The sequence below is a fragment of the Sphingobacterium sp. Ag1 genome (assembly GCF_000988325.1).
In the GTDB taxonomy this organism is placed as follows: domain Bacteria; phylum Bacteroidota; class Bacteroidia; order Sphingobacteriales; family Sphingobacteriaceae; genus Sphingobacterium.
The window spans coordinates 115,343-173,013 of sequence record NZ_LBGU01000037.1; the positions used below are offsets into that span (position 1 = coordinate 115,343).

36 protein-coding genes (2 of these 36 running past the window's edge) are annotated in these 57,671 nt (G+C 42.0%); 27 read left to right on the plus strand and 9 right to left on the minus strand.

Going from position 1 to position 57,671, the window contains the following annotated elements:
* Together rfbD and rfbA are read left to right on the plus strand one after the other, a co-directional pair.
* A protein-coding gene (gene rfbD / locus AAW12_RS11835) for a dTDP-4-dehydrorhamnose reductase (RefSeq protein ID WP_046673833.1) crosses the window boundary here: on the plus strand, positions 1–736 show its 3' portion. It extends 122 nt beyond the left edge of the window; 736 of the gene's 858 nt are visible here — the last part of the coding sequence; the start codon falls outside the window, past its left edge; its stop codon occupies positions 734–736.
* A 20-nt stretch (positions 737–756) separates the two neighbouring features.
* A complete protein-coding gene (gene rfbA, locus AAW12_RS11840) occupies positions 757–1,614 on the plus strand; it encodes a glucose-1-phosphate thymidylyltransferase RfbA (RefSeq protein ID WP_046673834.1) in 858 nt (285 codons plus the stop codon).
* A 30-nt stretch (positions 1,615–1,644) separates the two neighbouring features.
* Here the strand turns inward: rfbA and AAW12_RS11845 are convergent, their stop codons facing one another.
* On the minus strand, positions 1,645–3,582 hold the full coding sequence (locus AAW12_RS11845) for an ATP-binding protein (protein ID WP_046673835.1): 1,938 nt from the start codon (positions 3,580–3,582) through the stop codon (positions 1,645–1,647).
* Positions 3,583–3,951: 369 nt separating this feature from the next.
* Here AAW12_RS11845 and AAW12_RS25470 point away from each other — a divergent pair, with 369 nt between their 5' ends.
* Both AAW12_RS25470 and AAW12_RS11855 read left to right on the plus strand, forming a co-directional pair.
* The gene (locus AAW12_RS25470; RefSeq protein WP_053003644.1) at positions 3,952–4,563 is read left to right on the plus strand and encodes a LuxR C-terminal-related transcriptional regulator; all 612 of its coding nucleotides are present in this window, start codon (positions 3,952–3,954) and stop codon (positions 4,561–4,563) included.
* Between the two features lie 85 nt (positions 4,564–4,648).
* Complete coding sequence (locus AAW12_RS11855) at positions 4,649–7,483, plus strand: collagen binding domain-containing protein (RefSeq protein ID WP_046673836.1); 2,835 nt, start codon at positions 4,649–4,651, stop codon at positions 7,481–7,483.
* Here the strand turns inward: AAW12_RS11855 and AAW12_RS11860 are convergent.
* Genes AAW12_RS11860 through AAW12_RS25475 form a run of 3 tightly spaced genes read right to left on the minus strand, consistent with a single transcriptional unit; the run spans position 7,480 to position 10,224 of the window.
* Complete coding sequence (locus AAW12_RS11860; protein ID WP_046673837.1) at positions 7,480–8,904, minus strand: hypothetical protein; 1,425 nt, start codon at positions 8,902–8,904, stop codon at positions 7,480–7,482. The two genes, AAW12_RS11855 and AAW12_RS11860, sit on opposite strands and share 4 nt — an antisense overlap.
* Positions 8,879–9,682 carry a hypothetical protein gene (locus AAW12_RS11865; protein ID WP_053003645.1) on the minus strand — a complete coding sequence of 268 codons (804 nt, stop codon included), beginning with the start codon at positions 9,680–9,682 and terminating at the stop codon, positions 8,879–8,881. The genes AAW12_RS11860 and AAW12_RS11865 overlap by 26 nt, the downstream gene beginning before the upstream one ends.
* 20 nt (positions 9,683–9,702) lie before the next feature.
* On the minus strand, positions 9,703–10,224 hold the full coding sequence (locus AAW12_RS25475) for a hypothetical protein (RefSeq protein WP_053003646.1): 522 nt from the start codon (positions 10,222–10,224) through the stop codon (positions 9,703–9,705).
* A gap of 182 nt (positions 10,225–10,406) precedes the next feature.
* Between AAW12_RS25475 and AAW12_RS11875 the strand changes: the two genes are divergently transcribed.
* Complete coding sequence (locus AAW12_RS11875) at positions 10,407–11,441, plus strand: acyltransferase family protein (protein WP_046673838.1); 1,035 nt, start codon at positions 10,407–10,409, stop codon at positions 11,439–11,441.
* Between the two features lie 124 nt (positions 11,442–11,565).
* Here the strand turns inward: AAW12_RS11875 and AAW12_RS11880 are convergent, their stop codons facing one another.
* Together AAW12_RS11880 and AAW12_RS11885 are read right to left on the minus strand one after the other, a co-directional pair.
* Positions 11,566–12,915 (minus strand): amidohydrolase, encoded by a 1,350-nt coding sequence (locus AAW12_RS11880; protein ID WP_046673839.1) that lies wholly within the window; start codon positions 12,913–12,915, stop codon positions 11,566–11,568.
* 115 nt (positions 12,916–13,030) lie between these two features.
* On the minus strand, positions 13,031–13,939 hold the full coding sequence (locus tag AAW12_RS11885; protein ID WP_053003647.1) for a helix-turn-helix domain-containing protein: 909 nt from the start codon (positions 13,937–13,939) through the stop codon (positions 13,031–13,033).
* A gap of 411 nt (positions 13,940–14,350) precedes the next feature.
* Here AAW12_RS11885 and AAW12_RS11890 point away from each other — a divergent pair, with 411 nt between their 5' ends.
* The 4 genes from AAW12_RS11890 to AAW12_RS11905 all read left to right on the plus strand — a co-directional run bounded on the left by AAW12_RS11890 (position 14,351) and on the right by AAW12_RS11905 (position 20,043).
* Positions 14,351–17,416, plus strand: a complete 3,066-nt coding sequence (locus AAW12_RS11890; RefSeq protein WP_046673840.1) for a beta-L-arabinofuranosidase domain-containing protein — start codon at positions 14,351–14,353, stop codon at positions 17,414–17,416.
* 137 nt (positions 17,417–17,553) lie between these two features.
* On the plus strand, positions 17,554–18,231 hold the full coding sequence (locus AAW12_RS11895) for a response regulator transcription factor (RefSeq protein ID WP_046673841.1): 678 nt from the start codon (positions 17,554–17,556) through the stop codon (positions 18,229–18,231).
* A complete protein-coding gene (locus AAW12_RS11900) occupies positions 18,228–19,511 on the plus strand; it encodes a sensor histidine kinase (RefSeq protein ID WP_046673842.1) in 1,284 nt (427 codons plus the stop codon). Before AAW12_RS11895 ends, AAW12_RS11900 begins: the two co-directional genes overlap by 4 nt.
* Before the next feature lie 82 nt (positions 19,512–19,593).
* Positions 19,594–20,043: a PepSY-like domain-containing protein gene (locus tag AAW12_RS11905; protein ID WP_046673843.1), complete on the plus strand. Its 450-nt coding sequence runs from the start codon at positions 19,594–19,596 to the stop codon at positions 20,041–20,043.
* Positions 20,044–20,167: 124 nt separating this feature from the next.
* On the opposite strand, the gene AAW12_RS11910 is transcribed toward AAW12_RS11905, so the two are convergent.
* From AAW12_RS11910 to AAW12_RS11920, 3 genes are all read right to left on the minus strand, one after another.
* Complete coding sequence (locus AAW12_RS11910; RefSeq protein ID WP_046673844.1) at positions 20,168–21,187, minus strand: DUF4625 domain-containing protein; 1,020 nt, start codon at positions 21,185–21,187, stop codon at positions 20,168–20,170.
* 44 nt (positions 21,188–21,231) lie between these two features.
* A complete protein-coding gene (locus AAW12_RS11915) occupies positions 21,232–21,708 on the minus strand; it encodes a DUF4625 domain-containing protein (protein WP_046673887.1) in 477 nt (158 codons plus the stop codon).
* Positions 21,709–21,924: 216 nt separating this feature from the next.
* On the minus strand, positions 21,925–24,093 hold the full coding sequence (locus AAW12_RS11920; protein WP_046673845.1) for a TonB-dependent receptor: 2,169 nt from the start codon (positions 24,091–24,093) through the stop codon (positions 21,925–21,927).
* Positions 24,094–24,313: 220 nt separating this feature from the next.
* Here AAW12_RS11920 and AAW12_RS11925 point away from each other — a divergent pair, with 220 nt between their 5' ends.
* The 18 genes from AAW12_RS11925 to AAW12_RS12010 all read left to right on the plus strand — a co-directional run.
* Positions 24,314–26,791, plus strand: a complete 2,478-nt coding sequence (locus tag AAW12_RS11925) for a tetratricopeptide repeat protein (RefSeq protein WP_046673846.1) — start codon at positions 24,314–24,316, stop codon at positions 26,789–26,791.
* A gap of 7 nt (positions 26,792–26,798) precedes the next feature.
* Positions 26,799–28,586: an HSP90 family protein gene (locus AAW12_RS11930; protein ID WP_046673847.1), complete on the plus strand. Its 1,788-nt coding sequence runs from the start codon at positions 26,799–26,801 to the stop codon at positions 28,584–28,586.
* 99 nt (positions 28,587–28,685) lie between these two features.
* On the plus strand, positions 28,686–29,747 hold the full coding sequence (locus AAW12_RS11935) for a hypothetical protein (protein ID WP_046673848.1): 1,062 nt from the start codon (positions 28,686–28,688) through the stop codon (positions 29,745–29,747).
* A 113-nt stretch (positions 29,748–29,860) separates the two neighbouring features.
* Positions 29,861–30,334, plus strand: coding sequence for a hypothetical protein (locus AAW12_RS11940; protein ID WP_053003648.1), 474 nt, complete (start codon positions 29,861–29,863; stop codon positions 30,332–30,334).
* Between the two features lie 291 nt (positions 30,335–30,625).
* Positions 30,626–31,360: a hypothetical protein gene (locus AAW12_RS11945; RefSeq protein WP_156167628.1), complete on the plus strand. Its 735-nt coding sequence runs from the start codon at positions 30,626–30,628 to the stop codon at positions 31,358–31,360.
* 39 nt (positions 31,361–31,399) lie between these two features.
* Positions 31,400–32,977 carry a signal peptidase I gene (lepB, locus tag AAW12_RS11950; protein ID WP_046673850.1) on the plus strand — a complete coding sequence of 526 codons (1,578 nt, stop codon included), beginning with the start codon at positions 31,400–31,402 and terminating at the stop codon, positions 32,975–32,977.
* Between the two features lie 356 nt (positions 32,978–33,333).
* Positions 33,334–36,411: a SusC/RagA family TonB-linked outer membrane protein gene (locus tag AAW12_RS11955; RefSeq protein WP_046673851.1), complete on the plus strand. Its 3,078-nt coding sequence runs from the start codon at positions 33,334–33,336 to the stop codon at positions 36,409–36,411.
* Positions 36,412–36,424: 13 nt separating this feature from the next.
* The gene (locus AAW12_RS11960; RefSeq protein WP_046673852.1) at positions 36,425–38,305 is read left to right on the plus strand and encodes a RagB/SusD family nutrient uptake outer membrane protein; all 1,881 of its coding nucleotides are present in this window, start codon (positions 36,425–36,427) and stop codon (positions 38,303–38,305) included.
* Between the two features lie 203 nt (positions 38,306–38,508).
* On the plus strand, positions 38,509–40,389 hold the full coding sequence (locus tag AAW12_RS11965) for a 7TM diverse intracellular signaling domain-containing protein (protein WP_197084024.1): 1,881 nt from the start codon (positions 38,509–38,511) through the stop codon (positions 40,387–40,389).
* Between the two features lie 9 nt (positions 40,390–40,398).
* Positions 40,399–43,128: a glycoside hydrolase family 2 TIM barrel-domain containing protein gene (locus tag AAW12_RS11970; RefSeq protein WP_046673889.1), complete on the plus strand. Its 2,730-nt coding sequence runs from the start codon at positions 40,399–40,401 to the stop codon at positions 43,126–43,128.
* A gap of 12 nt (positions 43,129–43,140) precedes the next feature.
* Positions 43,141–45,357, plus strand: coding sequence for a glycoside hydrolase family 16 (locus AAW12_RS11975; protein ID WP_156167629.1), 2,217 nt, complete (start codon positions 43,141–43,143; stop codon positions 45,355–45,357).
* 563 nt (positions 45,358–45,920) lie between these two features.
* Complete coding sequence (locus AAW12_RS11980; RefSeq protein ID WP_046673854.1) at positions 45,921–49,073, plus strand: SusC/RagA family TonB-linked outer membrane protein; 3,153 nt, start codon at positions 45,921–45,923, stop codon at positions 49,071–49,073.
* Positions 49,074–49,084: 11 nt separating this feature from the next.
* The gene (locus AAW12_RS11985) at positions 49,085–50,548 is read left to right on the plus strand and encodes a RagB/SusD family nutrient uptake outer membrane protein (protein WP_046673855.1); all 1,464 of its coding nucleotides are present in this window, start codon (positions 49,085–49,087) and stop codon (positions 50,546–50,548) included.
* Positions 50,549–50,559: 11 nt separating this feature from the next.
* Entirely contained in the window at positions 50,560–51,246 is a 687-nt protein-coding gene (locus AAW12_RS11990; RefSeq protein ID WP_197084025.1) for a fasciclin domain-containing protein, read from the plus strand.
* A 5-nt stretch (positions 51,247–51,251) separates the two neighbouring features.
* Entirely contained in the window at positions 51,252–52,247 is a 996-nt protein-coding gene (locus AAW12_RS11995) for a hypothetical protein (RefSeq protein WP_046673857.1), read from the plus strand.
* Positions 52,248–52,355: 108 nt separating this feature from the next.
* A complete protein-coding gene (locus AAW12_RS12000) occupies positions 52,356–53,948 on the plus strand; it encodes a M60 family metallopeptidase (protein ID WP_046673858.1) in 1,593 nt (530 codons plus the stop codon).
* Positions 53,949–54,385: 437 nt separating this feature from the next.
* Positions 54,386–57,319: a SusC/RagA family TonB-linked outer membrane protein gene (locus AAW12_RS12005; RefSeq protein WP_046673859.1), complete on the plus strand. Its 2,934-nt coding sequence runs from the start codon at positions 54,386–54,388 to the stop codon at positions 57,317–57,319.
* A gap of 21 nt (positions 57,320–57,340) precedes the next feature.
* A protein-coding gene (locus AAW12_RS12010) for a RagB/SusD family nutrient uptake outer membrane protein (RefSeq protein ID WP_046673860.1) crosses the window boundary here: on the plus strand, positions 57,341–57,671 show its 5' end (the start). It continues 1,187 nt past the right edge of the window; 331 of the gene's 1,518 nt are visible here — the first part of the coding sequence; the start codon lies at positions 57,341–57,343; its stop codon lies off the right edge, out of view.

Genomic DNA, 57,671 nt, shown 5'->3' on the forward strand with positions numbered 1-57,671 from the left:
TCAGATCATACAACAAATTTTGGCGATGTATGAGCCGGATCTTATTATTCATGCAGGAGCTTATACAGCTGTAGATAAGGCGGAGGAGGATCAGGTAACTGCTGATCTGGTCAATCATTTGGCTTGCGAGGAGATCGCACAGTATTGTCATCTCCATGGTACAGGCCTAATCGCGATTTCAACTGATTACGTTTTTGATGGAACTTCGGCTTCCGCTTTAACTGAAAAGGCGGAAACAGCACCCATCAATGTATATGGGCAGACGAAACTGGCCGGAGAACAGGCAATCCAGAAATGGTGTCCTGCAGCAATCATCATACGTACCTCTTGGGTATATTCCACTTACGGCAAAAATTTTGTTAAAACCATGTGTCGTTTAATGGATGAGCGTGAAGAAGTAGGTGTTATTAACGATCAAATTGGAAGCCCGACCTATGCGAAGGATCTAGCCTTGGCAATAGTAAAAATAGTGGATTCCTCCGAAAGGGAGGGCGGTATTTATCATTATAGTAACGAAGGTGAAATTTCTTGGTACGACTTTGCTGTAGCAATACGTGATTTCCGTTCGTTCGACTGTCAAGTAAAACCGATTCCGACAAGTGCGTACCCCACACCAGCTCGCAGGCCAAAGTACTCGTTACTTGATAAATCGAAGATCAAGGCTGTTTTTGCAGTTGAGGTACCCCATTGGGAAATAAGTCTGGCTAAAATGTTGGCCGAAGAATTTAAAAATTAGGAAGGATCTAAACAAAGACTATGAAAGGAATTATATTGGCCGGAGGTTCAGGAACACGACTACATCCACTTACGTTGGCTGTAAGTAAACAATTGATGCCTGTGTACGATAAGCCGATGATATATTATCCCCTGTCAACATTGATGCTGGCTGGGATAAGGGAAATTTTGATTATATCGACACCGCAGGATCTGCCGAATTTCAGGAAGTTACTGGGTGATGGTACAGAATTAGGCTGTCGGTTTGAGTATAAGGAGCAACCGAGTCCCGATGGATTGGCACAAGCCTTCATATTGGGTGAGGAGTTTATTGGAAACGATAAGGTCGCCCTTATTTTAGGTGATAATATTTTCTATGGATCGGGCTTATCAAAGATTTTACAGTCTTGTGCTGACCCCGATGGAGGAGTTGTTTTTGCTTATCCTGTACAGGACCCTGAACGGTATGGAGTAGTTGAATTTGACCAAGAAAAGCGGGTCGTTTCCATTGAGGAAAAACCAAAAGAGCCGAAATCTAACTATGCGGTGCCAGGAGTTTATTTCTATGACAATGATGTGGTCGCTATTGCTAAAAGTATAAAGCCTTCCTCAAGAGGTGAATTGGAAATTACCGATGTTAATAAGGAATACCTCCGTCAGGGCAAATTAAAAGTAGGCGTTTTTGATCGCGGAACGGCCTGGTTGGATACCGGGACTATTCAGTCACTAATGCAGGCTGCACAATTTGTCCAAGTGATTGAGGAACGGCAAGGAATGAAAATAGGTGCTATAGAAGAGGTAGCGTATCGCATGGGCTATATCGATCGGCAACAGCTGCTAAAAATAGCAGCTCCGTTGAGTAAATCGGGTTACGGCGAATATCTTAAGCGAATAAAATAGTTGATCATAAAACTTGAATGGATAGCAAAGCTATCCATTTTTTTGTATTTGAATATAGAATGTGCTTCCAAAGCCAATCGTGCTTTCGATGGAAATTGTACAATTAATTCGCTTTGCAAATTCATGACATAATAGAAGTCCGATTCCAGTGCCTTTCTCATGAAAAGTTCCTTCGAAACTCTTTTGAAATCCCTTATCCTGCAGCGATCGGATGGTAGTTTCGTCCATGCCCAAACCTTCGTCTCGAATAGAAATAATAATGCCTTCGGAGCTTTCCCGCTGACCAATAACGACGGATTTCCCGCTGAGACTGAATTTGATGGCATTGCTAAAGATATTCCGGACGATAAACTCAAACCGTTTTAAATCGGTTTGGATGGTCAGCTCGGAAGGGATATCGATCAGGACATTTAATTTCTTTAAAAGAATTCTATCCGCAAACAACTGCTGGCATTCTTCGACAACCTGCATTGGATATACCGTTTGGATGTCGAGCTTCTCATCGGCCATCTGCTGCGAGGACCAGATCAAAAGATCGTCCAGCATCTTTGCCGCAACTTCTACCTGATAACCAATACTAAGCAGCATTCCTTTGATTTCATTGGTTGGCAAATCCACGATTTTCGATACAGCGAGTAAGGTCTGAAAAGTCGCCATAGGGCTACGCAGATCATGTGATACAACGGAAAATAGGCTCGACCGAAATCGATCTGCCTGGATGAGTTCTCCATGTTGATGCCTGATCTCAGCGGCTTGCTGATCTACCTTCCGTTTTTCTTCACGTAATAATCTATTATTTTTGACGAGTAAAAGAACCATAACCAAAAATATCAGGAGCACAAAAAAGGTTAATAATCCGATCAACTTTATCCAATGGGCTTCTCGTTCTACATGCGCGTTTTTTAAGAGTAGGTTCTTATTTTCAAGATCTTTTTTTTCGCTTTCATATTTTTCCCGAAGTTCTTCCCGGATCCGAACACGAAGCGTCGCAGCATCCTCATGAAATTTGCGGTCCAAGCTGTCCTGATCGCTGAGAATGACGTGTTGATTTTGATCTTTGATCGCCTTTGTTATTTTATCGAAATCTCCCTGTAGGTCTTCTGTTAGATTGGTAAAACCGCTTTCAGCAATGATGGTCTTAATGAGAGCGACTTCTTTTGCGGCAAGATCAAAGCGCTTTTCTTTGATATAGATATTTGCCCGATTGATACGGGCATAACTTTCGCCAACTGGATCTTTTTTCTTGGAGGTGATGTCTATCGCTAGATCGGTATAATAGGTGCTCCATTCGAGTTTATCTGCCTTGAGATAGAGATAGCTCAATAAAATGTAGGTATTGAAAAGATCAACTTCCGGCGCATTGACTTTACAGAACTCAACCGTTTTTACTAAATAATCGATGGCATGATTCACATCCGCTTTCTTCTCTCCATTTAATGCGTTTTGGGCATATATATTCCCAATATTGGTCGATATATTGGCTCGATTCCTCGTATCGCGCAGTTCCTTCGCAAGATCTAGTGCGCGTTGATAATATTTTAAGGCCTGCTGGGGGTCGTAGCTCTTATTAAACACATTTCCTATATTCAGAAAAGAAAGCATCATCCCTTTTTTGTCGTTGCGTTCCTCTCGTTTTTTGAGTACGTTAAAATGGGTTTTTACACTTTCATCGAAATTATTTAGCTTCAGGTATATAACTCCCTGTAAATTTAATAAATCAATTTGCAGCGCCTCAAATCTTTTGTTGGTAGCGAGCCCTAATCCTCTGGAAACGATCTCTTGCGCCTCCGTAGGATTGCTGCGGTAGATTTCAGACGCTACTTTGTAATAAGCCAATATCCGGGTTGAATCGTTACTTGCCTCCGATACCTGCTTATCCAACTTGTCCCAACCACTGTTTTGGGCCTGTGCCTGGAAGTTACAAATCACAATTACGATAACAATAAATAGGAAAGATAGATGGCGCATCGGTATTTTTTCTCAAATATAATTAAGTTTCTGTTCATAAAAGGATCGCAGCTTGTATAGCTGAACGTGGGTGATGATGTTATAACACTTAATTTTCTATCGAAGAAATGTCAATTTCTAAATAATAAAAATTATATTTATGTAAATCGTTTTTAGCCTATTTATTGGTTTGTATATAAATTATTGTGAAATTCATTTCTAACGTGATTAATTTCACTTTGTTTAAATTTTTTCTTGATTATTTTTTTCTTTAGAAACAATTTTAAGGATAGGTTTGTCTTTACTACAATAGGTTGAACAGACTAGAATGAATATAGCGTGAGAATTAGTTAAGCTTATAGTTTTCAATTTAATAAAATGTGAAATATCATGATTACAGTTGGGATAATCGACATAGATGAGAAAGAGCGGATACAAACAAAGGAAAACATATCCAAAAACGATAAATCTGAATCAACAATACCGATACATGTACTGTTTGATCAGGATACACTTGCTTCTTCCCGTCGCAACCAAATCCCTGATGTGATGATTATCGATATTGATCATCAAGATAGCTTAATTGTTGAACGGGTTAAGAGCCTGTTTCCACGTGCCGAAATATTAGTGCTGACCAATAATTGCGATGTAAAGGTGGTGCGTAGCTGCTTTAGACAAGGCGCTGTGGGCTATATGCTGAAGAAGACATGTCTGCAATCGTTAAAAAATGCGATAACAATGACCTTGGGAAATGGTTCTTTTATTAGTCCTTCTGTCAATCGTGCTTTGATTGAGCAGGCGTTCAGCGCCAAACAATCCGAAAATTTGCTGACTGCGCGCGAGTTGCAGATCGCCAATGGCATTATTGAGGGGCTTAGTTATAAAATGATTGCCCAAAAATATGCGATTTCCTTGGATACCGTCCGTATTTATATCAAGCGAATTTATAGAAAGTTTCAGATCAATAGCAAAGGTGAACTGATCGCCCAATTGACCGCTTAATAATTCGTTACATGAATATGTGACTGCCTAAATTTCGATCTCTTTAAATTTAGCCTGATTTTTATGGATACTTGAATGATATGCGATGCCAATAAGAAGCCTTTTAATTTTTGTGTTTCTTTTCTGCTATACTGCTCTTTTCTTATCCATAGCGAAAAGTCAGCAACGATACGATATTGCCTATCATTTCGAATACGATTCCCTTCGGATCACGCCATCCCAAACATTTTCAAACAAATTAATTATTGTTAACTACACGGATCGAGCAATTGAGCTAAGCCCTGAGTCCAACGATACGAAGGCATTGCAGGGATTGATCAAATTGCCACCATTAATACAGCTGAAAGCACATGAAACGAAAAGCTTTCCCTTGAAATACATGACCGACCGGCGGACGATTTCAAGTGCAGTGCAAAAGTTTAGTATTGGTCTGCAGACGAAGGATCCATCCGTGAGTGTACAGCCTGTCCAAGTTTTTTATACCCAGTTGGATGTTCAGGCAGCGCTATTGATTCAGTCTGAGCAGCCCGAGTATTTTATTGATCAGTCAACAGGACAAACGCAATTTTTGGTACGCGCCGTCAATATGGGTTTAATACCCTTTACCTTTCAATTGCAGTTTGCTAACCTTCCTTCGGAACTGGAGGTCGTCGGTGAAACATTACCCGTAACATTGGCTGCAGGAGGGCAGTCCTTACTGAGATTTACTGCTCGTATGCGCACAAAGAAAATAGCCACGGATGTAGAACTAACGATGATAGCTATTGAAGCAGGCGGTAAACAACTTGCGACGAGCCGAGTGCGTATTATGACAGTAGGCAGCGTAAAACGGTTCGGCTCGGCCATGAACTTGCAGAATCAGCCCTACAATAATATGATTGCCTTACGTTATCTCAATATAGGGCAGGATATAGCGGTGTATCAGCTTCAGGGATACGGCAATCTTGCGCTGAATAAAGAGCGCTCGTTGAGCTATCGCATGAATGTGGATTATTTTCAAGATCAGCGTGCTTTTACGATGTACGATAGTTACCTCGATTATCAAACGGAAAAATGGGGACTGAAAGCAGGTAATATCTACGAGAATTTGGATCAATATGTTAACGGCCGCGGACTTAGAGCAAGTTATAAATTTGATAAGTCCCGATCCGTTAGTGTATATGCTGTGCAAAATAATTATTTCCTATGGAATCAGCTGAACACGTTCTCCCCAGGCGGCGGCGTGCTGGGACTAAAGTATGCGTTTAAATCAGAGAAAAACCAGGAAAGTAGCCTGGCATATTTACACAGTAAAGACAATTACCGCAATGTCCGAAGTGACTTGCTCAGTGGAAAAGGATACAAAGACTGGTCGGAGAATCAAAGTCTTACCTGGGAAGCAGGTACAAGCATTGAAAAAGTCGATATTGGCGGTCAAAAGGCGGGGTTAGCTGCTGGCATAAATTATAATGGGATTTTTGAGCAGTTCCAGATTTCAAGTTCCAATTATTATACCTCACCCTATTATGTAGGGCTTAGGCGAGGGCTGCTGCAGTCGGATTCACGTATTGTTATTCCATTGGATGACATCAAAAGTCTCTCGGCCAGAATAAGCTTTATGGATAATCGGCCCAAGTATCAAATTGGCGATCGGAATTACTTTTTTAACAATAGTAATCGTATTGAAATTTATGAGCTCGGTTACCGTACGGCGCTTCGGCGACTGAATATTGATCTGCGGCCTTATTGGATGAAGCAAGGTGCTGATTATCACAGCTGGTTAGGATTGGGAAGTAATGCCGTAAACTGGAAGTCGAGTTCAGTAAGAACCGTTGTCGATCTCAATTTTTTTACGCAAACCCATCGTTTCTCGCTTCAGACCGACTATGGTTATACCTACAGAAATACCGCTGAAAAGCCGATAGCTCCTTTTCACTCCCTGCGGGTATCGGGGAACTATGACCATGCACTTTTTGGCTTTAATGCATTTGTTCAGATCAATCCTTATTATTTGAGTGATCTTTTGGCTACCTATACCAATTCGAACTATAGCATGTATTCGCTAGGACCTAATACACACTTTGAGGCATTCGGTCATAATTTGCAGGTACAGGTTGCGACCATGTACAGTTATTATGGTTTTTCGCGGAGTAACAATTTGTCCATCAATGGAAATGCGCGTTGGCGAATGAAAGACAACTGGAGTCTCACTGCAGATATTTTTTATACGTTTATCAGAGGGAAATTACTGTTTATGACAGATCCAATAAATCCGCCGCAACCGCAGCCGCTAGATCGCTATTCGTTTAACAACAGGCAGATCAGAGTGGGGATAGAAAAGAGTTTTGGACGGACAGGTAGTTATAAAGGCTATAGCTTAGCGTTGACTTGTTTTGACGATAAGAACAACAATGGAATCCGGGATGATGATGAGCCATTTGTGGAATCTGTGTTGATTCGAATCGGAAAGGAAGCAGCCATCACAGATGCGAAGGGACGCGTTAAATTTGTTGAAATGGAAGCGGGTTCTTTTTCAATTCAAGCGGAGAACAATCAAGGCTGGATTTCGCAGGGACCGTCGACCGTTGTGCTAACCAAGAACAAGTCTGTGGATATGCCCCTTATCAAAACTAAATCTGCTAGGGGCAAAATACAGTTAATTGCCACTAAATACCTGGAGTCTAAGCCTGATCTGAGTGGTATCCGCATCACCGCCATTGACCGTCAGGGAAAGAAATATAATGCATTGACCAACGAGGACGGCGCATATATTTTCTATTTGCCTGTAGGCTTTTATAAGTTGACGGTTGATTCGGAAGGGATGCCTTTTGTTATTGAAAATTCGAATTGCGAAGCAGAAGTGAAAGCCGAGGGACTGAATGAGCTTCCATCCTTGCGTTATCGGGATCAACGGCGCAAAGTTGGCATTAAAAGATTTTAAGGAGCTACAAAGCTATAGATGATATTCGCGGTATAAGTACCTGCCGGCTTACCCAGCAGATTGCTGGTCTGCGAAGCGGGGATGCTGTACTGCATATTGAGTGTGCGATCGATGACGGGATCGGCATTTTGGATGAGCTGCTGGGCCGTTGTGGACAGGGTAACTGTGTTTACTCCCGTTTGGCCAGTCATTGGACCGATACGCAAAACACTTAGTGGAATACTGTTGACCCCAGAAGTAAAACTGGAAGTAGTGGCACGAACATATAAGTTGTAAGGCGTTGTCTTACTCAGTTTTAAATGGCTGGGCATATTTGTACTGACTCCGTTAACATAATTACTGGTCGTCGTAAAAGGAAGGTTAACGGTTTGCTGATTTGCGACGATTTCTCCGAGGTCGCTGACCACAATAGTTAAATTCCCACTGGCCTGCGCCTGTACCGGTGTTGTTGGATAGGTGGCCGATGACGACTTGTTCCAGGTGTAAGTGAGAGGGACAGTATAGGTGCCGGCCTGTATAAAATTGCTTTTAAGGAAGGCCGATCCGATTGTATAGGTATGTGTAATCGAGCTATTGTTGTTGGTCGCAACAGCTATTCCGGCAGCGCTTGTCAGTGCTTGATCACTGGTCGACAGATTGGCCACGGTTGCTGTGCCGACTCCATTTAATGTCGTGCTCACTGTGGAGACAGGTGAAACAGGCAATGTATTGTAGGGAAGGCCAGTACTAAAACTAAACTGAGCGCTGCTTGTTCGGATACTTGGGACGTAAGGTACGGTGCTTGATACCGGTATAATCTGATTGGCGCTGATTCCATTCGCAGAACGGTAAAAACTAAGATCGTTTACAGCTATATTCGTTGTTCCTATACTACTTGGGGGACTGATAAATCCGGGGATGGTGATGGATAGCGTGAAGCTTGCTGGAGAGATTGACCCCGCCAATACTCCTTGCGTGTAAAAGCTGACATCATTTGTAAATACCCCTGCAGTCCAAGTCTGGCTCGCTGTAGCAATGCGTGCATTGGCGGTTACCGCGCCCGAAGCGACACTAGCTACTGCCGCATAGAGTACACCGCCACCAGTTGATAGGGCGACTTCATTATTTGTGCCCAATCCAAGTAATACAAGACTGCCAATACTCGAAAGTTTCATATGCACTAAACTGGCCGGAAAACTTCCACTGGTTGTGCTGGTAAAAGTCGCTGCAGTTGATTTTACTGAAAAAGAAGGAAGTAAGGTGATTACACTTGTATAGTTGCCCGCGTTAATAGCTGTATTATAGTCGGTTCCAGCCTGTATGTTCGCTTGAGGTAAGGTGATGGACGTCGTTTGTGCATGAATATGCTGCCCCGAGAAGCTAAAAAAGCCCAGGAAACAAACCGCAACATTGCGCTTAATATGTAATTTCTTTTTCTGCAATTTTTAAATCATATTGGCTGCCCGCATCTAATATGGCGACGGCAAGATAGCGCCCTGCAGCAAGTTTCTCCGGAAGGTCAATTTGCACCCATTGATCCGAGCTCGGGAGCATCGCGATAGCGACAGCCTTAATAGGGATTTCCTCTCCTGTCTCTGTATTAGTTAGCTCAAAACGCACATAAGCATCCTTGTTAATCTGTCCTGTATTTTTAACATGTATATCCATCCGGCGCACAGATTGCCCCGTCTGACTTGGAATAATATGCCTATCCTCAAAAGCAAGGAATTCCAGATCTCCAGGATTTAATCCGGAAGGAGTATGGTAAACCTGAATGCCTACCTCAATAAGCACGTTCATATTAAGGCCATGTTGAACAGCTGCTTTTTGTTCTTTCACTTGTGTGAAAAAAAGCATAGTGTTGCTTAGCTGCTGTGGAGCTGGGTCTTTGGGGATCGTCATAGAAAGATTCACCGATTTGGTCTCTCCCGGAGCCAGGCGTACCGTGTTTTCTGAGAGCGTAAGCCATGCCGCATTTGATTGCTGTTTTTGGCCCGGAGAATAATATTTTTTTACCCCAATGGAATCGCGGTCCCAATCTTTGAGGTTGGCGACAAAATTGAGCTCCGCGTTCGAGGTGTTGCTAAACGTAATTACCTGAGAAACGGTCTGCCCCGGCTCGCCAGTGAAAAAAATGCGGGATGGAGATATTGAAATACCCTGTCCATAGGTCAGGGTATTACAGATATAAAGGACGAATAGTATTAAATAATATCGCACGGATAAAATTATCTTTCTAGTTAGAGTTGTGTCGCTGTATAAGTGACTGTTGTACTATAGGCCGATGCGCCAAGATTCAAAAGTGATGCTGGATTGGCTATGGTATAATCTACGGTATAACTTGCCCCTGTAGAAGCTGTTGAATTGGTCACCAGCGATGCTGCTGTTGTACTTAGCGGTACATTTGCCACTGGAGTACCTCCGTTTGCACTGGCTGCAGGTACTGTAACTGTCACAATATTTAATGCTGGCCCTCCTGCAGGCGTAAATGCAGCAGTCGCGGCAACAGTAAGATTATACGGTTTATTACTCACCACGGTAAAGTGACCTGCTTTCTCAACAGTTTTTGATGCGGTGTAATCTGCCGCAGTGGTATATGTAAAATTAACTGTCGGGGTTGCACCCAATGTAATCGAAATGGCATCTGTCAAGTTGATATTTACAGTAACAGGTTGGGAGGTCGCCGTCACTTGGGCTTGGGCTTGATTTCCAAAACATATGGCTGCAAGTGCAATGAGGGGTATAAATAGGTTCTTTTTCATAATTTCCTCTATTTTATGGGATTAAACTCTAGTAAAGTTACTCAGCAACTGCGCTAAATGCAATGTAAACATGTCACATAATGATGTTATAAAGTTGAGTGAGAGGGGGTGATATGGCATCTGTTGTATGGCGTGTGTTCGCTCCTGAAAATTGTCGAAAAACAGCGTATATTTGCAGCCAAATGTCTGAGTCCAAAAGAATTTACCAAATCGATCTGTTTCGTTTTATTGCAGCATCTGCCGTCGTATTATATCATTATTTATATCGGGGGTATGCTGCCGGAAATATGTCGCTATTGGGTTTCGATGGCGTCGGAGAATATTTTAAATATGGCTACCTGGGCGTAGACTTATTTTTTATCATCAGTGGTTTTGTGATCGCTTTTTCCATCAAGCATCTTTCGTTGCGTAAGTTCTGCTATTCCCGTTTCAAGCGTTTGTATCCGATGTATTGGATTTGTTTGCTGTTGACTTTTACCGTTTCTTATTTTTGGGGCGCACCACATTATCATGTCACATTTACACAGCTATTGGCCAATCTAACCATGGTCCAAAAACTATGGGGACAGGGGGATGTCGATGGCGCTTATTGGTCGCTCTATGTAGAGTTGAAATTTTACCTGATCATCGCCTTATTCCTTATTCTTAATCAATTTAAAAAAATAAGTTTAGATTACCTGGTGTATTTTTGGCTGCTATTGTCCAACTTGCGCTTTTTTGTTGGGCCTTCGGAAATTTATGACGCACTCCACGAGTTCTTTTTGCTCGATTGGAGCGCCTACTTTATTGCTGGAATTATATTTTGTCAGCTCTTTTTACATGGGCCCAAAGTCCAGCATTTTGTGGCCTTACCTTGGTGCTTGTACATTTCCATCGATGGTGCCGTGGGGCGCATTCATTGGCTGGAACGGACTTTCCACAGTGACTTTTCTTCTTATATTATTGGAGCGACCATCGTTGTGTTTTACCTGCTTATGTTGCTGGTTTCCTGTAAAAAGCTCCAGGCGATCAATTCGCCGAAATTCGTTAAAATTGGCATGTTGACCTATCCGCTGTATTTAATCCATCAACACATCGGCTTTATCATTTTTAACCATCTGCACCCCTATTTAAACAAATACCTGTTGCTTTCGGCTGTTATTGGTTTTATGCTTGTGGTTGCTTATCTGCTAAGCGACCGGATTGAACCATGGATTATAAAGCGGTTTAAAGCATAAATAAAAGGTCCGAAGGTAATGATTACCCCGAACCTTCTGGTTTTCATAGGAGATATAGTTTTTTAGCTGGGTTGTTTTGGCAACCAAGCTGAAGTCCTGAATCGTTTACGACTTTGTCTTACGGCTAGAAAACAAGATTTCCTCGATAGATAAGTGATTTTACGGGCGATATTCTCGAAATAGCTTCTGCCGAGCAACTCGCGTCAAGAAAGGCAATATCTGCACTGTCGCCGATCTTTGGCCATTGCATATTGCCTTTGTCATCCAATGGAGTAGGGCCCGCGGTAGCAAGTTTCAGCATACGGGATAGCGCAAATTCGGTAGCCTGGCCGTATACCTGAGCTGCAAGATTAGCTTTTTGTAGTACACTGCCTGTCCCGAAAGTATTCCAATGGTCTACAATGCTGTCATTGCCCGTCATGACCTTAACGTTGTTTTCCATAAGTGTTGGAATAGGCATAATTAAGCCACCGAATGGGATCGTAGAAACGATACCGATTTGTGCGGCAGCAAGTTTCTCGGCCATTTCCTGTTGTTTGGCTTTTTCCAGTCGACCAAGCACAAAACAATGGCTGAGGTAGGTCTTGCCTTTGAGAACAGGATTCTCGTTTACTTTATTAATTAAGTATTCTACAGTTTTCAAACCCGATTCTCCAGATTCGTGTAAGTGAATATCAATTCCTTTGTTGTTATCTAATGCCAGCTGAACCGTAAAATCCATTGTTTTTTCAATAGCGCCATCAATGGAAAAGGGATCGACCCCACCGATAAAATCAATATTGGTTTTCGCTGCTTCCTTCAGATAAGGCACCGAATCGGTATAGAAAACACCGTGTTGTGGAAAAGCAACCAATTCAGCTCCAAATCCATTTTTCTTATTTTCAAGCGCCAGCTGTAGATGATGTAAAGAATCTAATTTGGAAGTTGGTTCAATATTGACATGGCTACGTGCAAAGGCAGTGCCCTTGGATTGTAGCAGTTCGATTAGTTTTTCTGCTTTATGGGTAGAGTTTTTAAGCAGTTCGGGCAAAATTTTCTGTTCAAGAGCAATCATACCCTTTACCCCCCCGGGGCCACGTCTTACTGCCTGCCATTTGTCGCCATAATAGGTCTTGTCCAAATGGATATGCATATCTTTAAAAGAAGGTAGCATCAAAAGCCCTTTTGCATCGATCGCATCAGCACTGTTGCTGTTGGCACTGATATTTTTGATTTTCCCGTTTGCGATCTGAATGGAAAAAAGACCGGTCTTTGTTGCGGTTACATTACCATCACCATCGTACTCAAATCCGGTTTCCAATAGCACGTTTTTCAACGTATAGCTTTTTTTACCTTGGTAGCCACTCAAAAGTCCTTGATGAGCCATATTATGTCGATTTTCTGCAAATAGCATTCCCGGGATGAATGTAGCACCCGCAAGCGCTAGAGCAGAGTTTCTGATAAATTCCTTGCGAGAAAGGGCCGTTGATTTCATTTGATTTCCTATTATGTTATTTTGTGACCGGAATAAAAAGTCTACCAGTCTTTTACAAAGTTACATAGCCGGTATCCCATTTTTGCTGGGATATTTCTGCCATTCTTTGTGTGATTTATCTCTTTTTGATTTTGCTTTCAAGGAACTTAGGTGCTTCCTCCACATGAATATTTTCTCTAAAGTCGCTCGGACTTGCTCCGGTTTGCTGTTTAAAAAAGTTCGAAAAATAAGCTTGATCTGCAAAACCCAATTCAAAGGCAATTTCTTTGATGGATCGCTCGGTGCTTTGCAAAAGACGTTTGGCTTCAATGCTGATCCGTTGGTGAATAAGTTGTGTGGCTGATATTTTCAGATTTTTTTTGCAGAGTATATTGAGGTAATTGGGCGAAATATGAAGCTTTTCGGCATAAAAAGCCACGAGCTTTTGCTCCCTAAAGAATTCATCAATGAGCATATTGAACTTCGCCAGTCGTGGAACAGATTGATAGACTTTGAATTCGGTGAAGGCAGACTCCGCCTCGCGGCTTACAATCGCAGCAATGACTCCCGCTCGGGCGGTTATCAATGGAATAAGTGAATTTTCTCTTTTTAACTCCTGCTTCACAGATTCGAATTCATAATGTAATTGTGCAAAAGCATCTGCAGTGAGGTCAATGACGGGATGGTTTTGGTAATTGGTAAATGAAAAGCGGAAAAATGGAGCGAAGTGTTCAAAAAAAGATCGTTCAATCATGAGTTGATAGCCTACAGTACCCGCATAGACGTGCCATTTGTGCATTTGCCCGGGAAAGAGCACATGAACCTGATGATCTTTGATGACATGGTCAATCGAATCGATGGTATGAACCCCCGATGCTTTATCGAACAGATTTATGATAAAAAAGTCATGCTTATGCGGTTTGTCGATAAGCCGTTCGCCATGTAGTTCATTAAATAGGAGTTCGTCGCGCCCTGCAGTTTGTTCCTTGCGGAAACCATCCAGACTGATTACTGGTGCCCAAATTTTTGAATTTCGTTTATCCATAGTAGATCATATCGAATCTAAAATACAAAATACCACGGAGTAATCGATCATAGCGCGCTGAGTTTGCATAGGTTTGTATGGGCATAGTTATAGTGGTGGTGTTACCTCCGCTAGGGGACAGGAGGATTTGTGGGCCCGTGGACGACAGTAGACGCGACGGACGGTAGTTAAAATCTGGAGAATATCGGCTAAAATAAACCTATGTTTAATGATGTAGAGTCATTAATTTTATAAATGTCAAATAGACAGCAATACAAAACATATTCTTCGACTTTAGAGGCTTAATAGGCTGCTTTTTATCGTGTTTGTCATCTTTTGACGAAAATAAAAGGAAAAGATACGGTAACAGCGTTCATGCAGCTAGAAGGTGATCATTAAACATTAAATCATTAGCGAATAATAAATAGCGATATGAAAAAATATACGATATATTTTGCAGCATTTCTTACGATTTTTATCAAAACGACAGCTATAGCTGTGGCACAGAGTGGAGATCAGATCTTGGACGGTATTGGTGAGACAGGCATGGTGGCCCGTTATGTCTTTGATGGGGATTTTAAGGATTGGTCGCGCAATGGATTACACGGTAAATTTCAGGGCACAAAAGCTTCGTTTGTGCCAGATAAGCAATTTACAAAGGTGCTGTCTCTGGCAGGAGGAAAGGATGATTTTGTCGTACTTCCACCGCAAGTGCTCAATGATCTCGAGTCGATCAGTATAACAGGCTGGATGTACTTACGTGCCGCGCAGTCTGGCCAGTATTTATTCGATTTTGGACAAGACATCGCCCGGCATTTTGCTGGAACACCAACGGGGACAGCGCAGCAAAATGGCTACATGGGGATAATCGCCCCAAAGAAGACCGACGTAAAAAATGCAGTCTCTTCGGCTGTGCCATTAAACAAATGGGTGCATCTGGCCATTGTGGTTGACATAGCTTCAGGGGCTATGCAAACCTATTTGGATGGTATGCCTGCTGGAGAGGTTAAAAATATCCCACAGGAGTTGGTTGAAGTTTTTGGACAGACGGGTAGTAAGAGGACTTTATACATCGGAAAATCCCTGTTGGGGGGCAGTGTAAGTTTAAATGCACTGTTGCATGATTTTCGCATTTATCGTGTGCCACTGAATCGAAACCAGATCGGCATGGTATACAGAAATGCATTGAAGGGTGTTCGTGAAGATATTACTTCTAAGGGTAAGGCTGAGGATGACTTACCGCGATTTCCAATGAACAAAGCAGAGCTTTATAATGCCTTTTTAACGGGGGTAACAGACGTGACCGTGGAAACGGAGGTTGGTGAGCTGCCCCGATTGCCGAGTTATGTCGCCGGAACCTATAAAGACGGTATGGTAGGACCGAAAGTGCGTGTGTTGTGGCCTGCACCAACCGACAATAGTGCCGTCTCGCAGCAAACAGCTTACACAGTCACGGGGCGTGTTCCCGGGACTGATCTGAAACCGAAAGCCATCATTACAGTTAAAGGGAAGGTAAAGTCCAACCTGCCTAACTTAAAATTGGAAGCATTTCATTTGGATCAGGTTTCCCTTAATACGGATGTAAAGCATCATCAAACGAAGTTTATTGAAAATCGGAATAAATTCATTGATACATTGGCAAAATCGGATCCCAATTCATTCCTCTATATGTTTCGTCATGCGTTTGGGCAGAAGCAACCGGCAGGTGCGCAGCCCTTGGAAGTGTGGGACAGTCAAGATATCAAACTGCGGGGTCATGCTACAGGACATTACCTGACGGCAATTGCACAGGCGTATGCGAGTACAGGGTATGATAAAGCGCTCCAGTCAAAATTTAGGGGAAAGATGGATACCATGGTCAACGTGCTTTATGCCTTGTCAAAGTTGTCGGGCGCACCGAGGCAAGAGAAAGAAGCGGGGCAGGCTTATGTCGCAGATCCTGCTGCGGTACCTTATGGTCCCGGTAAATCGGCTTATGATTCTGACCTGAGTGACGAAGGAATCCGCACTGATTATTGGAACTGGGGGCTAGGTTTTATCAGCGCCTATCCCCCGGATCAGTTTATTATGCTCGAGCATGGCGCAAAATATGGCGGGCAGAAGAACCAAATTTGGGCTCCTTATTATACCCTGCATAAGATCTTGGCCGGCCTGATGGATGTTTATGAGGTAAGTGGAAATAAAAAAGCATTGCAGATCGCTCAGGGAATGGGCAATTGGGTGTATACGCGTTTAAATCAAGTCCCGACCGACACACTGATCAAAATGTGGAATACTTATATAGCCGGCGAATTTGGCGGGATGAATGAAGTGATGGCAAGGTTATATCGTATAACGGGTGAAGAGAACTATTTAAAAACCGCCCGTTTATTTGACAATATTGATATGTTCTACGGCAGTGCAGCGCATGCACATGGACTGGCCAAAAATGTAGATACTTTTAGAGGGCTACATGCCAATCAGCATATACCTCAAATTGTGGGCAGTATGGAGCTATATCGGGTGTCCAATGAGCCCGAGTATTATAAAATAGCAGATAATTTTTGGTATAAAGCCACCAACGATTATATGTATAGTATCGGTGGTGTGGCTGGGGCAAGAAATCCGGCCAATGCAGAATGTTTTATTAGCGAGCCGGCGACATTATATGAAAATGGATTTTCTGCAGGCGGACAGAACGAAACCTGCGCAACCTATAACATGCTGAAATTGACAAGTGACCTGTTTATGTTCGATCAACGCACAGAGCTAATGGATTATTATGAACGTGGATTATACAATCATATCTTAGCTTCTGTTGCAGAAAATAGTCCAGCAAATACCTATCATGTGCCTTTACGCGCGGGATCTATCAAGCAGTTTGGAAATGCTGATATGAAAGGCTTTACCTGCTGCAACGGTACGGCTATTGAGAGCAGTACCAAATTGCAGAATACGATCTATTTTAGGAGCAAGGATGATCAGGCGCTGTATGTCAATCTGTATATTCCTTCTACTTTACATTGGACAGAACGCGGAATCAGCGTCGAGCAACAAACAAGTTTCCCGAAAGCGGATCATACATCGCTTAAGATAAAGGGGAATGGCAAATTTGAACTTCATGTGCGGGTGCCAAGCTGGGCAACAAAGGGATTTTTTGTTGCAATCAATGGTGTCGATCAAAAAGTCAAGGCTGAGCCGGGAACTTACCTGACCTTAAACCGTAGCTGGAAAGATGGCGATGTGATCACCCTTAAAATGCCATTTCAGTTTCATCTGGAGCCAGTTATGGATCAGCCCAATATTGCCAGCCTATTTTATGGGCCGATCTTATTGGCAGCTCAGGAACCTGCAGCAAGAAAAGACTGGCGTAAAGTAACGTTAGACGCCAACGATATTGCTACGTCGATTAAAGGGAATCCCGAAACATTGGAATTTTACATTGATGATGTGCTTTATAAACCGTTTTATGATACCTACGGACGTCATTCGGTTTACCTGGATGTCAGTTTAAAATAGGAGGCCAGCAGTGTATTCCTAAATCTTTCCCAAATTCAAGGTATCTTTGTCAGAAACAATTGTGTGTGTGAATTGTCATTTATAGTTGGCATATCGATGCTGTTTACAAAGGTTCTCATTGCGTTAAAGAAGGTAAGATGAAAGTACTCCTAATTGAAGATGAAGAAGATTTAAGGGAAATAGTCAAAGCGTCATTAATCAAAGAAGAATATACGGTAGAAACCGCCGGAGATTACCGGGCAGCACTTGAAAAGGTTGCGGTATATGACTACGATTGTATATTGCTCGACATCATGCTGCCTGGAGGTAATGGTCTGCAGATCCTCGGTCAGCTCAAAAATGAATGCAAGTCCGATAATGTAATTATTATCTCGGCAAAGGACTCTTTGGACGATAAGCTAAAGGGACTCGAGCTTGGAGCCGATGACTATTTGACAAAACCCTTTCACATTGCGGAGCTGAACGCACGGATTAAAGCCGTGCTGCGAAGAAAACAACGGGAAGGTAGGCATACGTTGGAAATGGGCAACATCGTGTTGGACCTCAATGAACGCTGCTTATTCATTAGGCAGGAGCCCGTACCGTTAAATAGGAAGGAGTTTGATATGCTCAACTACTTCTTATTGAACAAAAATAGACTGGTTAGCAAAAGTGCACTGGCAGAACATGTATGGGGCGATAATACGGACCAGGCGGATAATCTTGATTTCATCTATTCACAAATAAAAAACTTACGCAAAAAATTCTTGGCTAATCATGCTGATGTGGATTTCGAAGCGGTGTACGGAATCGGTTATAAACTTGTCGAAAAATGAAATTAGCCAACCAAACACTAAAGTATCTTTCGATCTCTGTGCTGGTGGTCATCGCGCTCTGGTCAACCCTATTTTATTTATTTATGCTGGAGGTGATCCATGATAATATCGACGAGGAACTCGAAAACCAAAAACGGCTCATTATTCAGGAGCTTTCCAGCAATCCCACTGTAGCTCCAGATTTGGAGTTTGGGGTAAATAACTATAAGGTGCGGCAGATCTCCGAAGAACAAGCCCTTAAGATGCAAAATGTTTACAAGGATACCATGCTGTATATGCAGGACGATGATGATCCCGAACCGGAACTGGAACCCGTCCGGATGTTGACGACAGCATTCGAACATCAAGGACATTATTATGAACTTTCGATCATCAACTCGATGATTGAAGAAAGTGATCTGATCAAGAATCTCTTTTATTCCGTTGTTATTTTATTTATTCTGTTGGTCATCAGTATCGTATCCATCAATAAAGTCGTAATACAACGTTTATGGGGGCCATTATATACTTTCTTGGATCAGTTGACACGATTCCGTTTGGGCAAAACCAAGGAGAAGCCTGCTATGGATACGCAGATACAGGAATTTAAAGATCTCGAGCTAGCTGTGTCTACTTTAATTCGCCATAACGAAGAAAGCTATGAACAGCAAAAACAGTTCATTGGCAATGCTTCGCATGAATTACAGACACCGTTGGCCATTATGATCAATAAATTGGAGATAATGGCGGAGACGGAGGGGCTAAACCAGGAACAGGCGGAGACTGTGGCAGCGGTATTAGCAACTGCCGAGCGGCTTGTTCGCCTCAATAAATCCTTGTTGCTGTTGAGTAAAATTGAGAATAAACAATTTTTGCACAACGCGGATCTTCCGTTCAATGCCCTTGTGCTGAATATTGTGGCGGAGTTGGAGGCTATTGCTGCGTTTAAAAAGGTCAGTATAAATGTTGTTCAAGAAGATCAGCTGAACGTGCAAATGGACAGTGCTTTGGCCAATATCGTTGTGTCAAATCTCCTGCGGAATGCGTTGTTCCACAATAAATTGGGGGGTGAGGTGAATATCCGTATTACGAACAAAGGACTGACCGTGTCCAATACGAGTACACATGCCGCCTTGGATGCTAACCTGGTATTTTCCCGTTTTTATAAGTCAGATGCAGCATCCAAAGGTACTGGCTTGGGGCTGGCCATTGTGCAGGCCATCTGTCACCTCTATGGTTTTGTGATCGTCTACCAGTACGAAAATAACCAGCATAGCTTTCAGGTAAATATGTTCCCTTAGAAAATATACCAGCGGCAGGCAAGTGTTCCCAAATCTTTACAGATTCGCTTTTTTACTTTGTAGTATACTAAAAAATAGAATCATGAATTGTAAATTAATCTGGAGTGCATTCGTGCTTGCACTGACAACAACAGGAGCTATTGCGCAAGATATACCACAAAGTCAAGTGCCCGCTGTGGTGGTGAACAGTTTCCAACAGAAATTTCCAAAAGCCAAAAAAGTGGAGTGGGAGGTGAAAGGTAATGTGTATGAAGTGGAATTTGAAACGGGCTTATTTGGTACAGACCAGGAAGCTTGGTTTCAACCTAACGGAAAAGTTTTGCGGTATAAAACTGAAATCAACAAAAAAGAATTGCCGAAGAGTGTGCTGGACCGAGTGAAGAGAGATTTTCCGGGCTATCGCATTGAAGACGCAAAAAAGATTAACGCTGAGCAGAAAGTGAGTTATGCGTTTGAAGTGAAAAATGGCAAAGAGGAGTGGAAGCTGGTACTCGATCCACAGGGAAATGTGCTGACGAAGGTAAGGGACTAAACCAATATTGCTGTAAACAATAACGCTTTGATGATGTTACCAACTTTGCACGTCGGGAAAATGACCTGTGTAAAACCACCTTGCCAACAAATTGTGAATAGCAAGGCGGTTTTTTGTTTTGAGACTAATCTTCTCCTTCCTCTGCGTGGAGTTCAAAAGATAGCTTTATGAGATCCTGACCAGCAAACTTAGCGGTATATTCCGAAGAGTTCCAGTCAGCACGGGTAACTTTTGCTTTTGTGGTTGCATCGTTAAACTTGCGAAGTACAAAGACTACATTTTTTTCGCCTTCATTATCTTTTCCTGCTGTAAAGTACGTGATGATTCCTGTTGTCTCCGTTGCTCCATTGACTGCAGAGCCATCACCGTAGGTAGTTTCTTTCGTTTGAAAGATTGCTCCGCTTCCTGTACTGCTATTGGGATTAAGAACAAAGGAACCACCTGTAAGGAATGCCTTATAGTAGTCTGCTGTTGCTTTATTGATAATGTATTGCCCCTGGATTTCTTTTGAAGAAGCATCAAATTGTTTTAATTCAATTTTATAGATACCTGCGGGATGGAGGTGAGCATGTCCTCCTGCCAATGCTGTTCCCTTCTCATCAAAGCTGATAACAATTGGTTCTACCTTTTCTTTGTCGGCAAGATCATGGAAATGGTCTCCATGGGCTTCGCCAGCTACTTCAGTAAATATAAGCTTATAGGCAACTTTGGCATCTGTACCTTGTATGGTTAATGGCGATTCTATTGTAGTTGTATTTCCGGCTTTGTCGGTTACTGTAAAATGAAAATGATAGGCTCCTGCGGGTGCATCCGCCGGAACATCGATGTGTTCATGAAATGTCGCATTTTTTACACCAATGTATTTCCCATCCGTATAGGCTTTTGTGAACTTATATTGACCACCACCTTCCTGATGAACCTCTATTTCGATCTTAGCAATGAGTGCTTCGGCGAGAATATCACCTTCAAGATGAAGGTCTGACCCCGCCTGAACAGTTTTGTTATTGCCACTGCCGATTTCGAGTGCGCTGATCTGGGGCTTTGCAAGTGCTGGAATTTCCTCGTTATCTTTCTTGCAGGATGATAAAAAACCGAAAAGAATTGTACTTAACAGGAAGAAGAAGCGAATGTTTCTAGTTTTCATGTAAAATGGATTTAATTAAATTGAGTTGATAAATATGTATGGTATTATTCGAGTATGCGGATGCTGATTCCTTTTTGGCTGCTCCATCCCGCCAGATCAGTCACCTGGATCATAAAATGATAATTGCCCGGATCGATATCGGCTGGTACATCAATCTTTAATTCGGCATCGTATTGCTGTGGCTGACCCGGAATATTGACCGTCTTGACTAAAGTAAAAGGTTTGATAGGCGTTTTGATAGGTTCTATAGTACACTCTCCGATTTCTGTGCTATGCGAATGATGATCAAAATTGTGGTGTACATCAATACTATAGCTTCCGAGCGCTACATTGTCGGATAGCTTACTGTGGAAAGTAAAGCTCGTACCGCGTTTAATGGTGCTGCACTGTTTTGGAAAGGCCGTTTCGGAATCGATGGTGATGACCGGTTTTTCGGTGTCGATACTTTCCTTATCTTTCTTACAGGCAACGGCCATCGTAAGTAACACTGTAATAAGGGTGTATTTTTGAAGTGTTTTCATAGGAAATAGTTTCATTTTTAAATTTTTATTCATTCGTATATCTTTTATTGGTATGCATACCTGTGTGACGCTCGGTTATTCAGGTGTCTTCGTTACAAATTGTATAAGAATTCACTGTACCCTTCGATTCACGTAATTCATTGCGATCAAAGGCTCATTTAAAGCGGTTGTCTTTCGGTAGATGTTATTTTTATTCTTCATTCGCGGTGATTCATGTTATGATCTGGACTGTTTTCCAAAGGGAACTCCAATGGATAGCATAAAATTCCTTCCCTGTTCAGGCAATGAGATCAGCCGATAAAAGCTGGTATGATCCATATACTTCTTATCAAATAGATTTTGAACCTGTAAGCGTAATTGGAGGGCAGATCCCGAAAACCGAAGCTGTGTTCCTGCTCGAAAGTTGAAGACCTGATAAGCTGCTGTGGACTCTTCTGGCGGAACAATATGATGCTGTGCAGCTGTCCATTTGCAATCGACGGAAAGGTAGGTCTCTTTAAAATGTTTGCTGTTTTTTGCTGTCCAGCTGATGTCCATCAACGCTGAAGGCGCCGGAGAGAATGGAAGTGTATAGCCTTTCTTTGCACCCGATAGTTGTTCTGATCGGACGTATTCGCCCAATAATTCTACTTTCCATTGTTTCAAAGGTTGATAGCTGAGCTTCAATTCAGCTCCATAGCGGCGAACACGGCTTTCCATATATTCAAAGATTTGATTGCCGGCACCATAATATTGATCGTAGCGCGACGTGGGGTTGAGGTAGATATAATTAGAAAAGTAATTAAAGAACGGCGTAAAGGCGACAAAGACTTTTCTGGGACTCCAGGTCAATGATAAATCCAGCTGGTAGGATTGCTCGGGCGACAAGGATTGATTACCTTTTTCATAACTGAAGTAGTGATAGTTGACACCATTAGCACCGAGCTCCTGTGCAATAGGAGCCCTGAAACTCTTTCCTACATTGATTTTTGTTTCCAGATCTCCGAATTGATGTGCCGCTCCTAGAGACCAAACCAGGCTATTGAAACGGCGACTGAGGGCTGAAGCCCGAACTATTCTAGCCGATTGATTGTCTTCCAGCTGTGATTCGAACCAATCCTGATAAGGTGAGGTCTGAATATGGCTGTAATCGTAACGCAACGCCCCGTACAGCATCGTTTGGTCCGCGAGCTTGTATTGATCGTAGACGAATATGCCCATTGCTTTTTGGTTAAATGAGGGGATGAGGAAGCCCCAGCCATCGATCCGGTTATCCTGATACTCTCCATTTGCACCTAGGGTAAGTCGATGTCTAGCCAACTCAAATTGGTCTTTTACAGTGATACTATAGACCCGTTTGTCATACAACCTTTCCAAATTGATCGGGATAGTCATATCGTTTGGATAAACGGGAGGCATATAACCATGCGCGGTGTAATTGTTGTACTCTTGGCGGTAGTTTTTCTGATAACCCAGGTCTATCCAAAGCTTATGCTTATCCAGATCGATAAAGTTGCGGTTAATAATCTTCAGGTGATTGACCGTCTGGCAAGGGAAACCAATGTCACGACTGGATTTGTCATAAAGAGCTGTATCTACGCCCCGCGGTTCCAAGCCATGCGCATTGGCAAAGAAGCCAAGCTTTGTATGATAATTACTCAGGTAGAAAATCGAAGAAAAACGATCCGATAGATATCCACCACGTAGTTGAAAATGTGTTTCTCGTCCTGCTGTGTTGCGAACATGCCGATCTTTCAGGCGTACCGCATAATTGTAGACATAGACGGTATCTGTGGGCACTCGGTAATCGCCGTATTCCAGGTGCGTGAATCCGCCTCCAAATACCCAATTCCCCTTTCTACCCTGTGCTTGTAGCGATCCGCCAAAAGTCGCGTTGTTTGACTTTGTCAATAGGTTAAACTGCCCTTTAAAACCTGTCTTCTGTAGTTCCGCTGACGGTGCTAACCGAACCACACCCCCAATAGCATCTGAGCCATAGAGAAATGAGCTGGCCCCCTTAAGTACCTCGGCACTTCCCACACTGAATTGATCGATTTCCAGTCCATGATCCAATCCCCACTGCTGGCCTTCATGTTTAATGCCATTTTCTACCGTGGCCACACGATTAAATCCGAGCCCTCTAATTTGCGGTTTAGATTGATTGGCACCTATGCCGATGGCGCTGACACCGGGAAGTCGGCTTAATGTCTGTATTAAACTCCCGCCTTGGTATTTTTGTATAGAGTCGGCAGTCAACAGCTGGATCGATAATGCGCCCTCTGCTGCGCGGTGATAACGTCGCCCGCCTACTTTAACTTCTTCAAGCTCGATGCTCTTCTCCTGTCCATAGCAAGGAAAAAATAGTTGTTGTGCTGCGATAATTGAAAAAATAATATACCTATTCATCTATGTGTATTCGATTCGTAAAGCGTGCAATCCATATGTATTCCTATTCACATGTATTGCAATTAAGTTGCAACAAATATAGGGAAAAGATTTTAAAAGCAATATAGTTGCATTATAATAGACAGAATTGACTGAACTATACAGTGGCAAAGTTTTTGTTGCTTTTTGGCGCCTGAAGAGTATAAAAAGCATGTTTTACAAGTAGTACATACGATAATATATGAAGTTAAGTGAAGAATATTCTATTAAAGTTGCCGCATTGCAATCGGCTGAACATCAATTGACAGTTGACCTTTCGAAACCCATTACGCCCGATATATGGCTTGATGTCCTGATTTATTTTGAGCACAACTTGCAGCAACCCAGTGCGGCTGCACTTTATGATGCATTATTTGAAAAAGGAACTGATTTTGCAGCAAACGTATATCTGAACGAAGAGGATTACACCTTTTTTATTGATAAAATACGGACAATATTGGAGCGCTATGCTGCAATCAATCCTCACGCATGGGTGGAGCTTGGCTTACAGTATATTTTATGCCGCCGACATGTGGTGGATAAAGAAAAAGCTTCCCTTTATTTGAAGAGGGGCATCGATGCGGGTGTTGAATGGGCAAGACCTCTTTATTTATACTACAATTATTTAGGCATGCTGGCTGCTATTGACCGCGATAGCGCCAAGGCCGAACTGGATGAGCTCGCGTTGGGCGGAGATCGCTGGGGAATAGCTTGTGCTGCCCATATCGATGTCTGGACCGATAAATACGAAGAAGTCTTTGATCGTATACAGGTGCTCAAGCAGTCTCCGGAGCGGAAACTACTGCGTCATTATTATGAGGCGCTACAATTTTACTATGCGCGTAAAGAGGACAGGGGCAAACGCCTGGAAACCCTGGAAGAGGGTATTGCGATGGCTGAATCTCGTTACTGCAGATTTGTGCTGAATGAAATAAAACGTGCGGAGGCGACTTCCTTAATTGAACAGGAGCTTCTTATACCGGAATATCAAGAGCTGTTTGAATACGGAATGATGGATGCTGCGGTGCAAATAGCACTTATCAAACTTCAGGTATTAGGCAATGAAAATAGGGAAAAACAGGATTTCGAAGAACCGCTGTGGTATCTCCAGAAAGCATACGATTATAATAACAATTATGCAGGCTATCGTCTTGCTTGTCTCTATCTCTATCAGAACGCGCTGCAGGACATCGAAAAGGGATTATCTTTATTGCATCTGCTCGACGAGAAAGATAATTATGTGGAAGCGCAGGTTGAACTTGCTGAAATCCTCCTCGAAGGTCAGTTCCTTCCTAGGAATGAAACATCAGCATTCCAGCGCTTCAGCGCAATGGCAGAAAAAAATATTGCTTACGCCAAGTTGCGTCTAGGCAATATGCTCGAATCTGGTTACGAGGGTTTGGCTCCGGATTACAAAGCCGCCTTTGATTATTATCAGGATGCCGCAAAAGATAAACTGCCACAAGCTTTATATCAAGTCGGCAGATTCTTAAAGTATGGAATCCATAATGATGCGCCTGATCTGGCAGCTGCATTGCCTTACTTCGAGGAAGCGGCAGTATATAATAACGCTACTGCGCTGACTGAAATGGGTTTAGCTGCTGAATTAAAATCCGAACCGGATTATAAATTGGCCTTTGATTATTTCTCGCGTGCGGCAGATCTTGGCTATCCCTATGCCTATTATTTAAAAGGTATTTATTTGGAAAATGATTATCACCAGTCCGGAGCTCCCCAACCGAAAGCAGCTTTTACTGCCTTTGAAACCGGAGCCGGGATGCAGGAGCTAAATAGTATATATGAACTGGCGCGATGTTACCGGGGGGGCATAGGTACGGAGATAAATCTGGACCGGATGATTGCTTTATACCAACAGGCTGCTGAACGAAATCATGTACAGGCTTTGACTGATCTGGGTCTCTGTTATGAGTATGGTTATGGATTGAACCAAGATACATTTAAAGCACAGGAAAATATTAAGAAAGCTGCTGATCTGGGGTTCCCTTATGCAATTTACGTATTGGGACGATACTATTTGACCGGTTTGGTGCAACAGGATGTAGCGCATGGTCTTCAGCTTTTGGAAGAGGCAGCACAAAAAAATGTGGCTGAGGCACTCGTGCTGCTTGGCGACTACTTTTTCTTCGACTATGATCAGCGGGAAGAATACGACAAAGGTTTTGATTACTACATGCGTGCCGAAAAACTTGGCTATCTGACGGAGGGAATTGGCATGTGCTATGAGTTTGGTATCGGCGTGGAAGCACAGCCAGCAAAAGCATTTGGATATTATACACAAGCTGCGGAGCGAGGAAATCAGCAAGCGAGCTACCGATTGGCCCGTTGTTATTATTTTGGAATAGGTACCGAGATCGATAAAGCAGCCGCCTATGGGTATTTTATGGAAGTAGCGCAGCAAGGGAATGTGTATGCCGCTTACTTTGTTGCGGTGCAACTGCTGGAAGGAGATGGCGTACAGATGGACCTTCAAGACGGTGTCGAATGGCTTACGAAGGCCGCAGAAGCCGATCATGCTGACGCACAATATAAGCTGGCCAACTGTTATCTCATGGGGGATGGGGTAGAAGAAAATGAAGATCTTGCCCTGGAGTGGTTTGAACGGGCGGCAGCCAATGGACATGAAGATGCTATTCGATTGACAAAGAAAACGAGAAAGTAAGAAAAACATGCAAGAAGAAAAATCCTATTCCTTTCAGGTCAATCTGAAAGGAATGATAGCACTGCTCTCAGAACACCTGTATAGCGATCCCAATACATTTATTCGGGAACTGCTTCAAAATGGTGTGGATGCAATTACAGCATTGAAACACTTGGATGAACAGCATCAAGGAAAAATAACTATTGAGCTGCCAAGCACTGAACAACCGAAGTTTCTGTTCAGCGATAATGGAATAGGCCTAAAAGAGGCCGATATTCATCAATTTTTGTCGGTTATCGGGGAGAGTTCAAAGAGTAAGGACATCAAGGATGCTCAGGACTTTATCGGCAAGTTTGGTATTGGATTGCTTTCTTGTTTTGTGGTCAGCGATGAGATTATTGTTGAAACAAAGTCCGCTCTTGAACAACTGCCTCTACGTTGGACGGCCAGAGCTGAAGGGGACTATAAAATCGAGCGTCTGACAGAAGATATTCCTGTCGGGACACGGGTTATCCTAAACCCTAAAAAGCAATTCACCTATATTTTTGAAGGGGATTATTTTGAGAAAAAAATTAAGTTTTACGGAGATGCGCTGCGAGAAACCATTTCTATCGTGGTGGGAGGTGCCGAAAAGATCATCCATAAAGAAGCACCTAAATGGCTGGCTCCATCGGTTTCGAAGGCGGAATTGCTTGCTATAGGCAAAGAACTCTTTCATGTCAACTTTTTGGATGCAATTCCATTTGAAACGACGGCGGGTAAGGCAAAGGGTGTGTTGTATATTTTACCTTTCCGTACCCAGTTTAGTAGTAAGCAGCGTCACCGAATTTACTTGAAGCGCATGTTTCTTGCCGAAGAAGATCAGTCTATTTTGCCAAATTGGGCCTTTTTTGTCCGGATGCTTGTCAATACAGAGGAACTTAGTGCTACTGCCTCACGCGAGTCTCTGATGAAAAATGATCTATTGCGGCAGGCGCGAAAAGAAATTGCAGCTGTGCTCAAAACGTATCTGCAACAAGTGAAGAAGATAGACTTCGATATTTATATACGCATTATCCAGACACATTATCTCCATTTAAAAGCTTTTGCGCTCGAAGATCCCGACTTCCTGGCTATTTTTTTAGCTGATATCCCGTTTGAAACCAATCGCGGACAGCGGAGTTTCCAAAATATCATCGATCAGCAACAGCAGCTCTATTATTGTGCTGATTTTGAGGATTTCAAACAGATTGACCGTATGGCCGATACACAGGGAATGATTCTTGTGAATGCTTCTTATACCTTTGATACGGAGTTGCTCCGCAAGATCAAACAACGATACCCCGACTATAAGATAACAGAGATGTCGCCAAATCAGCTCCTGGAAACATTTCAGCCGATTCATGAGGATGAGCAAAATCAATATGTTTCTTTTCAGAAAGAAGCGCAGCGCATTTTGGACGATTACAGCTGCATCTTGGAAATTAGGCGGTTTAAACCGATTGATACACCGGCTATTTTTACAAAAATGGACCAAAATAGTGTAGAGAGTACGATTAGCCAATTAAAGGAAAATGCAAATCCCTTTGCGCAGGTGCTCAAGACATCCAGACCGAGTAAGATCCAGAATACCTTATGTTTAAATGCGGATAATCAGCTGATCATCACCCTAATGGATATTAAAGATGCCTACATGCTGCGTTCAGTCATGGAAGTACTTTACGTGCAGGCACTTATTTTGGGCAAGTACCCTGTCCAGGAACGGGAAATGAAGGTCATGAACGAAGCCCTAAAGAGCCTCATTGTAATGGGGCTGGATAATTTTGTAAATCTTTAACGCGGTGGAGGGATTTCTACACTAGGTCAGAATTTCCCTTTACCTTTTAGAGAGCTTATTTAAAAAGGAAATATTTCATTAAAAGAAGAGAATAAGAAGATGTATACACTTAAAATTCAGAAACTGCGCAATCAGGTTGCACGCGTAGACAATACCTTGGAGAAGGTTAATCTATTGACACAGGCTATACGGATTGCAGATGAAAACCAAGATATTGAATGGGGATATGACCTTCGTTTAGATTTAATCAGTGAAGAGATAGACCTCGCTTTTTCAACCGAGTCTTTACCCGCATTTGCATGGATATTACAAGCTTACGATGAAAATCCGGAACTCTTTAATGAAGAAGATTTCTTATGGCAATACAAATGGATGATGTCCGAATTATACGATAATCCTGCTGTCAGCCGTGAGCAGATTGAAGCAGCTTTGGGCGACTTTGAAAAACGCTTGATTCGTAACGGTTATGGAAAGCGTGCCATACACAATGAAGAGTTAAGTGATGCCCTTGCGCAAAAAGATATATCCGCTGTCGAGCGCGCATTGCACAGCGTAAATGCTGTGCAAAGAGATGACATGAGCGACTGTGAAGCCTGTGAAATGGATGCCGAAGTATCAGCAACACTATTACAGTATGGATATACTCCTGCTGCCGAGAAAGCCTTGCCCTTAATTGAAGGGCAGTTTACCTGTTCGCATGTCCCTTTGCGTACGGCCGTGAACCTGGCTTATGAAGGTCTTAAGCAAGGTGATACCGAACAAGCGGATAAAATGGCGCAGCTGGCAGAAAAGGAGATTTTTAAGAAAGAAAAGGACTCTGCAATTTTGATCTCGGCGATTAAACTAGCAACCTATTTTTCTTATACCGATAGTGGTAAAGCCAAGGGATGGATCGAACGTTTTTTACCTTGGGCCGATGGTCCCGAAAATAGATCCATGTTTCAATTGGCCTGCTACATCGCTGAAGCCATGAAGAACTTCGGTCCCGACGAACCTTTTATACTTGAGCTTGGCAATCAGCATAATCTTTTTCAAGGGAAAAATACCTACACCGCAAGCGAACTGGCGACCCATTATGGGAAACTAGCGGATCAACTTGCAGACCGTTTTGATCAACGCAATGGCAATAACAACTTTCGCAATCAGTTAATGTTCCTTTAGCTTGAATAGCCCTGGAAATCCCTGATTTCCGTGATGAAATCCCGATGTTTTGAATACTATCTTTGTGTAAATGAGCATTTAATGCTGAAATATAAAGAAAAAATAGATCAACAATGATTAAACAAATTATTACTGGCATGGTGACCGTAGCGGTATTGACTATGTCAAGTTGTAGTTCGGGAGAAAAAGATCCTGCAGCATACAACAATTCGATCATTACTGTTATCAACAGTAGTGAAACACATGTGACGGAGATGAATGCTGCAATGAATGGTTCCGATTATACGAAAGCCGAACAGGTACGTGCAGACTGGGAAAAATCTCTGAATGATGATATCAAGAAAGTAGAAGATCTGGGAGATTTCAAAGGCGATGCGACATTCCAAAAAGCAGTGCTTGATGGCTTAAATGGGTATAAGAAAATCGTTACGGAGGATTATCCCAAATTGATTGAGCTCCGAAAAAATAAAACACCAGATGCTGCCAAAGAGTCTGCATTGCTTGACAATATTAATAAAGCGTTTGAAAATATGAGCAATGGTGTCAATAAAGCATCTACAGCATTTGAAAGTAAATATAAAAGTTAAAATTATTGCATGCGCAGTTCGGTAAGCCACATCAGCAAAAATGATGTGGTTTTGTTTTTTGCCGTGCAGCTATTGTTGCTTGAGAAACAAGGGATCCTAAAATCTTTGCGCAGTATTGTAGGACAGCACCTAGCAAAACAAAATGCTAACAAACGTTAAAACTCCTTAGGCTGAACTTGAATTTCATATTTTTATGTAGTTTTACGTGAAGCTTGGCGGAGAGTGCCAAGTATAAGTGAATACGGTCAAAGAGTTTATGTGATCAAAAGCTATTGACAAAAACAGATTTCAATGAAAGCCATATCAATTTTAACTGCTGTGATTTTGTCTTCCTGCGCCAGTATACTAATGACAGCCAGCGCCCAGGAAGCCACAAAAAAATTGGATTACGTAGTGCTTATGAACGCTGATACCCTTTATGGAAAAATCTCCTCCATCAAGGATCACAAACTCAAATTTGAAAATCAACAGAAAGAGAAGCTAACTTTTACCCCAGACCAGGTATTTCGTGCTTACTGGGAATCAAAAAGAAAAGTCTATGCACCCTCTTATGTCGAAAATGGCTTGGAACCTGTTCAGGGAACTTCTCCACAAGTATTTCAAATAGGCCGATATTATACAGAGGAGCCAACTTTTGCTGAAGTGTTGGTTGACGGAGAAATAATGGTTTATTATGTGTCTAATTTGAATCTCGGTGGTGGCGGCGGAATGATGTTTGGTACAGGCGGTGGTGGTACGATGTTATCCATTGGAGTCAGTAAGTCTAAATATGCCTATGCATTAAAAAAGTCAACCGGTGAGGTGATTGAAATAAATAGCAATACGAATGGACTTTTTAGCAACAGCAAAAAGAAGCGGACAATTGCTTTGGGGCGTTTGATCAATGACGAACCGGAGCTATTTGCTGAGTTTGAAAATGAAAAGAAGTACGATTATGATCTTTTTATAAAGTACGTTATGCGCTACAATGAGCTTCAACTTTCAAAAACCTCTTCCGAGGAGAGAAAGAAACTTATTATTTATTGATATTTTTTTTAATTACTGATTCTGCAATTAAACGAATTTATGATACTTACAATCTTTATTGTACTGACTATAGTCGCCGCTTACGGCTTTTGGTTGCTATTTGAAAAGGCAGGACGCAAAGGCTGGGAGGGAGTTGTGCCCGTCTATAGTCAGTGGATCCAATCACGTATCCTGGGCAAGAAGACCTGGCAGCTGATCCTTTTGCTTGTTCCGATCGTCAATATTTTTGTCTTTTATAATCTCTACCTCGATTTTATTCATTGTTTTGGTAAAAGAAGATTTTGGGAAAACTGCGCCGCAGTACTGGTCCCTTTTATCGTTTTACCTCTTTGGGGCAAGGATAAAAATGTACAATTTCTAAATGGCCTATACGCCAAAAATCTGAAAGCAGCGCATGCCGAAGGTCGCGGGGCGACAAAGGAAGCTGAGTTGGAAATTGCGCATGAATCGTATATAGACTATAAGAAGAAATATCCCTATAAAAAATCAATGGTGCGTGAATGGGCCGACGCGATTGTGTTTGCAACTATCGCTGCAACGCTAATTCGGGGATTCCTATTGGAAGCATTTATGATTCCTTCGGGTTCCATGCAACAGTCTCTACTCATTGGCGATTATCTTTTTGTGAGTAAACTAAATTATGGTCCCCGCATCCCCAATACACCAATAGCCTTTCCTTTTGCACACCATACGATGCCATTAATAGGGGGGAAAGCATTTTCTGAACTTATTGAACTGCCATATAAACGCTTACCGGGCTTTCAAGAGATCAAACGTAATGATGTAATCGTTTTTAATGCACCAGCAGGTGATACGGTTGCTGTGGAAAATCAGGATTTGCCCTATTATGATTTGGTGCGTAGCATGGGACGTGAAGCCGTACATCAACAATTTACGATTCAGACCCGCCCAGTAGATAAACGTGAACATTTGATTAAGCGATGTGTGGGAATGCCGGGAGATAAAATCGGTATGAAAGAAGGAGTATTGTTTGTGAACGACAAGCCAGGTTTTGTTGCTCCGGAAAGTCAAATGGATTATATTGTGATCACCGATGAGACTGGTCTGGACGAACAGCGCTTGAAAGATATGGGAATAGAAGTCTCTCCCATTCAGCCCGGCGCTTATCTCATCTTTTTAACCCAAGAACAGGCGGCAATGGTGAAAACCTGGTCCAATGTCAAATCCATGCAAATGAACTTGGAAAAACCGGGAGTTGCACAAGCGAATACCTTTCCCAACGATCCACAATACAAATGGAACTACGATAATTTTGGCCCCTTTGTCATTCCTAAGAAAGGCATGACTATTCCTCTAAATGCACAGACCTTTCCACTCTACGAACGAGCTATCCGGGTGTATGAATATAACCAATTGGAAAAGAAATCGGATGGCTTTTATATCAATGGAAACCGAACAGATTCCTACACCTTTAAAATGGATTATTATTGGATGATGGGCGACAATAGGCACAATTCGCTCGATGCGCGGGATTGGGGATTTGTTCCGGAAGATCATATTGTTGGAAAAGCATTGTTTACATGGATGAGCTGGAATGCAGATGGTAATGGACTTTCCAAAGTACGGTGGAATAGAATTTTTAAAGGTATCCATTAGGGTAACAGCAGCCTAAAAAGAAAAAGGGGAAATGATAAACAGCATCATTTCCCCTTTTTTCTTTTTCATTAGCCCCATTGCTCCGTGTGGATCGCTGTACAGCAGAAAAAATCTGCAAAAAAAATCTTGCTGATTAACCGTATTAAAACCTCCAATCATTACGGCAGATAGACTTTGTAATTCAATCAGTTACTTGTTGAAGTACTTGAGATTTAAGTGTATTATATGCTTTTGTAACTATCTAATTTATAGATTGTTACGGTTTATTTTAATTGTTTTTTTGATTCAATCGAATTAATTTAGCTCCCATAAATAACCCAATTAACAATTATTTGAACGCTAAATTCCCATAAATTATGGCCAAAAAATTAACGCTCTTGATTTCAAGTGTAATTGCATGCACTTATATGGCAAATGCACAAAATCGGACAGTCAGCGGTACAGTGGTAGATAGGCAGGGGAAGCCAATTCCACAGGTATCCATTAAACTAAAAAATCGTTCCGGGGGAACGACAACAGATGATCAGGGGCGGTTTTCTCTACCCGTTTATCCCAAGTCAGTCATTGTGCTTTCAAGCGTAGGTTTTCTAAACAAAGAACAGGATGTTGACGGACAGACATCCTTAAATATAACGCTGGAGCCCGGCAATACCGAGTTGACCGAAGTGGTGGTGGTCGGCTATGGAACAGCCTCCCGAAAGGATGTCACTGGATCTATCGCAAGTGTAAAGGCCGAGCAATTGGAAAACGAGAATCCACAGAGTGTTTCGGACCTACTGAAGGGCAACATTGCTGGTTTGAGTGTTTCACAAAATACTTCTGCGAAAGGAGGCGGAGATCTGTTGGTACGGGGTAAGACGACATTAAGTGCATCAACCTCTCCTTTGATCGTGTTGGACGGAATCATCTACAATGGACAGCTTGCTGATATTAACCCCAACGATATACAGACCATAGACGTGTTGAAGGATGCCAGTTCATTGGCCGTCTACGGAGCGAAAGCTGCTACGGGTGTTGTTGCCATCACGACCAAGAAAGGAACGAGCGATAAACCTCTGCTAACAGCTAATACCAATTGGGGATTAGCAACACTTGCACAGAACCAGCGCGTGTATAAGGGACCTCATTTCCTACAATGGCGGGCGGATGTAGGCCGCGCTGGAGGAACCAAACCTGCCTATTTTTATGACGATCCACGAAACCTCCCCGCTGATGTAACTTTTGAGCAATGGCTTTCGGGGGGAAATAAAGATTTAGACCCTGTCGATATCTGGTTAGATAGACTTGGTCTTGTCGCGAATGAAAAAGCCAATTACATGGCCGGTAAGACGATTGATTGGTATGATGAGATCTTCAGAACCGGGATCCGTCAGGATCATACCGTCAGTATGAGCGGAAGAAAAGAAGATGTCAATTACTACATGTCAGTCGGCTATAATAAAAATCAAAATCTGATTGAAGGAGGTGAGTTCAGTACATTTCGCGCCCGCTTGAATCTCGAGGGAAAAGTGACGAACTTCTTACGCATGGGTGCTAATGTACAATATGCTGACCGCGATGAGGGGGCAATTGAAGCCGATTGGGCCCAGTTGACAAATTTATCCCCCTATGGTGATAAATATAACGCCGATGGTACATTGAGAAGAATACCGACAGACGATAGTGGATTGAATGCGCGTAACCCCTTCCTGAATATGACGTACAACGAACGCATGAACAAGCAGAATACCCTTTTTGCAAGTCTTTTTGCTAAAGTTAATCTGCCTTTTGGCATTAGCTATCAGTTTAATTTTAGCCCTGGAGTCGATATGTATCGTACGTTTAACCATAACTCCTCCGCCAATCCCAATGTGACCATTGTGGGTGGTTCGGCAAGCCGCGATCAGGAAACACGCTACAACTGGCAGATTGATAACCTATTGAAATGGAACCGCAAGTTTGCTGAAATCCATAACGTAGACGTGACACTTTTGGCCAATTCCGAGAAATACCAGACCTGGTGGACGCAGGCGGCTAATCAGGGATTTGTGCCTGGAGACTACCTTGGCTACCATAATCTTGCCAGTGGAAATCTGCCGACTGTCAATAGTGAAGACAAGGTATATACCGGCGATGCGCTGATGGCCCGCGTTAATTATAGCCTTATGGATCGCTATAATTTAACATTATCGGTGCGTCGCGACGGATACTCGGTATTTGGGGTGAACAGTAAAAGAGCGACCTTCCCAGCGGTAGCTGGAGCATGGACCTTCACGGAGGAGTCCTTCATGAAAAATATTTCATGGCTCAACTACGGTAAATTGCGTCTTTCCTATGGTATCAATGGGAATAGAGATCTGCGTAATCCAGATAATGGAACGGTAGATCCCTATGCTGCTTTATCGCAACTGACGGTCAATAAATATCAGACAGTGGATGCCAATGGTACTCCTGCCGAGGTCAATACCGTAGTAATCGGTTCACGAATGGGCAATGAAAACCTCAAATGGGAACAAACAACTTCACTCAATGCAGGCTTGGATTTCTCGATCTTAAAAGATCGGATCAGTGGATCGGTCGATGTATATAGCAAAAAGACAAATGATCTTTTGGTCAAACAGACGCTTTCCAGTGTGTCGGGCTACCAATTTGTTTATTCCAACTTGGCCGAAGTGAAAAATAAAGGACTCGAACTCAGTTTGACCAGTCGAAATATTGTCGATGGGAACGTCAAATGGAATTCCAATTTTATTCTTTCCTTAAATCGCAATAAGATTTCTCGCCTGGCAACAGCCAATGATGATCCGGGGAATGGCTGGTTTATTGGGCAAGATATTGATGTCATATGGGATTACAAAGTCTTAGGGGTATGGCAGGAAAATGAGGTTGAGGAAGCGAAAAAGTATACGAAGGCGAGCATTCGCCCGGGAGATTTCAAGCTCGAGGATGTCAACGGTGATTATGTGTACAATGACGATGATAAACAATTTATCGGTTATCGCTCGCCCCGCTTTACCTGGTCGCTTCGCAATGAGTTCAATATTTTCAAAAATATAGACCTCTCCTTTCAGCTGATTTCCAATTGGGGGCAGAAAAAGCAATTCAACCAGGCAAAGAACAATCCCGGAAGTGTCGGTTTTATGCGCTCCACATCTTACATTCAGCCCTATTGGACACCGGAAAATCCGACAAATGACTATGCACGTTTGGGTAGCGGTGCCAACGGAACCAGCTTTAATGTTTATTGGAAAAACAGTTTTATTCGGTTGAATAATGTGTCCCTCGCTTACTCTTTGCCAAAAACACTTTCCGAACGCATGAAGGTAAGAAATCTTAAAGTGTATGTCAATGTAAACAATGCGGCGGTATATGCGCCAGTTTGGAACTATTGGGATCCGCAGAATGATGGACCTACACCACGGTATTATACACTAGGCTTGAACGTATCCCTTTAATCAAATCAAGAACATGAAGAAAATAACTCTAAAAGTAGCGGCCGTTGTCGCATCAATATCATTGTTGGCGGCAAATGGATGTAAAAAAAGTTTTCTCGACTCCGATCAGCTGTCACAATATTCTCCATATAACCTAAACAACGTCGATGCCCTTAAAGGAGTCTTGAATGCTTTGGGAAAAGCAGCGCGGGGCGAATTTTTTGGTGATGCTGCTCCCATGTTGTCTGAATCTATATTTTCAGATGTCGCTGTGGAAGGAACGACTGATAAGGCTACACCGGCGCAGAATTTGGTCTCTTTGATTACTCCAGATGCCAATCTCAATAGTGATGACTTTAATAAAATAGGTTGGTATTGGACAAACTTTTTCGCTGCGGTCCGTTCGGCAAATACCATTATTAGCAACATCGACCGTCCAACCTACAGCTCGGACGCTCAAAAAAATGAAATCCTGGGAGCGGCCTATTTTTATCGCGCTTATTTTTATTACAGATTAGTGCACGAATTTGGTGATGTGCCCCTGCAGCTGAAAGATCTTTCGGCACCGAAATACGATTTCTATTCAACCAAAAGGGAGGTCATTCTGAAAAAGATGAAAGAGGATTTGGAATTTGCACAACTATGGGTGAAAGATGGCGTCAATAAGGGGGATGTGACCAATGGTGCAGTAAATCATCTGTTAGCAAAAATAGATCTGGCATTAGGTGACTTCGATGGTGCTATAGCTGCGAGCAGCAGAGTGATTGATGGGGGTAAATATGCTTTAATGAAAAGCCGTTTTGGCAGTACCGCTGCAGACCTGACAAAAAATGTCGTTTGGGATCTACATCGCATGGATAATAAAGCGATACCGGCCAATAAAGAAGCGCTATTTTTGGTAATCGACCGTCAGACATTGCAGGGGCGTACGGACCTGGGTTCTCAGTTGATGCGAAATACTGTCCCGGCTTGGCATTTTGCAAATTTAAAAATCCCACAGGGAGGTCTCCAGGCGATTGTCGATGCCGTGAATGCAGAGATCCCACTGACACGGATGTACGGCCGTGGTATTGGCCGCTATCGGGGTACGTATTACAGCACCAAAGAAATATGGACAGATAATACAGATTACCGGCATGCAAAGGGGATGTGGATGGATATGACCGATCTGGTGTATAACAATCCAGCCATCAAGGCCTCGAAAGATCCTGCAATTAGTAGTCTTTATGGGAAACCCATCCAACAGTTTACGAACCAAAATATCGATAAGGTATTTACCAACGGTTCGTTGGATACCATTCGGCACTGGTTTGGCTGGCCGCATTACAAGGTCTTTATCAATTCGACCAATCCATATGCCGAAGATCCAAATTGGAATCCACCGCGCGGAACAAACACGGACTGGTATGTATTCAGGTTGGCAGAAACGTATTTATTACGTGCAGAAGCCTACATCTGGAAAGGTCAACAGGCACAAGCCATGGCAGATATCAATGCCGTTCGTGGGCGCGCAAATGCTCAACTCTTACAAAATGCAGCAAAAGTGAATATTGGTACCGTCCTGGATGAACGGGCAAGAGAGTTATTTTGGGAGGAAGCGCGTAAAACCGAGCTGACACGTATCGCCTATATTTTTGCACAGACCGGTATTCCGGCTTATAATGGCAAAACATATAGCATGGCCAACTTTGCGCAAAAAAATTTCTTTTACGACCGTATTATTGAAAAAAATTCCTTTTATCGCAACAAGGTTCCCACGGTGCAGGGTGTACATTATGAAATTGCGCCATACCATGTGCTATGGCCTGTACCCGCATCCGCACAACGGTTTAATACCAACGGGATGATCAATCAGAACCAAGGCTATGCGGGAGCAGAGAACAATGTGCCTCCGCTCGATAAGATAATTGATTAGGAGCGATGGTCGGCTTGTAAATGAGCACTAGATGCTTTCTGATAATTTTGTTATTTTGATCTTCTAAAACCGGATAGGATGCGTTTCCGAATACGAATGCCTATCCGGTTATAAATAACCAAAAGAAAGAGGCGAGACGAGCTATGTATACTTTAACAAGAATGAAAATACGGGGATTTGCGCTATTGATATTGTTTTTTCAAATGGCATTGCTATTTGGCCAAAAGCCTATTACGCTGTTGCCCGGTACAGCCGAACATATTTTTAAGACTACAGAAGTATACTACCTTGAAGATAGCAGCAACGCCCTGTCGTTTGCAGCAATACGATCACCGGAACAGGCGCAACAATTTAAACCTAATGAGCGATACTATCCCAAAAATTTTAACAGATCCTCAACCTATTGGTTTAGGGTGAGAATGTCTTTTGATCAACACATATCCCGCGACCGGATTATTGAATTATTCGATCAGACTGCCGATATGGTGGAGGCATTTATCCCGACTGGAACTGGCGGTTTTGTCCATTATCAGGCCGGCGCTTCGATCGATTTCGAGAATAGGCAATTTATGCATAAGAATTTTGAATTTCTAATTCCTGCATTGCAAAAAGGCACTTACGAGGCTTATTTTAAGGTGCGATCGCGACAGATGGTCAACGTAATTTTGGTCTATCGTACCCTAGATCGTTTTGTTCAATATACGCTGACTGAATATTTTACATTCGGCCTGTTCTATGGGATGATCGTTCTGTTTAGTTTCAATAATTTACTCATGTATTTTGCCGTTAGAGGACGCCAATATCTATACTATGTCCTCTATATATTGTGTGTTGGATTGTACGAAATGTCTTCCGATGGTATCGCTTTTCAGTACCTATGGCCCGAAAATCCCTGGTTCAATCAATACGCAACAGCAGTTTTTGTCTGCTGTGTTAGTGTGTTTGCCTTGTTATTTACGAAATCTCTGCTTCATGTAAAGCAAAAAGAACCCAAATTAAATCGTTTGTTGGATCTGGTCATTATGTTGAGAATAGCGTTCTTTCTGTACTGTTTAGGTTTTAATCAGAACTGGTTTATCTACAAATTTGTTGAGGTCGTTCCCTTGTCAGTTGCCTTTTTTTCTGGGATATGGCTTTGGAAGAAAAACTATCGTCCAGCCCGGTATTTCGTGCTCGCTTATACGTTTCTTTTCCTGGGCTTTGTGTTGAAAGTAGTCTATGTATTGGGCTATGCGCGTTTTATACCCAGTTCGATCGGGCATTATAGCATTACATTTGGTTTTGTGCTGGAGATGACTTTTCTCTCATTCGCGATTCATGACAAAGTTCGGCTCCTGAAAAGCAAAAAAGAACGGGCACAAAAGAGAGTCATTGAACAGATGCAGATCAACGAGAAACTCCAGGAGAAGCACAACAGGGACCTCGAACGAAAAGTGCAGGAGCGCACGCTGGAGGTGATGCAGAAATCAAAAGAACTGCTTGAAAAGTCCGAAATTATTAACGATCAGAATCGCGAACTGAAAGAGATGAATAGCCTATTATGGGCTCAGTCGGAAGAAATTGGCCGCATGAACCAGTTGTTGACCAAGGATAATAAAAATTTACAGACCAATATTGAACGGATTACCGATGATCGGGTGCTTTCCAAGGAAATGAATTTTGAAGAATTTGGGGTAAAATATCCGGATAAGGAGACCTGTTATAAGGTTTTGTCCGATTTGAAATGGAAAAAAGAATATCGTTGTATAAAGTGTGGTTACGATAACTATTGCGCTGGTAAAACACCCTATAGCCGAAGATGCACCAAGTGTACCTATGAAGAATCTGTGTTGAACAATACGATTTTTGAAAACGTCCGTATTCCAATTAATAAAGCTTTTTATCTGGTTTATCTCGTCCATTTCCATCAGGGTGACATCTCTTCCTATAAGCTTTCGCAGAAATTGGGTATTCGGCAGAGTACCTGTTGGAATTATGCCAGCAAGGTAAAAGACATCTTGACAACAAGCGGTAAAAAACATAAAAAAAATGAAAAATCAGGTTGGACAAGATTGGTGCTGCAGGCACTGGACCGACCAACATAAATGCGATACATGAATATTATATTTAAACAACTTATCAACCTATGCGCTATAGGCTGTCTATTTTTCTCTTGGAGCTTACATGCGCAAACGGTACTGGATGGAAGAGTTTCAGTTGATTTCTCGTCAAACTGGAAATTCAGGAAAGACGATGATTCCCTGGACCGGATAGCGAAGCAAAAGCAACAAACCGTGAACCTTCCGCACAGCTGGAATATTGCTGATGTCATGGACGATACGCCGGGCTATTATCGCGGTGCCACACAATACCAAAATACCTTAGATTGGAAAACGAGCTGGCAAAATAAACGAATTGTACTTCATGTGGGGGCAGCCAACCAGGAAGCACTGCTATTGGTCAATGGAAAGGAAGTAAAAGCCCATCGTGGAGGCTATACGGCTTTCAATGTAGATATTACCGATTATCTGCATCGAAAAGAAAATGCACGGAATACCATCGCCATTCAAGTCAACAACCGTTTCAACCAAGATATTGCACCATTAAGTGGCGATTTTACGTTTTTTGGTGGCATATACCGAAAGGTATCTTTGCTCCTCTTGGATCAAATTCATTTTGCTGATCCGCAGTACGGAAGTAGCGGTTTGCGCCTAACAGCAAAACTTGATGCCAGACAAAATGCAACAATTAATCTTGATGGAGCTATTCAGAATGCTTCAACATTACAACAAGCGGTTTTGATTGAAACTACGCTTGTTGATGCCGATGGGGTGACGGTAAAAAAAGTGCAGCAGAAAGAAAAGCTGAAACCCCATTCACACAGCAATTTCCAATTGAACATGGTTCAAATTGAGCAGCCAAAATTGTGGTCGCCAGAGCTGCCGTACTTGTATCGTTTGATAACGCGGATTTATGATTCCAAGGGCCGGCAGCTGGACCGTCTGGATAATTCCGTTGGCTTCCGCTGGTTTTCATTCGATCCCCAGAAAGGCTTTTTTTTAAACGGGAAACCACTGAAACTAATCGGTGCAAGTCGGCATCAGGATTTTAAAGGTATGGGCAATGCTGTTCCCGATAGCCTGCAAGTACAGGATCTTGTGAAGTTAAAAGCAATGGGCGGAAACTTCTTGCGAGTAGCACATTATCCGCAGGATCCTGCCGTGCTGAAAGCCTGTGACAGTTTGGGGCTGTTGGCATCGGTAGAAATTCCGCTTGTGAATGAGATTTCAGAAAGTCCTGCTTTTGCCGATCACAGCTTTCAGATGCAGAAAGAGATGATCAGGCAATATTTTAACCATCCAAGCATTATTATCTGGGGCTATATGAATGAAATCTTTCTTCGGCCCCATTTTCCAAAAGATAAAGACCGTCAGGAAAAATATTTTAAATCGGTCGTATCATTGGCCCAGCAATTGGAAACGCTCACCCGTAACGAAGATTCAACCCGCTATACCATGATTGCCAACCATGGCAATTTTGAGCTCTATCATCGGACAGGACTGACCAAAATCCCGATGCTTGTGGGCTGGAACTTGTATCCGGGCTGGTACGGAGGTAAAATTGCTGATTTTGGGAGACAGCTAGAACATATTCATCAACAGTTGCCCGGCAAGCCGCTCCTGGTTACCGAATATGGAGCAGATGCAGATTATCGTATACATGCCGATAAACCGATACGTTTTGACAAAAGTGTGGAGTATGCAGTCCGCTATCACCAGGGCTATCTCAACGAACTGATCAAGAAGCCCTTTGTCGCTGGTGGAGTGGCCTGGAATTTATCCGATTTTAATTCCGAAACCCGCGAAGAAAGTATGCCGCACATCAATACCAAAGGTCTGTTGACTTGGGATAGGAAAGAAAAAAACACCTATTTCCTTTATCAGGCTTATTTAAGACCCGAGCCTTTTATTAAGATAGGTGTCACACATGGGAAAAAATGGGGCGTGCGGACTGATGCTGACTCCGCCTTGCTAGGCTCCGGATGGCTGCAGCTACCCATATTCAGTAATGCTGATTCCGTAGAGCTCCTGCTGGATGCTGTGTCGTTGGGCGCAAGAAAGCCTGTGGATCGGATGGTCATATGGCCTGTAAGCCTAAGCCGTGGATCACATACCGTGAAAGCACGGGCTTTCCATAACGGAAAATTAAGCGGTATGGATGAATCAATGTTGGATTGTGAGGTATTACCCTATGATCTGAAGAGGGATAAGGAATGGCAGGAACTCCGCATCAATGTTGGTGACAATCGGGAATACATTGACTCGTTAGGAAACCGGTGGTACCCGGATCAGCCTTATGAAAGAGGAAGCTGGGGGTATGTAAAAGGCGAAAAGTATCGTCTGAAAAATACAGGACGGGAAAACCTGGGGACCGATGTAAATATTAGAGGGACAGGAGATGATCCGCTCTTCCAAACACAATTGCAGAGACTGGAATCCTACCGATTTGATCTGCCTAATGGCGATTACGAGATCGAATTGTTCTTTGCCGAATTGGACGGTCCGAATGATAAGGAGAATCTCTTGTATGATCTCGAGCAACGGGAGAAGAAACAGGATCAAAAGGGGATAGATCGCGTTTTTGACATCCGTATTGGCGACCGTGCTCTTGCTACCGATGTCAATGTCCGGCGTGAAGTCGGGGCATTTAGGGTGCTTCGTCGAAAATTTCCACTGAAAGTGAACGACGAAGGCAACTTGGCGATTTCTTTTATTCGTAAGAAAGGTGAGCCGATGCTAAATGCGATCCGATTAAAAAAGATAAACCAGTCAGTCAACCCATAAAAAATGAAATTTATGCAGCCATTTAGAAACTATATTAAGCCTGTTGTAGCGGTGTTGATAATACAGCCTGCTCTTGCAAAAACAAGCGCTAATCTAAGTAAAGCAACCTATGCCGGGGAGCATAGAACTACAGTAACTGCCGTCGCGGCACATGAGCCTGATCCACGTGAACTCGCGGAAAGTCCAAATGGCCTAGGTGAAATAGCTGCGGCGAAAGGCAGGTCGCAAGCCGCTGCTGTGAAAGATAAATCCCAAGCAGGCAGTCCAGAAGTCTTCATGCAAAAGGGACGAATAGGCCTTAACTTCAGTAAACGGCTGATCGATAAGAAGATGAAAGGGCCCTTTCTGATCCGGCGGAGCCTGGGCAGACTGGGCGATTATCAAACTATTGCCAAAGTCACGCAGACCAAATTTATGGATCAAGTGCTTGAAGGTAGTCCATACGACTACTATTATGAAATCCAGACGGTAAAAGGAGAGTTTGTTGCACGATTGAGTTTGGAACTCCAGCTTTTTGGTGAAAATACGTTGATTTATAGTCCAGCAGATCATCAGCATCGTGTCGGCAGAGAAGTCAATCAGCTCCATGAGCAGATGTTTGGACAGGAATTCAGTCCCAATCGTTATGCATTACTTTTCAAGTCGGGAGACTACAAGTCGGCAGGATTATTGAAGATACCCTTTTATGTGCAGATTGCTGGATTGGGCAAAGTGCCTTATGATGTTGCGGTTTCAAATATACATACGCCGCCTCATCTTGTCGATGGGAATGGGACATGTACATTCTGGCGTGCTGCCGAAAATCTTTCTGTTATTGGTCCCGAGAGCTACGAGGAAGAGGAAACATTTAAATGGGCGGTTTCCCAAGCGGCCCCGCTACGTCGTATTTATTCCACACGAGTGGTGCGCAATCAATGGGCAAATGGATGGGTTAGTGGAGGTTATACTGCAGACTGTTATTTTGAAGCAGCAGCAGGGTCCAAAAATCAGCAGCAGTGGTATACACGAAACTCATTTCTTAACAAAGGAAGAGGGAAGTTTGAAGAAATTAAATACAACTATTGCTTTCAGGGAGTCGATTTTGGACCTTCTGTCGATAAAAATAGCTATCAAAATAATTGGGTAGCAGGCGGGAATGTGACAGTGATTCCAACAACACCTATAATTCGCGAGAAGCCTTTTTTATTTTTTGATAAGGATGGGCGTTATAAGGTTTTTCGTCCTGCATTACAACATAATCATAAAGGTGTATCCTATACGCGGAACAATATGGGAGCAGGAGATATTATTGATGTGGAGAAGGATTTTTATGTTGTTAAGCCCGGCGATTCAGCAGCGGAAATGAACCAACAGTTGCGGCGCGGCAAGCATTTGCTGATTACGCCTGGGATGTATGAGTTATCCGAACCCCTTCATGTCAGCAAGGCCAATACCATCATACTCGGACTTGGATTGGCTACCTTGATACCCGGCTCGGCAAATCCGCATACCGCAATAGCCGTTGATGATGTCGCGGGTGTTACTGTTGCTTCGCTGATGTTTGATGCACATTATAGCTCCCATAGTTTGATTCAGGTGGGGCAGAAAAAGAGCATGATAAGACATGACAGTAACCCAACCCTGTTGGCGGATCTATTTCTGCGTATTGGCGGATTTCGGGCCGACAAAGTTCATGTCGATCAATCGGTTATTATCAATAGTAATGATGTGATCGGTGATCACTTTTGGATATGGCGTGCCGATCATGGGGTGAAGGGCAGTGTTGGCTGGGATATCAATACGACACGCAATGGGTTGGTGGTCAATGGAGACTATATGACCATGTATGCCTTGTTCAATGAACATTTTCAGGAATATCAAACCTATTGGACCGGTAATTATGGCCGTACTTACTTCTTTCAATGTGAAAGCCCCTATGATGCGCCGAATCAGGCAGCATACCGAAGCGAAAATGGGACACGCGATGGGTTTGCGGCTTATAAGGTCGCCGATACGGTGCAGCAACATGAAGCCTATGCATTTGGAATATATGATGTGCTGGTCAATCCGATACGCATCGAAAGTTCGGTGGAAGTTCCGGTAAAACCCGGTGTAAGGCTCAAACATATCTGCAACAACAGCTTATCCAATGGTCCCAATCGTGGCTACGGCTATGTGATCAATCAAGTTGGAAAAAGTACGTACAATACTTTTCGGGATAACCGGACGTATGTGGTGGAGTTTCCTTGATGAGCAGTTTTCCAATCAACTTGTTGTTCTAAAAATAGCGCTTACGATAGGATGGCGCTATTTTTAGTTTAATAAGCCTTTTTCTTTTTCTTGTGGATACTTCTTTGATAACGAAATCGCCTAACGGAAGATAAAAACCTAATTTGACCTCTTAGCTAATAGACGTTCTGTTTTATATTAGTTGTATTAATTAAGTCATCGAAAAGTTCGTAGAATTTTAGATTGTATTGATTAAATTTTAAAATGACCGAGTATGTAAAGTGAATAGTTTTAATTAACTAATAGGATATTTCGACGTGACTTAGAAGTGTGTGCTGTTTGTTAATATTTGTGAAGCATTTTTACAGCGTTCATCTTGAGATGACGTTTGAATAACCCTAGTTTAATCTGTTGATACAAATTCAGCGTTTTGTGAAATTTACTCAAACGATTGCGTAAAAGTAGCGCAATCGTTTGATTGTGTTATTCTGAAATTTAATATTCTAATAGTTATTTATTTGTCCCTTCTTTTTTGTGACATCAGGATTTTTGATCTACCTTCACTTCACTAACACTAAATTAATATGAAGAGAATTCTACCTATTATTATTCTCGTGGTGATGTCCTATTTTCATGTTTTCGGCCAAACAATCCCTGTGGAAGGGACTGTTCGAGATGCAAAGGGGCAGCCGCTGGCGGGCATGACCGTCACAGAACGAGGAACAGCGAATCAAGCGTCGACAAATCAGCAAGGTTCATTCACTTTGGCTGTAAAGAGCCTTCCCGTAACATTGGTTTTTTCTGGTGTCGGCTTTAAAAGGCAGGAGGTCCATGTGACAACAAAACAGGCTACAGCTGTGATCCTTCGAAGCGATGCTTCATCTTTGGATGAAGTTGTGGTTGTCGGGTACCAAAGACAGTCTGTTAAGAAAACGACCAGTGCGGTTCAAGTTATTTCGGGGAAAACCATTCAAGATCTTCCTGCGCCGAGTTTTGAGAGTTTGCTGCAAGGAAGGGTCGCGGGGGTTAATATCCAAAACTTTACAGGGGAGCCGGGAGCTCGGAATACCTTTACTATTCGTGGTAATACGACAATATCTCCAGATCTAAACTCAGAAGTCGATTTGGCTAATACGATGAGTTCCCCATTGTACATTATTGACGGAATGCCTTTGTCGATTACCGACTTGGCAAGCTCAACAGCTACTGGAACAAATTATATCGCCGGCATCAATATCAATGATATCGAAAGTATTGTTGTACAAAAAGATGCGTCTGCGACAGCGGTTTGGGGTTCGCGTGGAGCAAATGGTGTCATTGTAATTAAAACTAAGACCGGAAACGTGGGTAAGCCGCAAGTGCGTGTTTCGTATTATAAGGGTGTAACAGAAAGGCCACAATTACAAAGGACACTTGGAGGAGCAGCTGAAAGAAGAGCAAAAATGGGTATTATATCCCAATATGCTAGTTGGGCGCAAATGGGTGGCATTACCCAACCATTGACTGACAGTTTAAATAACAGCTATAATAATGCAACAGATTGGCAAGACCTATTTTATACCACTGGAAATATTGATAATGCGGATGCTAGTATTTCTGGTGGCAACGAAGGGGTAAACTATCGTTTGTCCGGAGGATACTATAATGAAGATGGTGTGGTTCGAAATACGGGCTTTAAACGCTACTCATTACGAGGGAACTTTGGTTTTAAATTGGCGCCTATTATACGCTCAGATTTTATGTTTTCAACGGCACGTATCAATAGGAAACGCGGTCTTGGACGCGGAATTGATGAGGTAGTGCCGGTCAATCAAGGAGAAATGCCGTCTTCTTTTGTTGGATTGGCCAAAGCAGATTATGATTTCTACTATGGTCAATATGATAAGTTGAAAGACGACAACCAAACTGATAACATCAATCTGTTCTCAAAGACTTATGTAGATATTATCAAGGGATTGCAATATTCACTAGAGGCTTCTGCACAGATTAATCTTGATTCTCGGGATCAATTTCAGCCTAAAGAGCTGAATAATGGAGTTTCTTTTGCAGAATCTAATAATAGAAATGCCTACACTTACAATCTTGCGAACGTATTGAATTATGCGCGTACATTTCAAGATAAACATAGTATTGCAATTACAGCAATGCAGTCTTTTCAATATGACAAACAAAAGTCTGCTTATTTATTGGGCTACAATATTCCAACGGATGATATTAAGGTGATTCAGGGGGTGGCAGCGAGAGACCTTCGTGGTAGTACGGATTTTAAAGAAGCTGGTTTGTTATCTTACATGGGTCAGTTTTCATATGACTATAAATCAAAGTATATTTTTAATGCTTCATGGCGTGCGGATGCTTCTTCACGTTTCGGAAAGGATACTAAATGGGGATATTTTCCAGCGCTCTCTGGAGCTTGGGTTGTCTCAGATGAAGCTTTCATGAGTAAATTCAAGTGGGTGGACTTGTTTAAATTACGTGGAAGCTGGGGTAAATCGGGCGTATTGCCATCCGATTTCTACGCACCTTACAACGTATGGGAACTTTCTTCCAATGCCTATGACGGAACGACATTTGCAGTCCCTTCTTTTAGAAAGCCATTGACATTAACAAACTTGACTTGGAATAAATCCGAACAGACAAATATTGGTTTTGATTTGTTTACATTCAATAACAGGTTGAATATAACTTTTGATACGTATCGGAAGATTACAAAAGATCCGATTATGTCATTTCCATTTCCGTATTACACCGGATATACAAATCTTTCCTATAACGTTCCCATGACGATTTATAATGAAGGATTTGATTTGACGATCGCGACCCGTAATTTATCCAAGACGAGTGCCTTGCAATGGAACACCAATTTAAATGTCACTTATAACAGAAATAGAATTGGGGCTTTGCCTTATGGTAACCGTAGTTTCTATGCTGATTCTAGAGGTTGGAACGAGCAACTCTTGTATCGCGTGGGCAGTCCAATTTATCAGTGGGCTCAAATGATTTATCAAGGCGTGTATAGTCATCAAGATCAAATTCCTGGAAATCCAATTACTGGAAGACCATTGACCTATTTTAAAGGAAATAATCCTGTAAAACCAGGTTATCCAAATTGGCTAGATGTCAATAATGATTGGGATGTATGGAGCGATGAAGATAAGGGAGCTGCAGATGGTGATTTGGTTCCAACAGGTAATCCTAACCCAAAATTTACTGGAGGCTTGTATAACGAGTTTACTTATAAAAACTTTTCTTTCAGTATTCTAAATACATTTACTATTGGCCGTGATATTATCAATACGTTGAAAAGTAATCAATTCAATTCAATCGGTTCTAATATTTATAATTTCACAAATAATCGTTTGCCGGATTTGGAAGGGATTGATTACTGGACGCCAGAAAAAGCCAAAGATCCGAATTATCAAGCTGGCTTTCCATCAATTGCTCCATTTGGTGGCTATTTTTACCAATTTCTGCCATTCAGCACGATGTTTAATGAAAATGGAAGCTATTTCAAAATTAAGACTATTACGCTGGGATATCTTGTTCCGCGAGCAATCGTTGATCGCTTAAAAATTGGAGCGCGATTGATCCGTTTTTATGCGATGCTTGATAACGTCCATACCTTCCAAAAATCACATGTACCTGATGCGGAGTTGGTTTCTCCTCAAGGGGAATACAGTGGCGGTGCTTATCCTTTACCAAAGAAATATACAATTGGTCTAGAAGTTAATTTTTAATAGGAAAGAAGATGAAATTAAAAACAATTGGAAAATATATCGGGATAGCAAGCATTTTGATGCTTGGAACATCCTGTTCGAAATATCTTAACTTGGAACCCCAAAATAGTACATACGATGATGTTTTTTGGAAAGACGGCAGTAATGTTGATCGCGCAAAATTAGGCGCTTATTCGTTGCTACGTGATGCACTTCGCAATAGTCGGTCGTTTTTTATTTTTGGAGATTTAGCTGCCGGAAATTTTCAGGTTGGTGGTGATTACTGGAATTATACCAGTCTGATTAAGGCGGGAGGATTTAAGTTTAGCTATGCCCCCTATTTGGAAGGATCATTGTGGAATTGGACACGATTTTATAAAATAATTAACCAATGTAATCTGATTGTCGAACATACAGAAGCAATGGATAATAACCTATTTGAAGGAGGTGAAGCTGAAAAAACAAAAGCTATTGCTGAAGCCCGTTTTTTGCGTGCCTATACGTTTTTCTATATGCAGCGTGTTTGGGGCGATGTATTATTGACTAAAAATGTCTTTACCGATCCGCAGAATATTCCTGATATGGCACGAAGCCCTGAAAAGGAGACATTGGATTTTTGTACGGAAGATCTAAAATATGCCGTCGATAATCTGGATGAAGGGATTACAAAAAGATTTGCGTCCAAGGCAGCTGCACAAGCACTGTTAGCACATGTCTACGCTTGGCGCCATGATTATGTAAATGCTGAAAAAATGGCAACCGAAGTAATCAAAGGTGATTTTGATTTGGTTGATATTAAAGATTATAAGAGTATTTGGGCTGGAGATTCAGAAGAGACGATTTTTGAACTCCCAATGACCTATTCAGACAGTGGAAATGAATTCACTAAAGATTTCTTTAATGCCTTTCTTGCTGACCCGACGATAAAAAGCAAAAGCTTATCTTCTGCATGGCCAATAGATGTCGATCTGTTGAATGAGTCCTTTAAAGTACAAGATCCAGCTTCAACTGATCAAAGGCCGACAGCTGTTTTTAGAAAAGTTTCTGCCAATGTGTGGCTGTTGCAAAAATATGATGTTGTGAAGTATTATAATAATAATACTTCAGATTATGCGGTGAGTAATAATTTGGTATTACTGCGTTTGGCTGACATTTATTTATTACGTGCCGAAGCCTATGCTAAGACTGGGCAGGAGAATCTGGCGTTGGGAGATCTCAATAAGATTAGAAAACGTGCCGGACTTTCGGACATCAGTTTGAGTGGAGAAAAGTTGTTTGAAGAGATTTTCAATGAGCGTCGACGGGAATTAATTGGTGAAGGAGCTACGCAATTTGACTTAATTCGTATGGGGCTTTTAGGTAAATTGAGTGAATATTCGGGTTACTACACAGCAGACCGTATAGCTAACCAAGGGTATTATTGGCCGCTAAACATGCGTGATCTGTTACCACAAAATGAGAAATTAACACAAAACCCATGGTGGAAAAATCATTAATGAACAACATAATGAAAAGACTTATATATATAATACTGACGGTAGTTGTCCTGGGGACGATGATGTATTCCTGTAAAAAGGATGGATATTTTGTTGGTGGGGATTTGCATAATCCTAAAATAAATATGACTACATATGACTGGCTAAAAAGTAATAAAGACGGCGTGTTCGATACGGTGATCATGTTGATAGATAAAGCTGGGGTAAAAGATAAAATTAACAAACAAGGTATTACCTTTTTTGCTCCTACAGATTATGATATTTACAATTATGTTCAGGCGAGATCTATTGCGATGCAACGTATTGATCCAGAAAAGAAATGGACTGTTGATTCTATGATTAAATATGAATTGCCGCGTTTTGCAGATTCTATCGATATGTATATTGTGAATCAAACGTTGCAAAATGATCTTTTGACAGAAAATGGTACAAAATATAAAAATGCAAAAGGTAAGGATGTAGTTGTTTCATATGAACCGACAGACGACACTAATTTAGGATATAATGAAGCTTCGTCGGTACGACCTCGAATAGTATACTTCTCCTATTTATTCCAGGCACTAGATAATAATGTGCCAGCGTCAGACATCGCGCTCCCTATTGGAGTTAGGACACGTGTGCAAACCTCAAATGCACAAACGACAACGGGCGTTGTTCACGTATTGAACAATAGCCATATCTTATTCTTTTATCGATAAAAGTTATGAAAAAGATCCTATATTTTTTAATGATTGGAAGCCTGGGGACTATTTTAGGTTGTAAAAAAATTCCCGATGGCAATTTAAGTGACATTATCCGTTATGAGCAGCAGCCGATGGAAATAAAGCAGGGAAGACCAGTTGTGACAGATGCAATTAATCCAGCAGGCTCTACCAAGCCGATTACAATTAAATTGATCAAGATTTATAAAAGTGAAACTGGCGAAGATGTGACTAGTCTTTTTCTGACAAAATACCAGCAGCGAGTTTGGAAAAAACCATATGATCCTAAGACGGATACCACACAGGCTTTGATTGATGCAAAGCAGGTGGACTCTATGGTTTATCCGATCACCTTAAATTCCGTTTCTGGACAACTAGAAGCAAATTACAATACTGTGCATCTTCCTCTCGGGTTGTATAAGTTCGATGTGGACGTTAATAACGTTGCTGGCACAAAGTCTTTTCCTGGAATTGCAGAATTTAAAATTGTCCCTGCGTTGGCCTTTGAAGTTCCAGCAGTACGTTCTACCTCTGCGATTATGGTGGGTGATGAAACAAAATCAAAATCGATTCCCAGTAATGCTAGCCATATTAAAGTAACGCAATTATCAAAACAAGGCAATAAAATTACAGTACGTTTTTTGGATAAAAATGGAGCGGTCTTCAATCCAAAAAAAGGAGAAATTACTCGTCGGCCACAGAGTGGGACTGCAGGAGGGTACCTGCAGACCATGCAGGATTATGCTGTCGGCACTGTATTGTATGATGATCGTATCGAATTTACATACGGGGTAGTGCCATTCCCTTTGGTCTCCTTAGGGAATGGGTTCAATTATTATTATCGTATCCCTACCAAATTTGTACATTTTGACGATGCATTGGGAATCCTAGATAATACATATACCTGTAATGCGAGGTTTTCTTTTCAGACATTTGAGAGCGGAAATTTTCAAATTGATGTGATCGTGCCGCAGGTCACGAGGAGAGTATATAATTAACTTTAAAATGAAAGGTTGGATACTTAGGTATTCAACCTTTTTTGTTTCCTATTTATTACGGCTTTAGATATGTTAATTATACTATGTCGTAATCTAATTATAGTAATTATGAGAAAGAAACTAATCGTGTTACTTGGGCTGGGGCTTCTGGCGAGTGCCAATCTAAAAGCTCAAACCGCTCAGGATTTTAAACAAACCTATGCCGATCTTGCTGTATTTGAAGATCCTTTAGCGTTAAAACTAAAAAAGGGGATTAAGAAAAAGCAACTCAATCAGATTGCTGATACTACCCTGCGCCGGGTCGCGCAGTCTATACTTAATGGCAACTATAATAAGGAGTATAAGTATGCAACCTATTATGCCTTGTTGAATCCGACAACATTAGGGCATCAATTAAGTATTGGGGACGGTTATAGTAAATATGAAAATATGACCGGTGTGTATCTTCCCAAAGGAAAACATATTGTTATCGTGGACGGTATTGCAGCAGGTAAAGAGGTAAATCTTGTTGTACCCAACTGGTTGCGAAAAGCCCCTAATCCGCAAGAGCCTACAAAGGATCCAAAAGGTTGGGGACTGGAAAAACAGGAATTCAGATTACAGAATGGCGTGAATATTATCCAGCTTGATGATTACGGAAGTTTAGCCTATATCGACTATTTCTCCGACGAACCTGAAAAGGAAAACCCGATTACAGTTCATTTCCCGACAGGGCAGGTAAACGGTTACTTTGATCTTAAAAAGCAGGGAAATAAGGAGTGGAATAGTCTGGTCGATCATGCTGTATTCCCCATTATGGATGCAAAAGGCGAGCATATTCAGACCGCTTATCCAATCGAGGCATTGAAACAGTATGCTTATGGAAAAGGCGTCGAGCTAATTCGTAATTACGATTCGCTGGTGTATAGGCAACATCGCTTAATGGGACTGGAGAAGTATAATAAAGTACCTAAAAATCGTATTCTAGCGCGGGTGAACTATAATTATTATATGTTTCGTGATGGTGATGGTGTTGCCTATATGGGCGATAAAGTTGGTTACGCGATGAAGATGGTGGTAACGCCGGAATCGGTGATTAAAGGGGATCCTTGCTGGGGTTTCAGTCATGAGGTAGGACACGTACACCAGACACGTCCAATGTTTAATTGGGGTGGTTTGGGGGAAGTGAGCAACAACCTCTTCTCCTTATATGTAACACGTTCGTTTGGTAATAAAACTCGGGTTTCAGAGCAGAACAATTTTGAGAAAGCGAAGACCAATATTATTGAAAAACGAATTTCTTATTTGTCCGATCCAGATGTGTTCGATCGTTTGATTCCTTTTTGGCAGTTACAGCTCTATTTTGAGGGGGAGGGAAAACGCCCCGATTTTTATGCCGATCTATTTGAGGCTTTCCGTCAGCAGAATATGAATAAACCAAGAAGACAGCGTTCAGATTGGAGCTCCGATCGCATGATGGGGGAGCGTAATCCTGCCGTTCATCAGCTGAACTTTGTTAAAACAGCCTGCGAAGTGGCCAAATTGGATTTGACGGATTTCTTTGATAAATACGGATTCTTTTTTGTTGGTACCTTGGAATACGACGATTATGGAAAGTATACCTATACCATGACGCAGGAAATGATTGATGCCTGTCGTCTGGAAATTAAAAATATGAACCTGCCCAAACCTAAGGTTGATCTTACAGCATTAAGAGATTAGGTAGCGGTCTTATGTCAGACAAAACTCCGATTGTGATCAACAATTCGGAGTTTTTTTTTGTCCAAAAAATACGCAGGGATAGCACGACGATCCTTACATAATTCTTCACTAAGTGACAAAAAACAGTCAAAAAATGAATGCATTAAAATATGCTGGATTGTTAATAAAATAGAATGACTTCGTTTACTTCTTTCATAAAATTATAAAACTGCCAGCGATATAGACAATGGAGAATAATTTATGCAAACGTTTGCTTCAATTGCGCAATCGATTTCGTTCCAGCTATTATGTATGACTTTAGAAATATTATTATATCATTGTTATATACTATCAATTATTTACAGGACATAAAGTCCAACCTAATTAATGCCGAAACTTAATTTATTTGCTAGCCGAATAATACCAATTTTTTTTAATGCCTAAAGACATAAAATCGAATGAAAAGACTATTTTGTTTTTTATTTCTTGTCCCTATGTTTCCAAATGTAAAGGCTAACAACCTTAACTTTTGGACTTCAAAACAAGATACTTCTGAAATCAATGAGGTTGACAAGCGATTGCTTAAAGGACGATTGGCTACCTTGTTACAAAAGCAGGGTGTCAAAGACAGTCTCAATTTAAGAAACGTTGAAACACTGCCTCTCGTCAGTATTCCGGAGGTTTTGAAGGGGCAAATTGCCGGTCTCTACGTACAAGAAGCGACAGGTGAACCAGGAACGCCAAAGAATATGGTGCTTCGGGGCTTAGGATCGCCATTGTTCGAAATCAAAGATGCGGTTAATGTACAACCAGCGGTATTTGTAAATGGGATACCCATTGCGAGAGACAACAACTTTGCGTATTCAATTCAACAGTATCAATTTAATCGTATTGGTCCAGGAACAGACAACTTTGCTGGTGTAGACCTCTCAACAGTAGAGTCCATTGAGGTAATAAAAGATCCTGTTAAATTAGCAAAATTGGGACCATTAGCTGCCAATGGTGCTATTTGGATTCTTACCAAACCAGGCCGGGAGGGCGCGCGCCAAATTTCTATTGATACCTATGTTGGCCTAGCAACAAAACCGGTAGTAACACCTGTAAATGCGCAATATGAAAACATGTTCCGATCAATATTCTATAATAAATATGGATCGGTCACGGATCGTATGAACTATCCTGGTTATCTGAGTGATTCGACGAACGTAAATTATTATGGACCAGCAAACTGGAATGAAGAGTATTATAAAAATACACCTATTTATGGTGGAAGCATAGGTATTCGTGGGGGCAATGATCGCGCAAATTTTTCGTTTGTAGGGGGGTATACCAAGAACGCAAGCTCAGCCGACAAAACAAATATCGAGCGGTATAATGCCTTGTTTAACGTCAATATGGCACCCTTTAAATGGTTGAATTTTGGTGCCACCATCAATGCAAGCCGCAGCTTGAGAGATCGGAATCGTAGTCTCCGTGATCGATTCGGCGAAGCATCTTATGTTCCTGACCTTTCCGTGCCTATTTCGCCAAACAAGGAAATGTACGCACAATATCTGGACATCTATAAAGCTGCCTTAGATAAAAATACGGTCAATTTTTTGAATTCCTTAGTCACATTAGACCTTTATTTTCTCAAAAATCTAAAATTTAATACTTCCTTGGGGATTGATTATTCTGAAGGAGTTAGACAAGCTTTCTTCCCTGGTTCATTGATGGAAACCAATAACTATATGTCGAGTTATTTTGGTTTTAATCAACGCTTGGTGTATAATAACCGCTTGGAATATAACTTGGAATTCCAAGAACAGCATAAATTGGATTTGACCTTAGGATCTTCTTATACGCAAGATCTCTATCGTTACAATTATGCGCGTGCTTATGATGGACCAAATGATTTTATCAAGGTTAACGTTGTAGATGGCGACCCTAATAACGCTGGCTATTTGACACCAGTAGGCGGGTTATATGTGAATCGTTATAGTAACCGCGAAGATTTCCGATTACATTCCCTGTACTTAGCCGCGGCTTATAAATATAAAAATCTTCTGGATCTAAATGCCGTTCTACGTTATGATGGTTCTTCAACAATGCAACCTGATTCGCGTTGGTTGATGACACCATCTTTCGCAGCGAAATACCATTTGATTCCCGAAAATGAAGAAAACTTATTTAGCCATTTGGGTGTAAAGGCCTCCTGGGCGAGAATTGGGAAACCGGTATTTACAAGTAAGTTTGCTATCGGACCAAATTATACGGCTGATCTAAATTGGGGATCAGAAAAATCATTGGTGTCCTATAATGGTTTTGCTGTTGCATCCAGACCTTATTCTGAAGGATGGGTAGGCTATGATATCAAATGGCCCTATACAGACCATGCCGAATTGACCGTTGACGGAACTTTATTGGAGAGAAAAATTGATTTTGACGTCTCTTTATACCAAAAGAAGGATGTAAATCAATTGATTAATTCACCCATTCCCGCTGAATACGGTTATTCTGGACAAATTGTAAATGGGCTCAGTGTTAAAAACACGGGTGTGGATTTCAATCTGTCTGCAAAACTACTTGCCAATCCAGAAGCGTTACAATGGAATACATCGCTTAACTTAAATTACAATCAAAATAAATTGATAGCACTTCCGGAGGGACGCCAACAGTTGAAGGTTGGTAATAGGCTATTAAAAGTAGGCGAGGCCATTGATCGGTTTTGGTTATACGAAAACCGGGGAACTTATGACACCGAAGCGAGTATCCCAGTTCAAAACGGTCAGAAAATGCAGTTTGACGGGGTGGATTTTGCAGCGGGAGATCCAATCTGGAAAGATCAAAACGGAGATTTTAAAATCAATGACGAAGATCGTGTCCTGAAAGGAAATGCAATGCCTAAGCTGACAGGTTCATTTCAAAACTATTTCAAATTCAAAGGTTTCGACCTAAATATGCAATGGTATTTTGCGCTCGGGCAGAAAGCCTTAAATCAGCGTGCTTCCAATAAGTATAACTTTATCAATACCGAAAATACCAACTCTCTGGATGGGATTCGCGAAGTATTCCACTGGCAACAAGATGTCGATATCAATAAATACCCAATTTATAACCCTTGGAGTCCGATTGTTGCATACCGTGTGGATCAAGATCTGTTTTTGGAAAATGCTTCTTTCTTGAAGTTGAGATCCTTGACTTTAGGCTACGATCTTGCTCAATTGAGCAATGTAAAAGACAAGATTAAGAGCATTCGTAGAGCCTATGTTTACGTTTCAGGTACCAATTTGTTGACGATTTCCAAGTTTTCAGGTGCGGATCCTGAACTGATAGATTTTAATGGATATTATACGGGGTATGGCTTGCCATTATCTCCAATGGTTTCATTAGGTATTAAGTTAGATCTGTAATAATTTAATAGTAGAAAGAGTATGAAAAGATATAATCGATGGGCAGTCATGTTCCTGATGGCACTGGGCATCACTGCTTTTACGAGTTCATGTAATAAAAAATTGGATATCGTTGCATCCAATCTCGGCTCCGAGAAACTGGAATGGCAGTCCATATCTGATACACGCGCGCACTTGATGGGCATTTATGGCCTGATGCGGGCAGCATTGGTTGATAATTATGGGCATTGGGTGTATGGAGAGATGCGCTACGGTGACTTTACACCGTATTCCCGCGCTGATCTGCGTGCCGTCCAAGAAAATAAACTGAGATCAGCTTATCCTTTACTTAAAGATCTCACAGACTGGCGTA

Excerpts from the sequence above, each read along its gene's own strand:
- AAW12_RS12005 (WP_046673859.1), top strand. The coding sequence starts at position 54,386 with ATGAAAAGACTATTTTGTTTTTTATTTCTTGTCCCTATGTTTCCAAAT.
- AAW12_RS12000 (WP_046673858.1), top strand. The coding sequence starts at position 52,356 with ATGAGAAAGAAACTAATCGTGTTACTTGGGCTGGGGCTTCTGGCGAGT.
- lepB (WP_046673850.1), top strand. The coding sequence starts at position 31,400 with ATGATACTTACAATCTTTATTGTACTGACTATAGTCGCCGCTTACGGC.
- AAW12_RS11855 (WP_046673836.1), top strand. The coding sequence starts at position 4,649 with ATGCCAATAAGAAGCCTTTTAATTTTTGTGTTTCTTTTCTGCTATACT.
- AAW12_RS11890 (WP_046673840.1), top strand. The coding sequence starts at position 14,351 with ATGAAAAAATATACGATATATTTTGCAGCATTTCTTACGATTTTTATC.
- AAW12_RS11940 (WP_053003648.1), top strand. The coding sequence starts at position 29,861 with ATGATTAAACAAATTATTACTGGCATGGTGACCGTAGCGGTATTGACT.
- AAW12_RS11880 (WP_046673839.1), bottom strand. The coding sequence starts at position 12,915 with ATGAAATCAACGGCCCTTTCTCGCAAGGAATTTATCAGAAACTCTGCT.
- AAW12_RS11915 (WP_046673887.1), bottom strand. The coding sequence starts at position 21,708 with ATGAAAACACTTCAAAAATACACCCTTATTACAGTGTTACTTACGATG.
- AAW12_RS11895 (WP_046673841.1), top strand. The coding sequence starts at position 17,554 with ATGAAAGTACTCCTAATTGAAGATGAAGAAGATTTAAGGGAAATAGTC.
- AAW12_RS11875 (WP_046673838.1), top strand. The coding sequence starts at position 10,407 with ATGTCTGAGTCCAAAAGAATTTACCAAATCGATCTGTTTCGTTTTATT.
- AAW12_RS11960 (WP_046673852.1), top strand. The coding sequence starts at position 36,425 with ATGAAGAAAATAACTCTAAAAGTAGCGGCCGTTGTCGCATCAATATCA.
- AAW12_RS11985 (WP_046673855.1), top strand. The coding sequence starts at position 49,085 with ATGAAATTAAAAACAATTGGAAAATATATCGGGATAGCAAGCATTTTG.
- AAW12_RS25470 (WP_053003644.1), top strand. The coding sequence starts at position 3,952 with ATGATTACAGTTGGGATAATCGACATAGATGAGAAAGAGCGGATACAA.
- AAW12_RS11970 (WP_046673889.1), top strand. The coding sequence starts at position 40,399 with ATGAATATTATATTTAAACAACTTATCAACCTATGCGCTATAGGCTGT.
- AAW12_RS11885 (WP_053003647.1), bottom strand. The coding sequence starts at position 13,939 with ATGGATAAACGAAATTCAAAAATTTGGGCACCAGTAATCAGTCTGGAT.
- AAW12_RS11955 (WP_046673851.1), top strand. The coding sequence starts at position 33,334 with ATGGCCAAAAAATTAACGCTCTTGATTTCAAGTGTAATTGCATGCACT.
- AAW12_RS11935 (WP_046673848.1), top strand. The coding sequence starts at position 28,686 with ATGTATACACTTAAAATTCAGAAACTGCGCAATCAGGTTGCACGCGTA.
- AAW12_RS11995 (WP_046673857.1), top strand. The coding sequence starts at position 51,252 with ATGAAAAAGATCCTATATTTTTTAATGATTGGAAGCCTGGGGACTATT.
- AAW12_RS11930 (WP_046673847.1), top strand. The coding sequence starts at position 26,799 with ATGCAAGAAGAAAAATCCTATTCCTTTCAGGTCAATCTGAAAGGAATG.
- AAW12_RS11980 (WP_046673854.1), top strand. The coding sequence starts at position 45,921 with ATGAAGAGAATTCTACCTATTATTATTCTCGTGGTGATGTCCTATTTT.
- AAW12_RS25475 (WP_053003646.1), bottom strand. The coding sequence starts at position 10,224 with ATGAAAAAGAACCTATTTATACCCCTCATTGCACTTGCAGCCATATGT.
- AAW12_RS11910 (WP_046673844.1), bottom strand. The coding sequence starts at position 21,187 with ATGAAAACTAGAAACATTCGCTTCTTCTTCCTGTTAAGTACAATTCTT.
- rfbA (WP_046673834.1), top strand. The coding sequence starts at position 757 with ATGAAAGGAATTATATTGGCCGGAGGTTCAGGAACACGACTACATCCA.
- AAW12_RS11965 (WP_197084024.1), top strand. The coding sequence starts at position 38,509 with ATGGCATTGCTATTTGGCCAAAAGCCTATTACGCTGTTGCCCGGTACA.
- AAW12_RS11845 (WP_046673835.1), bottom strand. The coding sequence starts at position 3,582 with ATGCGCCATCTATCTTTCCTATTTATTGTTATCGTAATTGTGATTTGT.
- AAW12_RS11925 (WP_046673846.1), top strand. The coding sequence starts at position 24,314 with ATGAAGTTAAGTGAAGAATATTCTATTAAAGTTGCCGCATTGCAATCG.
- AAW12_RS11920 (WP_046673845.1), bottom strand. The coding sequence starts at position 24,093 with ATGAATAGGTATATTATTTTTTCAATTATCGCAGCACAACAACTATTT.
- AAW12_RS11905 (WP_046673843.1), top strand. The coding sequence starts at position 19,594 with ATGAATTGTAAATTAATCTGGAGTGCATTCGTGCTTGCACTGACAACA.
- AAW12_RS11900 (WP_046673842.1), top strand. The coding sequence starts at position 18,228 with ATGAAATTAGCCAACCAAACACTAAAGTATCTTTCGATCTCTGTGCTG.
- AAW12_RS11990 (WP_197084025.1), top strand. The coding sequence starts at position 50,560 with ATGAAAAGACTTATATATATAATACTGACGGTAGTTGTCCTGGGGACG.
- AAW12_RS11945 (WP_156167628.1), top strand. The coding sequence starts at position 30,626 with ATGAAAGCCATATCAATTTTAACTGCTGTGATTTTGTCTTCCTGCGCC.
- AAW12_RS11975 (WP_156167629.1), top strand. The coding sequence starts at position 43,141 with ATGCAGCCATTTAGAAACTATATTAAGCCTGTTGTAGCGGTGTTGATA.